The following is a 56,121-nucleotide window of genomic DNA, read 5'->3' on the forward strand; positions in this document are numbered from 1 at the left end:
AGGTGTTGCGAGGACCGCTAGAACCTGCCGTGCGGGTCCCGGCCCAGCGGCATACCCGGGGAGGTCTGCGCGGGCGGCCGGTGTGGAAGGCTGGCCACGAACCCCTGGACCCGCCCACCGTGGAAGGTGACGCATGCCGCGCCCGCTCGTCCCGCCCGTCGTCCGGGAGCAGGCTGCCCTGACCGAGCTGCGGCGCGAGGTGCGGGCGTTCCTCGTCGGGCAGGTGCGCGACGGCGCCTTCGTACCGCATGTCGACACGTGGCTGACGCGCTGGGACCGCGACTTCACCCGTGAGCTGGCAAGGCGCGGCTGGCTCGGCATGGTCATCCCGACCGCCTACGGCGGCCAGGGCCGGACCTACCTCGAGCGGTTCGTCGTCACCGAGGAGCTGCTCGTCGCCGGCGCCCCGGTCGCCGCGCACTGGGTCGCCGAGCGCCAGATCGGCCCGTCGCTGCTGCGCTACGGCACCGAGGAGCAGAAGCAGGCGTTCCTGCCCGCGATCAGCCGCGGCGAGCTCGTCTTCGGCATCGGCATGAGCGAGCCCGACTCCGGGAGCGACCTCGCGAGCGTCCGCACACGCGCAGAGCGGGTCGAGGGCGGCTGGCGGCTCACCGGGACCAAGGTGTGGACTTCCGGCGCCCACGAGGCCGACGCGTTCTTCGCCCTCGCCCGCACGTCACCGCTCGACCCGGCGCACCGCCACGACGGCCTCAGCCAGTTCATCGTCGACTTGCGCGCCCCCGGCGTCGATATCCGTCCCATCGTCTCGATGAGCGGCGACCACCACTTCAACGAGGTCCACCTCGGAGGGGTCCTCGTCCCCGACGACCGGGTGCTCGGGCGCATCGGCGACGGCTGGCAGCAGGTCACCTCCGAGCTGGGGTTCGAGCGGAGCGGGCCCGAGCGGGTCCTGTCGACCTATCCGCTCCTCGCCGAGGCCGCCTCGGCCATGGACGACGGCCGGCTCCCGTTCGACGCCGGTCTCGGACGGCACGTCGCCAGGGTCGCCGCCCTGCACCAGATGTCCTTCAGCGTCTCGGCCGCGCTCGAGTCGCACGCTGACGCAGACGTTGCCGCCGCCGCCGTCAAGGTGCTCGGGACGACGGAGGAGGGCGACATCGCCGACTATGTCGACACGCTGACCGCGACCGGCTGGGACGTCGACGACGAGCTCTCGACGCTGCTCCACGCCGCCCTGCTCCAACGGCCCGGCTTCACGCTGCGCGGGGGAACCAACGAGATCCTGCGTGGGGTCATCGCCCGGGGGCTGGGGCTGCGCTGATGGCGACCATCGAGCACCTCGCGTCGGCGTCACCCGCCGACGCCGACGTCGTCGCCCTGCTCACCGACGTCTTCGATCGCTACCGCTCCGAGCGACCCGCGCCGGCCGCGACCGTCGACCTCGACCGGGCCCTGTGGGCCCGGCTCGAATCCCTGGGCCTCACCCGCCTCAGCACTCCCGAGGCCGCCGGGGGGAGTGGCGGGACCTGGCTCGAGGCGGCGGCGCTCCTGTCGATCTCGGCGGCGGCCGGAGCCCCCATCCCCGTCGCCGAACACGACGTCCTCGCCGCGTGGCTGCTCGCGGCGGCCGGGCTGCCGCACGACGGTGACCTGCGAACCGTGTGCCGCCCCGACCCCTCAGGGGTCGCCATCAACGTCACCTGGGCCCGCGACGCCTCCGCCGTCGTGGCCTTGTGGGAAGACCGCGACGAGTGGCGCGTCGCCGACGTCCCGGTCGACCGGGTCGTCATCACCGAGGGGCGCAACCTCGCCGGGGAGCCCTGCGACACGGTCGAGTTCGACCTCGACGACCTCGAGGAGGGGACGGTCGTCGACCACGAGATCGGTGAGCAGTTCCATCTCCGCGGCGCCCTCGCCCGGTCGGCGCAGGTCGTCGGCGCGATGGAGCGGATCCTCGAGATCGTCCTCGTCCACGCGGGGGAGCGGGAACAGTTCGGCCGTCCGATCGGCCGCTTCCAGGCCGTGCAGCACCTCATAGCCGACATCGCCATGGAGACCTCGCTCGCTCGCGCCGCGACCGACACCGCCGTGGCCCGCGCCGCCGCCTCCGACTGGCGCGACCCCGGGATGCTCTTCGCCGTCGCGGTGGCCAAGTCGTGCGCCGGCCACGCCGCGTCGGTCGTGGTCCGGGGCTCCCACCAGGTCCTCGGCGCCATCGGGACGACCCTCGAGCACGAGCTGCACGTCCTGACCCGACCGATCCTCGTCCGGCGCAGCGAGTTCGGCTCGGTCCACGAGTGGGACGAGACCCTCGCCACGCTCGCCGCCTCCGCCGGCCGCGACCGCCTATGGTCGCTGATCACGACGGGTCGCGCCGGCTCGCGCCGCTGAGACGCGACCGACCCGACGGGGCTCACCGGCCCACCGCGCCACACCGACCGATCCACCCCGAGGAGAGCCACCCATGTCCGAGTCGCCCACGCCGGAGTACGCCTCGGTGACGACGAGCGAGGTCACGTATGCCGTGGACGGCGGCGTCGCGCTCGTCACCCTCAACGCCCCCGAGCGCCGCAACGCCCTCTCGGTCGAGATGTCGCGCGCCCTCGTCGAGGCGGCCCGCACGGCCGAGTCCGACGCCGCAGTCGGCGCCCTCGTCGTCACCGGCGGAGCGCACTTCTGTGCCGGGGCCGTGCGCAGCGTCCTCGCCGACACCGGCCGCGACCCCGTCGAGGACGAGGCGTACCGCAACCTCGAGACCGTCTACCAGGCGTTCACGACGATCGGCGAGGTCGGGCTGCCGACGATCGCGGCCGTCCGGGGAGCGGCCGTCGGGGCCGGGCTCAACCTCGCCCTCGCGACCGACCTGCGTGTCGTCTCCCGCACGGCGCGCCTCCTGCCCGGGTTCGCCCAGATCGGCATCCACCCCGGAGGCGGTCACTTCACGCTGCTCAACCGGGCCGCCGGTCGCGAGGCGGCCGCCGCGATGGGCCTGTTCGGCGAGGAGGTCGACGGGGACCGCGCGGTGTCCCTCGGACTGGCGTGGGCGGCATACGACGATGCAGACGTGCTCGACCGGACCGTCGAGCTCGCCGGTCGCGTCGCGCGCGACCCCGCCCTCGCGCGCCGCATGGTCGCGAGCTTCCGCCGCGAGACCCGGCCCGGGGGCGTGCCCTGGGACGTCGCCGTCGAGCTCGAGCGCTCGCCGCAGATGTGGTCGCTGCGCCGCAGGCACGAGGGGTGACCGAGCGGTGGTCGAGGTTGCGGCCCACGCGACCCGAGGTGTGAGGAAGGCCACGCCCGCAGGTTCGGGAGACGGTGTGTCACGCACGCCGGCGCTCCGTCTCGAAGAGAGGCCGCGCCGGGCAGGTGCCACTATGGGAGAGGCCCACCCCCCGATCCGAGAAGGAGTCTCCGTGCTTGCGTCCTACCGACCTCTCTTCGAGGTACCGGGGGCACGCGTCTTCATCACCGGGGGGATGATCGCCCGCTCGGCGGGTTCGATGTTCGGCGTGTCCGTCGTCGCGATGGTCGCGGCGCGCACCGGCTCGTATGCGCTCGCGGGCGCCGTCGTCGCGGTCGGGATGGTCTCCCTCGCGCTCTTCGCGCCCTTCCTCGGCCGTCTCGTCGACCGCTACGGCCAGCGGCGGATCGCCATCCCGTTCTTCCTCTGGTCGGGGTTCTGGGCCGTCATGACCGTGCTGACGTCCCTGCGCGGCTGGCCGTCGTGGCTGCTCTTCATCACTTTCCCGCTGTGCGGGGCCATTCCCAACCTCGGCACGATGGCCCGCGCCCGGTGGTCGTACATCTTCGCCCACGACCCGCGCAGCCTCCACACCGCGATGTCCTTCGAGCAGGTCATGGAGGAGATCACCTTCGTCATCGGCCCGGTCCTCGCGATCTGGCTCTCGACGACGCTGTTTCCCGAGGCCGGCTTCGTCTTCGCCACGGTCGCCTACGGCGTCGGCGTGCTCATCTTCATCTCCGCGCGCTCGACCGAGCCGCCCGTCGTGCCGCACCACGAGCGCCCCGCCGAGCATGCCTACACGGTGCCGGGCCTCATCCCGCTCGCCTTCATCATGGTCATGACCGGGGCGATCTTCGGCGTCAACGAGGTCGTCACGCTCGCCGTCTCGGGGGAGGCCGGTGCCAAGGGTGCCGCCGGGGCGATCCTCGCGCTCTATGCCGTCGGCTCGGCGCTGGCCGGGCTCGTCTTCGGGCACTTCTCGCACGGCCGCAACCTGCTCAAGCTGCTCATCGTCGGCACTCTCGGGATGGCCGTTCTCGAGTCGCCCCTCGTGCTCGCCGGCAACCTGTGGGTGCTCGCCGGGATCATGCTCGTCGCGGGGATGGCGACGGCCCCGACCCTCATCACGACGATGAACCTCATCGAGCGGATCGTCCCCAGGGCCCAGCTCAACGAGGGCATGACGATCGTGCTGACCGGGCTCATCGTCGGCATCGCCGCCGGCTCGGCGGTCTCGGGCGCCGTCGTCGACCGGGTCGGCGCCTCACAGGGCTACTGGGTCGCGGTCTTCGCCGGGGTGCTGGCGTTCGTGATGGCTGTGGGCACGCGAGCCTTCCTCCAGCGCCGCGACCTCGCCAACATCCGCTGACGCCGCCGGACCAAGGCCCCGGTTCGGCCGCAGGTTCTTCGCCCGGGCGGAGTGGTTGTGGGTTTCGGACGGTTTCGCACGCGATTCCTATGCCCAGGCGGAGTTGTTGTGGCGTTTCGGGCCGGTTCGGCCTCAGGTCCTTCGCCCGGGCGGAGTTGTTGTGGTGTGTCGAGGTGGCCGTCCGGCCAGGGTCCGGCCCGGGACAAAGCGTGAGCCCGCCCCGCGCCCGAGGTCACTCAGGCGCGGGGCGGGCTCAGCGGCATACCCGATGCCGTATGCCGGTCAGTGACCGACCGCAGGCACCGTCTGGTCCGCGTCCGCTCCCTCCCCGACCGGCCGGCCGGGCTGGCCCGGCTTCGGGCCGAGGTCGACGTTCGGGAGGAAGAGCGTCGCGATGAAGGCGAGCACGAGAACACCCGATGCGACGAGGAAGACGACGGACATCGCGTCGGAGAAGCCCACGAGGAAGGGCTTCGCGAGCCGCGGGTCGAGCTGGTTGATGAACGAGCTGTCCGACAGGGCCGCGCTACCGGCACCGCCACCCGTTCCGCCGGCCTGCTGCGCGGCCTGGAGCTGCTCGACGAAGGCCTTGTTCGTGGCCGGGTCGCCGCCGGTCGGGTTGCGCAGTGCCGCCTGGAACGCGGGCGTCGGTGCGATCGCCGCGAACGCCTCGGCGATCTTCGTGCCGGCCTGCGAGAAGAGGATCGACAGGAAGACGGCCGTGCCGAGCGTGCCACCGATCTGGCGGGTGAAGGTGGCAGACGAGGTGGCCACACCCATGTCGCGACGGTCGACGGCGTTCTGCACGGCGAGCGTCAGCGGCTGGAAGTTGAAGCCGAGGCCGATTCCGAAGAAGAACATCCCGATCATCGTCTTCCACAGCGGGGTGTCCGCCCCGACGAAGTGGAAGCCGTAGAGGGAGATGACGAGGATGGCGGCCCCGATGATCGGGAACTTCCGGTAGCGGCCGGTGCGCGAGATGAGCTGACCCGACACGATCGAGCCGGCCATGATGCCGAGCGTCATCGGCAGCAGCTGGAGGCCCGCCTCGGTCGGGGACGAGCCCTTGACGATCTGCAGGTAGAGCGGGATCGCGGCGAGGCCACCGAACATGCCCATGCCGATGAAGACCGACGCGACCGACGACGCGGCCACCGTGCGGTTGGTGAAGAGGCGGAGCGGGATGAGCGCCTCCTCCTCCATCGAGCGCTCGATGAAGAAGAACGCGACGAGGCCGATGAGCCCGATGGCGTAGCAGGTGATCGATGTGGCCGAGCCCCAGCCCCACTGGCGGCCCTGCTCGGCGACGATGAGGAGCGGCACGAGCGCGACCGTGAGGCTCATCGCGCCCCAGTAGTCGATGCGGTGGTCGAGGCGCGTGTGCTTGAGGTGGAGGGTCCGCGAGACGACGATGAGCGCGGCGATCGCGATCGGGACGTTGACGAGGAAGACCCAGCGCCAGCCGGTCACGCCGAGGATCGTCTCCTGGCCGGCGAAGAAGCCGCCGATGACCGGGCCGAGCACGCTCGAGGTGCCGAAGACGGCGAGGAAGTAGCCCTGGTACTTCGCCCGCTCACGCGGAGGGACGATGTCGCCGATGATCGCGAGGGCGAGGGAGAAGAGGCCACCGGCACCGATGCCCTGGACCGCGCGGAAGGCGGCGAGCGACGGGATCGACCAGGCGAGGGTGCAGAGCATCGAGCCGATCGTGAAGACCGTGATGGCGAAGATGAAGAGCTTCTTGCGCCCGTAGATGTCGCCGAGCTTGCCGTAGAGCGGCGTCGCGATCGTGCTCGTGATGAGGTAGGCCGTCGTGACCCAGGCCTGCCCCGCAAGATCGTTGAGGTCGTCGGCGATGACGCGCATCGCGGAGGCGACGATCGTCTGGTCGAGGGCCGCGAGGAACATCCCCAGCATGAGGCCGATGAGGATGGTGACGATCTCCTTGTGGGAGAGCGGGGCGCTCGGGACGTCCGAGCGTTTGGGCTCGGCCGTGGTTTCGGACATGTCAGTCCTCCTTGGTCGGGTGGAAGGGCATCTGCGGGGGCGTGGCACCGCGGGCCCTGAGGTTGGCGTCGAGGTCGTCGCCGAGGATGCGCAGCTGATGGGTGAACGTGGCGGCGTCGTTGCCGTCCCAGTCCTTGAGCAGACCCTGGAACCAGGCCGATCGGTTGGCCTGGATGTCGCGCAGCGCCTGGCGTCCCTCCTCCGTGAGCGTCACGACCTGAGCGCGACCGTCACTGGGATCGGTCTCCTTGGCCACGAGCCCGTGGCTGACGAAGGTGCTCACTTGACGGCTGACGGTCGAGGCATCGTTGTGGAGTGCCGTCGCGATGTCGGAGATGCGGGACGGGCCCGCTCCCGCGATGACGAAAAGGACGGGGTATGCCGCTGCGTCGACTCCCGGGTGCGTGCGCGGCGCCGTCGTGCGGGCCGCGAGGAGGAGCTTCTGGACGCGCAGCAACGCGTGGAACACGTCGTTCGCCGACTCCCTGCTGACTGCCATGGCTCCTCCTTCCCAGAAACATGCTTGCAGCAAGCAAGTATCTGTCCGAGCCCCGACGTCGTCAACTGCGGCTGGTCCTGCGGATCTGCTCGCGTGTGCAGAACTGCGTGCGACCATGTGAAAGTACGTCGCACCGTTCGGCCGCGGGGACCGGGGGGTCACGCCACGGACGGCCTCAGAAAAGACCCTCAGGAGTGCCCATGTCGTCCCAATTCCCTGCCGACCCGACCACGATGGCGGTCTTCGGGGAGCTCTCGGCGCTGATCTATGCGGGCGCCGACGCGACCTCGATCCACGAGGCGGTCGTCAAGACCGCGAAGAGCTTCGTCGACGGCTGTGACCACGCCTCCCTCCTGCTGCGTGACCACGACCAGTTCAGGACGGCCGCGAGCACCGACGAGATCGCGCGGCGCATCGACCAGATCGAGATCGAGGTCGGTGAAGGGCCCTGCGTCGACGCCATCATGGACGAGGGATACCAGCACGACGTGGACCTGACCAGGGGCAACACCCCGTGGCCGCGGTTCACCCAGCGGATCGTCGCCGAGACCCCAGTCCGGTCGGCGATCGGATACCGGCTGCTCATCGACGGCGACAAGGTCGGCGCCCTCAACCTCTTCTCCGACCGTCCGGGGGGCCTGACCGAGGCCTCGGCCGACGCGGGTGCCGTCATCGCCTCGTTCGCCTCGGTCGCCCTGATGGCCGTCCGCGCGCGCGGGGAGGCCGAGACGCTGCGCCACGGCCTCGAGAGCAACCGTGAGATCGGCAAGGCCGTCGGCCTGCTCATGGCCTCGCACCACCTGACCGGCGACGAGGCCTTCGACCTGCTGCGCCGCACCTCCCAGGACCTCAACATGAAGCTCACGCACGTGGCCGCGCAGGTGGTCGAGGGCCAGGAAGCGCAGCTCGAGTCCTAGCCTCGGAACGTTCGCCGGAAGCAGACCGGCGAGTCTGCCGGGCGAGTCTGCCCGGCGAGCTCTGTCATGCCGAAATGGCCCCGGCGGGACGGGTCCCGCGGCCCGCCGGGGCTCCTTCGTCGGCCTGCTAGGCGGTGGCGACCCCATCGGCGTCGAGCTGCACCCGGAGGTCGTCGAGCGTCCGCCGGAGCAGGCGGCTCACCTGCATGGCGGACAGACCCATCGTCTCGGCGATCTCGGCCTGGGTCAGGTCGTCGCCGAAGCGCAGCTCGACGAGCGTCTGGTCACGGGCGGGGAGTCGCTCGATGGCGGTGCGGACGACGATGCCGTCGTCGAGCGCCGGATCCGTCTGGGAGTCCGCCCGGGCGTCGATGAGGTCGAGCACGGGCCGGCTCCCCTCGGCGGTCGTGGCGTCGAGCGAGGCTGGGCGAAGGTTGCTCGCGGCGACCTGGGCCTCGCGGACCGACTCGACGGTGAGGTCGAGCTCGTGCGCCAGCTCGTCGATCTCGGGGTCGTGACCGAGATCCTGCTCGAGACGCGCTCGCGCCTCGGAGACGAGCTGGCGTCGCTCCTGGAGGGCCCGCGGTGGCCGGACGAGCCAGCCGTGGTCGCGGAAGTGGCGCCGCAGCTCACCCGTGATGGTCGGGGTCGCGTAGGCGCCGAACTCCGTCGGCTTGTCGAGGTCGAATCGATGAATCGCCTTGAGCAGGGCGAGGAATGCGACCTGCTCGAGGTCTTCCCGGTCGAGTCCCCGACCGGCATACCGGTGCGCGAGAGACCTCGCCAGCGGCATGTGGATGATGGTGACCGCCTCGAGTGCGCGGTCCCGTTCTGCCTCGTTGAGCGAGGTGCGGAAGGTGGTGATGAGTTCGCGCGTCTCCGTGTCGTTTCGCGCGAAATGGTGCGAGTCGGACATGATGCCTCCGGCCGTACTACGACGTCGGCGCTGGCTTGACCGCGTACCATGACGCTAGGCGCTAGGGGGCGGAATGGCAAGATTGCCTGCGGTCTCTTTCTTTCGCCGCAGTGTTTGTCCAGCCTTGGTCCGTCTCGGACACACTCAGTGCGTGATGACGAGCGCTTCCAGGACCCGCCGCGCGATCTCGTCGGACCCGGTCACGGTGAAGTGGATCTCGTCGACGGCTCGCCGGCCCGCCGCGCGCCGGGTCAGGGCATCGGTGCTCAGGTGGATCGTCGTCACGTCGATCTGCTCCTCGCCGGCCGGCCGGTCGTGGCCGCTGTAGAGGGGCTCGCTGAACGGACGGCCGTCGGCTCCCGGCACGACCCGGACGCCCTCGCGGGCCACGACGGGCCCGCTCACGTCGAGGGCGACGGCGTGGCCGACCTCCACATGGGCCTCCCGGGCCACGACACGCGGCAGGGCCCGGAGGATCGCCTCGGTGAAGATCGCCGCACCTGCGGAGTCGAGGTCGCCCGGGCGGTCGAGCGCCACCCGGAGGTCCTGCTGGTGGCACCAGAGGTCGATGATCCGGATCCGGAGCAGCTCCCCGAAGGTCATCTCACCGAGCGGACCGTCGACGAGGGTGTCGAGGTCGGCGTCGAACGCCCTGACCTGGGCCACGCGCATCGGGGCGAACTCGGCCAGCTCGCGTGCGACCTCGCTCCCGGGGCGGCTCCGGCGGGTCTCCACGTCCTGCTCGATGACCCAGGCCAGCTGCGAACTGACGTGGTCGTAGGCGGGCACGGTCACGGGCTCACGGCTGATGCCGGCGAACGCCTTCTCGGTGCCGACGACGTGCGAGAGCTGGTCCTTGACCGTCCAGCCGGGGCACTCGGTCTGCCAGTCGAACTGGTCGTCACGGCAGGACGCTCCGAGGTCGACGACCGACTGGAGCGTCCGCTCGAAGGCGTCGAGCAACCCGGCTCGGTCCTCGGGGGCAGGCGGGTGCATCGGCATGGCACCACACTACTTACCCTTGGAGCATGTCCCTCCCCGATCGCGTCGCCCGCTCCTCCGGCCCCGCCGCCGGCGCCTCCACGGGTGGCTCGAAGCGCGGATCGACGGGCGCTGCGGTCACGACCACCACGGGCCGGCACTCGCTCGCCCTGTGGCTCGTCCCGACCGTCATCGTCGTGGGCCTGCTCGCCAGCGTGCTCGCGGCCCGCTCGACCGGGGCCACCATGGCCCCGCCTGCGGGACTGACGGACGCCGGACCGGTCGTGCGCTGGGCCCTGCCCCTCGTCGGCGTCGTCCACGACCTCGCCGCCGCCCTCACCGTAGGTGCCCTCCTGCTCGCCGCGACGATGATCCCCGGCGCCTCCCCCAAGGCGACCGTCGCCCCCGACGAGCCGCGCAGGGCCTTCGCCCTCCGAGTCGCGACGGGCGCCGCCTTCGTGTGGGCCGTCGCCGGTGCCGTGGGCGTCGTCCTCACCTTCGCCGACGCAGCCGGTATGCCGCTGAGCGACCCCGCGTTCGGCACCGAGCTCATGAGCTCGGTATGGCCCATCGAGACGCTTCGCGTCGGCCTCATCAGCGCGGTCGCGGCCTTCGTCGTCGCGACCGGCGCGGCCGTGGCCCGGACCCGAGGGGCTGCGGTGGCCCTCACGGTCGTCGCCGTCCTCGGCGTTCTCGTCCTGGCCCTGGGCGGGCACGCGGGTGGCTCGTCCGACCACGAGACCGCCGTCAACGCGATGGCCGTCCACCTGCTCAGCGCCTCGATCTGGGTCGGTGGCCTGATCGCCCTGGTCGTCCTGCGCTCCTCGCTCGCCGCGGGCCTGGGGCCGGTCGCCCGCCGCTACTCGACGGTGGCCCTGTGGTGCTTCGTGGCCCTCGCCCTCTCCGGGGTCATGGCGGCCACCACGCGCCTCGGCGGCTGGTCCGACCTCACCACGCCCTACGGCATACTCCTGATCGTCAAGGCGACGGCGCTCGCCCTGCTCGGGGTGGCCGGCTGGCGGCACCGGACGTCGACGATCGACGCCATCGAGGCCACGGCGCCGACGATGACGGGGGCGAGCCGTCCCTTCTTCCGGCTGGCCGCCGCCGAGACCCTGCTCATGGCCGTCGCCTTCGGGGTGGCCACGGCGCTCGCACGGAGCGCGCCCCCCAAGCCCGAGTCGGTCGTCGACCCCAGCCCTGCTCTCGCGCTGACCGGCTACCCCGCGCCGGCCGCCCCGACGGCGACGTCGTGGCTGACCGCGTGGCGCATCGAGTGGCTCTTCCTCGCCGTCGGGCTGCTCGCCATCGGGCTCTACCTCGCCGGCGTCGTGCGCCTGCACCGCCGCGGCGACCGGTGGCCGGTCGGTCGCACGATCACCTGGGTCATCGGATGGCTCCTCTTCGTCTACGCGACCAACGGCGTGCTCGGCATCTACGGCCGGGTCGCCTTCTCGTGGCACATGACGCTCCACATGGTCGAGGCCATGGTCATCCCGATCTTCCTCGTGCTCGGGGCACCCGTGACGCTCGCCCTGCGCACCCTCCGCCCCCGGTCCGATGGGACTCTCGGGCCGCGTGAGCTGCTCCTCGGGCTCATCCACTCGCGGTTCCTCGCCGTCATCGGCAACCCCATCTTCGCGGCCGCGTTCTTCTTCATGAGCCTCGTCGCCTTCTACTGGACGGGCCTGTTCGAGCTCGCCCTGACGACCCACACCGGTCACCTGATCATGACCGCCCACTTCCTCCTGGCCGGCTACCTCTTCGCGTGGGTCCTCATCGGCGTCGACCCGGGCCCGAAGCGCTGGAGCCCGGCCTTCCGGCTCATCGTGCTCTTCGCGACGATCGCCTTCCATGCCTTCTTCGGTGTCGCGATGATCAGCGGGACGACCGTCCTCGCGCCCGACTTCTTCGAGTACCTCAAGCTCCCGTGGGTGCCTGACCCGCTCGCCGACCAGCGCACCGGCGGCTCGGTCGCGTGGGCCATCGGCGAGCTGCCGGCCCTCGTCCTCGCCCTCATCGTGGCCGCCCAGTGGTTCCGGTCCGACAGTGCCGACGCCGTCCGGGGGGACCGGCGGGCCGAGCGCGACGGCGATGCCGAGCTCGCGGCATACAACGCCCGTCTTGCGGCGCTGGCCCAGCGGGACGAGCGCGCGGACCGCTGAAGGCCGATTCGCGCCGGTCTACTACCTCACGTAGTATCTACGTGAGGAGGGCAGCATGTCGAAGTCCGCGTCACGATCGGTGCCGATGCCGCAGTGTCCCGTGCGCACGGGCGAGCCGTGCACCCTGTGCTTCCCCGGCGCGAGCGGACCGCAGGACTGCGGGCTCGTCTACCTCGTGCAGAGCGATCCTGAGATGCGCGAGGAGCTGGCGGCTCGCCGCCGCGAGCGCCTCGCCCAGCGCGCCGGCTGAGCCGGCCGCCCGGAGTCGTGACCCCTCGGAATCCCCCCGCCGAGGGGCCACACCCCTCCCGACCGCCGGACACGACGACCCGAGGTGTGCCCGGACGCGCGGCCGTGTGACAGTTGGGGCATGAAGGTCGCGATCATCCAGCTCGCCTACGGTGACGACGAGTCGGTCGGCGAGCGCACCGCGCGCGTCGCGGATCTCGTCCGGGCCCAGGCGGGCCACGACCTCGTCGTCCTGCCCGAGCTCTGGCCCGCCGGCGGTTTCGACTACCGGCACTGGGACGAGCGGGCCGAGGCCGTCGACGGGCCCGTCGCGACCGCGCTCGCTGCCGCGGCCCGGGATGCACGGGTCACCCTCCACGGCGGCTCGATCGTCGAGCGGGCCGCGCCTCACGGCACCGACGGCCGGGGGCTGTTCAACACGAGCCTCGTCTTCTCGCCCGAGGGCCGGCTGGTCGCGACCTACCGAAAGATCCACCGCTTCGGCTTCGGCGAGGGCGAGCCGGTCCTCCTGGACGCCGGGGCCGACCTCGTCCTCGTCGACGTGCCGGTTCGCGGCGCCTCAGGCGACCGCGAACGGTCGGTCCGGGTCGGCCTGTCGACGTGCTACGACCTGCGCTTCCCCGAGCTCTACCGCCGGCTCGTCGATGCCGGGGCGGAGGCGTTCCTCGTCCCCGCCGCCTGGCCGATGGCCCGCATCAGCCACTGGACCCTCCTCGGCCAGGCTCGGGCGGTCGAGGACCAGTGCGTCGTCATCCAGTGCAACACCGCCGGCACACACGCCCGCCACGAGATGGGCGGGCACTCGCAGGTCGTCGACGCCACCGGGAAGGTTCTGGCCCTCGCCGGTGCTGACGAGGAGGTGCTGAGCATCGACATCGACACCTCGGCGACCGCCGCGTGGCGAGACGCCTTCCCGGTCCTCACCGATCGCCGACTCGCCACCTGAGCGCCGCAGCACCCCTCCGCCGTCACCGACCCAGAAGAACCTCATGAGCACCGACACCACTGCATCGCCCCTCCGCGCGCGCGTCAAGGTGCGCGCCCCCGAGCTCGTCGGCCGGGGCTGGCTCAACACCGGCGGCCGCTCGATCAACCTCGCCGACCTCCGTGGCCGTGTGACCGTGATCGACTTCTGGACCTTCTGCTGCGTCAACTGCCTGCACGTCCTCGACGAGCTCCGGCCGCTCGAGGCGCAGTACCCGGATGCGCTCACGATCATCGGCGTCCACTCCCCGAAGTTCGAGCACGAGGCCGACCCCGTCGCGCTCGCCGCAGCCGTGGAGCGGTATGCCGTCCACCACCCCGTGCTCGACGACCCCGAGCTCGTGACGTGGCGGGCCTACACGGCACGAGCCTGGCCGACGCTCGTCGTCATCGACCCCGAGGGCTTCGTCGTCGCGTCGATGTCGGGTGAGGGACACGGGCCCGGGCTCGCCTCGCTCGTCGGAGAGCTCATCGAGGAGCACGCCGCGAAGGGCACGCTCCAGCCCGGCGACGACCCCTACGTCCCGCCGGCCGCCGCCGACACGGCGCTGCGCTTTCCGGGCAAGGCCGTCCCGCTGGCCGACGGCTCGTTCATCGTGTCCGACACGGCCAACCACGAGGTCGTCCACCTCGAGGCCGACCTCGAGACCGAGCGGGCCCGCTGGGGTGGCCGCGGCGTCTTCAACGAGCCGCAGGGGGTGCTGCTCGCGCCCGACCACGTGGTCGAGGCACTCGGCATCGATGTCCTCGTCGCCGACTCGGTCAGCCATCAGCTCAAGGGAATCCGCCGGTCCGACGGTTCGGTCCACGTTCTTGCCGGAACCGGGCAGCAGCTGCGCGAGCGGACCGGCGGGGGTCCGGCGCTCGAGCAGGCTCTGTCGACGCCGTGGGACCTCGCCTGGCTCGACGGGCGGCTCGTCATCGCGATGGCCGGCACCCACCAGCTCTGGGCCTGGACGCCCGGCGCGACGCTCGCCGACGGGACGGTCGAGGTCCTCGGCGGCACCACGAACGAGGGCCTGCGGGACGGCCCGGCACTCGAGGCCTGGTTCGCTCAGCCGTCGGGGCTCGCGGCCTCGACCGACGGGACACGCATCTGGATCGCCGACTCGGAGACGTCCGCACTGCGCTCGCTCGTGGTCACCCCGGCCGGCCTCGAGGTCGAGACCCACATCGGCACAGGCCTGTTCGACTTCGGGCACCGTGACGGCGATGCCGACCAGGCGCTCCTGCAGCACCCGCTCGGTGTGACCGAGCTGCCCGACGGGTCCGTCGCGGTCAGCGACACCTACAACGGCGCGATCCGCCGCTTCGACCCCGCGAGCGGGCAGGTGACGACCCTCGCCCAGGGTCTTGCCGAGCCGAGCGACGCCGTTGTCGAGCTCGACCCCGAGACCGGCGAGTCACGGCTCGTCGTCGTCGAGTCGGCGGCCCACCGGCTCACCCGGGTGCCGCTGCCCGACGATGCGCAGCGCGTCGACGGCCCCGCGCACCGCACGCAGCGCCCACCGACACCACTGCCCTCCGGGCCGATCCGGCTCGAGGTCACCTTCGTGCCGCCCACAGGACAGAAGCTCGACGACCGGTGGGGCGACCCGACGATGCTCGACGTGTCGGCATCGCCCGAGGGCCTCCTGCTCGACGGAGGCGGCAGATCCCGCGGCCTGACGCGCACGATCACGTTGGCGAGCGGCATACCCGAGGGGACCCTCCACATCTCGGTGCAGGCGGCATCCTGTGACGGCGACCCGGTGAGGGGCGCGGTGCCCGAGCACGCCGCCTGCCACCTCTTCCAGCAGGACTGGGGAATCCCAGTCACGATCGACGAATCCGCCGACGCGACACTGACACTCGACCTTCGCGGCGTGTAACGACGACGCGACGGGCGGTGGCGCGGCAGACTGAGGCTGTCGCGCCGGTCGCCCCGACCGACCGCGACCGACGGTCAGGCGGTGGCGCGTGGCAGCACAGCGATCCGGGAGCCCGGCGGCCTCCGCGCTGTCCGGCGTGTGTGGCGTGATCAGCGCGCTCCTCGTCCCGGTCGCGATCGTCGCCATCTGGGCGTCCGTCATGCTGACGCGCACCGACGTGTTCGTCGACGAGATGAGCCCGGTCCTGACCAAGCCCGAGGTCCAGCAGGCGCTCACCGACGGCGTCACGAGGGGAGTGCTCGACCGTCTCGCCCTGGGACCCGCCATCGAGAGCGCCGTGGCCCAGCCGCTCGGCACGGCGGTCGCAGGCCTCGTCGCGAGCCCGCAGGTCGAGACCGCCTGGACGCGCGCCCTCGGCGCCGCGCACCGCCAGCTCGTCGCGACGCTCCAAGGGAGCGACACCGCCCTCGTCGACGACCAGGGGCGCCTCGTCCTGAGTGTGGCGGTCCCGATCCCGGCCGCCGTGTCATCGGTGCTGAGCGCCCTGGGCGTGGCCGTGCCCGACAGCCTCCAGCCGACCGTGACCGTCCCGCTGCTCACCGCGGACGACCTCGCGAAGGCCCGGACGGCCTACCGGACCATCGACGCGGCCCGCCTCTGGGCGCCGCTCGGCGCGCTCGCCCTCGGCGCGATCTGCATCGCGCTCGCCCGGCGGCACCGCAGGGCCGTCGTCCGACTGGCGGTCGGGTGGGGGCTCGCCGCCCTTGCGCTCGGCCTGGCTCTCCTGACCCTCCGAGGCCCCGCGGTCGCCTCGGTCACCGACCCCATCGCGCACGCCCTCGCCGACGAGGCATCCGGAGTGGCTGTCACGCAGATGATCTGGGGGATCGGGGCCGTCCTGGCCCTGGTCGTCATCACCATGCTGGTCGCCGGGCTCACCCGCGGCCGCGAGAAGGAGATGAGTTGAGATGAGTTCACCCACATCGACGGCGGAGGATGCAGTCGTCCTGTCCGCCCGGACGATGGCCACCCTCGGCGTGCTCGCCGGAGCCCTCTGGCTGGTCATCGGCATCATCGTGCTGGTGTGGCCGAGCGCCACCCTGACCGTCATCGCCGTCCTCTTCGGGCTCCAGCTGACGATCGTCGGCATCGTCCGCCTCGTGTCCGGGCTGTTCGGCAGCGACCTCGAGGGCTGGGTCCGCGCGGCCTACGTGCTCCTCGGAGTCCTCATGCTCCTCGCCGGCATCGCCTGCCTGCGCCACCCGGTCCTCTCCATCGGGGCGATCCTGCTGCTCACCGCGGTCGGCTGGATGGTCGAAGGCATCGCCCTGGTCATCGGCGGCACCCGCGCCCGTGAGGGACGCGGCTGGCTCTTCTTCTTCGGGGCCGCCGCCATCCTCGGGTCGATCGTCCTGCTCGTCTGGCCGGTCGAGTCCGTCTCGACGCTGCTCGTGCTCGGCGGCTGGATCCTCGTCATCGTCGGCATCATCGCGCTCGTCGCCGGGATCATGGCCCTGCGAGACGTCTCGCGGGCGACCAAGGCGAGGGCCGCCGTGGCGTGACCGGCCTCGCGTGAGGCGGCCCGGATGCGCGAGGGCTCGTGACGGCGGGGCTTGGGTCATCGCTCGAACGGGTAAGGGCCGTCTACCAGGCGTGCAACGGTGCGCGTCGCGAGCAAGGAGACGGCATGGGTATCGGACTAGGGATCCTGCTCCTCGTGGTCGGTGCGATCTTCTACTTCACCAACCTCGACTCGAGCATGCTGAACACCAACCTCAACACGGTCGGCATCATCCTCATGGCCGGTGGTGCTCTCGCCCTGATCCTCGGCATGATCCAGAACGCCCAGCGATCGCGGACCCAGCACACCACGGTGACCGAGCGGCGTGGTGCACCCGACGTCGTCGAGCGTCGCGTCGACCCGGTCGACGACGGCGAGGTCGTCGCTGAGCGGCGGGTCGAGCGCGTCGAGCGAACTGACGACGTGTACTGAGCGAGCGGAAACCTGACGGGAATCGAGAGGGACCCCTGAAGGGACTCTCTGAGGGTCCCCATCGAAACGACTGACCGGCGGCCTGAGTACGTGAACTCACGTTCTCGGGCCGCCGTGCGTGTTTCGATGAGAGGGTGACCGACACCCGCGCACCGGCCCCTCGGCCGCGCACCGCGGCCGAGCTCGATGCGGCCACGCCTCCGGACCGCGACCGCTGGGCGGACGCGATCCGGGTCGGCTCGCTCCTCGTCGTGATCGTCGGCCACTGGCTCATGGTCGTGCTCACGCCCGCCGGTGAGATCACCAACGCGCTGACGCTCGTGCCGTCCCTCCAGCCGCTCACCTGGTTCCTCCAGGTCATGCCGCTCTTCTTCCTTGTCGGCGGGGTCGCGCACGCCCACACGCTCGAGTCCCTCGACCGTCGCCCCGGCACCCGCCACGGACGGTATGCCGCGTTCTTCCGTTCGCGCGCCAGTCGCCTGCTGCGCCCCACCCTCGCGTTCCTCGCGGTCTGGGTGGTCGTGGGGGTCGTGGCCGACCTCACCGGCCTGACGAGCCGGCCCGGCGACGCGGGGGAGCTGGCCCGGGATGCCCTCGTCATGGTGCCGCAGCTGCTGTGGTTCATCGGCATGTACCTCGGGGTGTGCGCCTTCGCGCCGCTCATGCGTCGGCTTCACCAGCGGCACGGGCTCCTCGTCGTCGCGGTACTCGTGGGGTCCGCCTGCCTCGTCGACGTGCTCCGCTTCACGGGGGCCGAGCTCGTCGGCAACCTCAACTTCGCCTTTGTCTGGCTCGCCCTCCACCAGCTCGGGTTCGTCTGGCGCGACGGCCTGCTCACGACCCGCGTCGGCTGGGCCATGCTCGTCGGCGGCTTCGCGGCGATGGGGGCAGCGATCACGTGGGGGCCCTACCCGACGTCGATGGTGGGGCTCCCGGGCGAGGCCGTGTCGAACATGGCACCGCCGACGGTGGCGCTGCTCGCCCAGGGCGTCGGGATCGCGGGGCTGGCCGTGGTTCTCCGCCCGGTCATGGCACGGGTGCTCGCCCGGCCGCGGCCGTGGAAGGTGGTGGTCGTCGCCTCCCCGTATGCGATGACGGCCTTCCTCTGGCACCTCACCGCGCTCATGCTCGTGCTGCTCGCCGTCCGGGCCCTCGGCATCACCCAGCCCCCGGTGGCCTCCGGGCTCTGGTGGTTGACCCGCCCGCTCCTCTTCACGGTGCTCGGTGTCGTCACGGCGGGTTTCGTCGCGGTCTTCGTGCGCTTCGACCGCGGTGGGCGGCCGATCCCCGCGCGGATCGACGAGAGGCGTGCGTGGGTCGACCCGCTGGCCGCGGTCTCGGCATTCGTCCTGTTCTTCGGGATCCTCATGGTGTCGATCGTCGGCGTCGACATCCTCGGCAACCGTCCGGTCTTCTTCCTGGTCGGTGACGTGACACCGATCATCGGTTTTGCGGTGCTGGCGGTCGGACTCTGCCTGCTTCGACTCACCGGGCCCCATCAGCCTGCGGATCATCTGGCGTCTGGTGCTGCTCCCACAACGCCGGATGCGAGTTGATCGGCAGGTTGATCAGGGCCGCGGTGGTGGTCCGCGCCACGACGGGACCGCGGGTCTGCGGCATACGACGGCGGCGCCCGGACCCACTCGGGGACCGGGCGCCGCAGCGTCACTCTGCGGGAACCAGCATCCAGTGCGTCAGAACGCCGACTCCGGGACGTCCATGAGGCTGTTGTCGGTCGCCTCGGCGATCGCGCGCTCGGCGGCGAGCTTCGGCAGGACGTTACGTGCGTAGAACGAGGCCGCCGCGACCTTGCCACGGTAGAAGTCGCCGTCCTTGCCGCTCGCGCCCGCGTCGAGGGCCTTCTGGGCGACCTCGGCCTGCCGCAGCAGGAGCCAGCCGACGACGAGGTCACCGGCGGCGAGGAGCAGGCGCGTCGTGTTCTGGCCGACCTTGTAGAGGTTGGTCACGTCGCCACCGGCGCGCGGGTCGGACTTCATCAGGTCGCCGATCATGTGGCCGAGGATCCCCTGGATGTCCTCGAGGCCCTTGCCGAGCAGCTCGCGCTCGGTGTCGAGCGAGCCGCCGAGGTCCTTGGCGAACTCCGCGATCTGGCCGGCGACGTGCTGCAGGGCCTGGCCCTTGTCCCGCACGATCTTGCGGAAGAAGAAGTCGAGGCCCTGGATCGCCGTGGTGCCCTCGTAGAGGGTGTCGATCTTGGCGTCGCGGACGTACTGCTCGATCGGGTAGTCCTGCAGGAAGCCCGACCCGCCGAAGGTCTGGAGCGACTCGGTGCCGAGGAGCACCCAGGCGCGCTCGGAGCCGAGGCCCTTGACGAGGGGCAGGAGCAGGTCGCTGACCCGGTTGGCCATGTCGGCGTCCGAGTCCTTCTCGATGCCGGTCGTCGGGTCACCGCCCTGGGCGACGGCGACGGTGTCCTGCTGGGTCGCGGTGTAGACCACGAGGGCGCGCAGGCCCTCGGCGTAGGCCTTCTGGAGCATGAGCGACCGGCGCACGTCGGGGTGGTGCGTGATCGTGACGCGGGGCGCACCCTTGTCGGTCATCTGGGTCAGGTCGGCGCCCTGGACGCGCTGCTTCGCGTAGTCGAGGGCGTTGAGGTAGCCCGTCGAGAGCGTCGCGATGGCCTTGGTGCCGACGAACATGCGGGCGTTCTCGATGATCTTGAACATCTGCGCGATGCCGTTGTGGACGTCGCCGAGGAGCGTGCCGACGGCCGGCTCCTTCTCGCCGAAGGTGACCTCGCAGGTCGTGCTGACCTTGAGGCCCATCTTGTGCTCGACGTTGGTGACGTAGGCGCCGTTGCGGGCGCCGAGCTCACCGGTCTCGAGGTCGACGTGGTACTTCGGGACGATGAAGAGGGACAGGCCCTTCGTCCCCGGGCCGGCCCCCTCGGGGCGCGCGAGGACGAAGTGGACGACGTTGTCGACGAGGTCGGACTCGGCCGAGGTGATGAAGCGCTTGACGCCGGTGATGTGCCACGTGCCGTCGGGCTGCTGGACGGCCTTCGTGCGGCCGGCGCCGACGTCGGAACCTGCATCGGGCTCGGTGAGGACCATCGTCGTGTGCCAGGCCTGGTCGACGATGTGCTTGGCGAGCTTCTTCTGGTCGTCGGTGCCGAGGTGCCAGAGGAGGTTGGCGAAGGAGTAGCTCGCCGTGAACATGTGGATGGCCGGGTTGGCGCCGCAGACCATCTCGGCGACGGACCAGCGCACCGACGGCGGGATGACCATGCCGCCGAGGGCGGCGGGGACGTCGAGGTTGCCCCAGTCGCCGTCGACGTAGGCCCGGAAGGACCTGCGGAACGAGTCGGGCATCGTGACCGACTGGGTGGCCGCGTCGTAGACGGGCGGGTTGCGGTCGGAGTCGAGCAGGCTGTCGGCCAGCTCGTTCTCGGCCAGGCGGGAGACCTCGTGGAGGATGTCCTTGGCCGCGTCGACGTCGACGTCCTCGTAGATGCCGCGGCCCAGGACGTCCTGGCGGCCGAACACCTCGAAGAGGTTGAACTCGAGGTCACGCACGTTGCTCTTGTAGTGGCCCATCGGGTCCTCCACTCCGCTCTCTTCGCTGATCGCTGCTGGTGGGCGCGCCAAAGTTACTGGCGAGTCACATCCATGATGCTACTCACGGGTAATCGCCGCAACAGATGGAGGGGTCACGGTTGGGCTACGGCACTGCCCACGATTGCTGGGCAGTGCCGTAGGCGCCGGGCGGGGTCGCCCACGCCGGCGTATGCCGCCGAGCCGGCTCCGCGGCATACGACCGTCGGGTGGTCGGCGGGTCGGCGGGCGCGAAGCCGACGACTGGAGGGGGCACGACGAAGGGCCCGGTCACGAAGATCGGGCCCTTCTGGTGGAGCGGGCGGCAAGAATCGCACTCACGTCTTCCTCCTGGAAGGAGGATGTTCTGCTACTGAACTACACCCGCGAACTGGGAAACCGTATCCCATCCTCGTTCGGGTGGGAAATCGGGACGTACTGCAGCAACGGAGGCGCTGGGGAAGGCCCTCGGGACGGCCCTCAGGACCGGGGCCCCTCCCAGCCTGAACCACGATGGAAGTACGAGATCGAGGTCGGCGAGGTGGCGATGGGCGGCCACGACGCGGCGCTCGGGGACGAGCCCTGAGGTGCTGACCCCGGCTCCTCGGTCGGTCGCCACGGATCGAGTGCCGGTGACGTCTCGATCCCGTGGGTCGCGAGACCCGGGGACGTCGCGCTCGGCGCCTCGGGGAGGGTGGGCGGCAGTCCGGGCACGGATGGGGCAGGGCCCGAGGCCTCGGCCATCGCCGCGAGCTGGTCGAGCTCCTCGTTGAGGGCGGCGAGCACCGACTTGAGCTGGGTGTGGGCCACCCGGGCGTAGGTGCGGACGTAGGCGAGCTGCTGGGCGTCGACCGCGCTCGTGCCTCCGGGCGCTGCCTGCTCCGCCCGGACCGCCTCGGCGCTGGCCACCTGCTGGGCAGCCGTCTGGGCCCGCTGGAGGATCTGCTTGTACTGCTCCCGCGCGGACTTCTCCAGGTCCCGTGCGTATGACTGCGCCTCTGCAACGGCCTCGTCGGCGGCCCGCTGTGCCTTGGCGAGCAGCTCGACCGCCCGCAGGCTGACCTCTTGGTACCGCTGCTCGTCGTGGGACGGCGTGACGTTGTTGTTCTCTCCGTTCACGGCAACCCTCCTATCGTGTGGGCCAGCTGTTGGCCGTCGCCTCAACGGGCGGTTCCGAGGTGATGCTGAACTCCTCGAACGAAATGGACTCGGGAGGCCTGGGGCTCCCAGTGAGCGCCGCCGTCGTGTGCGACACCATCATGGGCGACCCGCAGACGAGCGCCTCGTAGCGACCTGGCATGGTCACGGCGGCCGCGACATCCCCGACCAGGCCACGGGGGCCGGGAAAGGTCGGGTCGTCGGAGACGACCTCCGTGGCCGTGAACCACGGGTACTGCGCGAAATGCCGGAGGCGTGCACCCGCATACAGGCTCCACGAGTAGCGCGCACCGTGCACGAGGTGAACGTGCCGGTTCGTCTGACCGTTCCGCCAGGCCCGCTCGATCTCCTCGGCCAGGGCCAGGAAGGGGGCGATCCCCGTGCCGCCGGCGACCATGAGCAGGTCCGAGTCGCCGGCCGGGTCGATCGTGAGCGCCGTGCCCACGGGGGCGCCGAGACGGATCCGGTCACCCGCGCGTACGGAGGACACGAAGGGCCTGCTTACGAGGCCGCCCGGAACGAGCGCCACGTGGAACTCGATCCCGCCGTCCTCCCTCGGCGCGTTCGCCGGCGTGAAGTAGCGCCAGACCCTTGGGGCCTGGGGGATGGTGACGGCCATCGACTGCCCGGACTCGTAGGGGATCGGGCTGTCGGGCTGGAGGCGCACGATCGCGATCTCCCTGCTGACCCGGGTCGCCTCGATGATCTCGGCGTCCCACCACGCCGGTTGGTGGTCCTCGGCCTCCTCGGCTGCGCCGACCATCGTCGCGGCGACCACTCCGTAGGCGTCGGCCCAGTCGCGGGCGACGTCGGCGGTCCACCGGTCGCCGAGGAAGTGCTGGAGCGTCCAGAGCAACGAGGCCCCGACGGCGTCGTAGTGCTCCGCGATGACAGCGAACCGGCGGTGGTCGCGCCCGAGCTGCTCGACGTAGGGCACGACCTCGCCCAGCTGGTCGACGTTGCTCACCACGCGACCCAGCGCGCCCACGAGGCGGTCGCGCTGCGCGTCCATCGTGAGGGGGAACATGTCCCGCAGCTCCGGATGGGTCACGAACAGGTGGGAGTAGAAGTACAGCGCGACGTCGTCGCCGTGAAGGGTTACCTCACCCCAGGTCGACTTGAGTCGATCGGTGTCCATGCTGTCAGGACGGGCTGGTCACGATCGAGCCGCGCACCTGGCCGAGGGCCTCACCGACGCGCCCCTGGATGTCGTCGGGCACGCCGGCGTCCTGCAGGGTGGACATGAGGTGCGACCCGACGCGCTGGTAGTCCGGCTCGGTGATGCCGAGCGGCCGGTGTGCCTCGTCCAGCGGGCGTCCGTCGTACTGGTTGGGGCCGCCGAGGATGGTCGTGATCATGAGGACCTGGTGCCGCTTGAGCGTCGGGAGCGACACGTCCTGGAAGTAGTGGCTGACCTGGTCGTCGGCTGTGAGTCGCTGGTAGAACTCGTCGACGACCGCGCTCACGGCGGGTCCTCCGCCGATCCGCTCGTAGTCACTCGCCATGTCGTTGCCTCCGCTGATGTGTTGGGGGGTGATCGCGTCACGTGTTCACGTGGGACAGGGGATGGCCGACACTCAACCACAGGCCTCGACGAAACGCAGCGTGAAGTGGCCTGCCAAAAGAGGGCCACTCCGGGTGCGCCGTGCGGGCGCGCGCCGTATGTCCGCGTTGCGCGGGCGCGCATGTCGGGCATATTCACATGAAGTTCGCGGCTGCGCCTCGGGCGCGCAGGGGCCCTGAGAGGCCGAGACCGGCCCCTGTGAATCGGATGTGCGCCCGGATCGTCTCACGACGCGAGACTGTCGCTGGCCGCGACGGCAGGCCGTGGCGAGGCTTTTCAGCACGTATGCCGCCAAGCTCCGTCACCGGTCATCGTGGCGTTTCGGTCGGGCCGCCCTGGCCCGTCCGGTGACTCCTAGGGCAGGAGCTGGTTGAGGAGCCGTTCGGCATACACCTCCGCCATGACGGCGAGGAGGAAGGTGAGCGCCGGGATTGCCAAGGCGGTCAACGCGTGCCCCAAGGTCTGTGCGCCGCTCGGCCCGGTTGGGGCGTCTCGGACCGCGGCATACGTCGCGAGCAGCGCCTGCAGCTGTGCAGCCTCGGCCGGTGTCAGCTGCCGGGCCTGGGGCTCCAGCCGTTCGATGCGCTCGCGCAGCCGCTCGAGGGTTGCGTCCGTCGTGTGGCGCACCACCCGCTGGACACTGTTGCGCACGCTCAGCAGGGAGGCGGTGTCGAAGACCACGGCGACGAGCGCGAACCCGGCCATGGGTGCAAGGAGCGCCGTGAGGGAGTCGGGACTCAGCAGGATGATGACCAGGACGAAGTCCAGCGCGAGCCCGACCCCGTTCACGAAGGCGGTCTGCCGCCAGATGCCGAGCATCGTCTCGACAGGCGGCGACTGCGCGGGGCTGAGCCAGGACAGCCGGTGAGGGTACCGGGACTCTCGGGCGAAGAGCGTGAAGTAGAGGAACCGCATCGAACGTGACTCGCCGAACTCGAAGAGGATGAGGGCGAGCATGGCGAGGCTGCCGGGGTGCAGGGCGCGGAACTCCCCCGGCGCGACGAGGGCGCCGGCCAGGAGAACGATGAGGGCGATCGCCACGGCGGCGGGCGCGTAGAACCGCGGTCGCCACCACCGACGGCTGAACTCGAGGAGCGAACTGAGGTCGGCGTCGCGGTCGATCACCGCAGGCAGGGCAACCGTCCGCCCCATCCAGGGCTCACTGCCCAGACGCATCCAGTAGGCCTCGAGGGAGCCCAGAAACACGGCGATCCCGAGCCAGGTCCAGACCGGCGCCCCGGCCCACGACGCCGTCACGGTCGTGGCGACGACGGGGACGAGAAACCGCAGCACGGTCACGACGGCTCCGAATGCCACCCGCCCCGTGGGCCCCATCATCCTGGAGCGCGGTCGCCGGAGGATGAACCCTGCCAGTCGAGAAACCAGATAGGTGGACGGCCACGTGATCATCGCCTCGCGCAGTTGGGCCAGGTCGGCCTCGAACTGCGCGCTGCGCCCCTCAGGCTCGGATGGGGGGAGCGGGCGCAGGGCTGACGTCGACATCCGGACCGCCTAGGAGCACGGACCGGTCGGGGGCACGGCGAGGGGACGAGCGGCATACGGCTCGCTGGTGCGGGCGAGTCCGTCCTTCATGCTGTCCACGCTGCGACAGCCCGCCCGGGGCGGGAAGTGCCGAAGGTCCCCGCGGTGGCTGTATGCCGTGGGCGACGTGCGCGCCTTCGCGACGTGTGGTGTCGGGCGGCGCAGGCTCAGGGGGTGTAGTCGACGTCCGAGTACGTGTAGACGCGCTGAAGGACGTAGCGGCCGTCGCCCTCCGGGTCGAGAAGGGCGGGGCGGGCCTGCTTGATCATGACGGTCGGGCGCAGGCGGACGTTGACGAGCGTCTTGCCGCGGAAGGTCAGGTCGAGGATCACCCCCTCCTGCACCTCCTGCCACCAGTCCTGCCCGAACATGTAGTTGCCGGGGCTGACGAGCGTGACGCTCGCGTCCTTGCCGTGGGGGCGGAGCAGGAGCGGGCCGGCGACATGGGTCCCGGAGCCGATGACGTGGTCGCAGCCGGCCTTCTCGAACCAGCCGAGCTGCTTCTCCTGCACCGGCCAGAGGTCGTCGTGGTACTCGGCGCCACCCCACCACTGCGGGTTGCAGATGACGAGGTCGGCGCCGCCCTGCCTGGCCCGGCGCACGCCCTCCTCGATGTTCTTCTGCGTGATCCACGGGACTCCGGGCGTCGTCGCGTCGGCGGCCACGACCCCGGCGACGTCGTTGAAGGCCACGAACCCGACCTTGAGCCCCGCCACGTCGACATAGCCCGGCTCAAGGGCCTCGTCGAGGTTCATGCCGAGGCCGGTGCGCGGGACCTTGTACGCGTCCATGAGCTGGAGGGTCGAGCGGATGCCCTTGACCCCCTTGTCGCTCATGTGGTTGGCCGCGAGGTAGACCATGTCGAGACCGAGCGTGTCCCGCCACCGGGGCAGGACCGCCTCGGGGACGCTGAACACCGTCGTCGTGCCGAGCTGCGGCTTGTACAACGCGTTCGGGATGACGGGGCACTCGTGGTCGGCGATCGCGACGTCGGAGCGCTTGAGGACCTGCGGGGTCGCGCCGTCGTGACCGGTGTCGATGGGCTGCACCGTGCGGTACGGACGCGTGTAGGGCGGGTCGACGACGGCCGGTGCGGCATACCGTGCAGTGCCGCCGTTGAAGACCCAGTCCCAGCCCTTGCCGCGGGCCACCGCCTGGGTGGCGGCGCCACGGTCCGCGCACAGGCTCCCGATGTTCGTCATCGTCCAGACCTGCGAGGCGTCGTATGCCGTCCACGCCGGGTCGAGGGCGGGCTCACCCAGGCGCGTGGTTGCGACGACGGGGTAGTCCAGGGCGCGGGCCTGCGCGTCGCCGAAGAGGTCGGCCCCGAACATCCCGAACGGGCCCGGGCCGGCGATCGAGAGCACCTTGGTCGCCGGCTCGACCAGGCCCGGTGGCAGGAGCGCAATGCGCTTGGGACTGCTCTTCAGGGTGGCCGCGACCTGGTCGGCGGCGACGCACGTGGGGGCAGCGGCCAGCGTCGGTCGGGTGACCTGCACGCCGCAGGGCATCACGAGCCGGCCCTGGGCCGCGAGGGTGCCGAGCTCCTTGACCGTGACGGCCGCCTTGAGGTTCGTCAGGCCGGTGACGACGGCGAGGGGGAACGTGGTGGGGGCCGACGTCGTGGTGGTCGAGGGGGAGGCCGTTGCGGACGACGCTCCCGACGTCGAGGTCGTCGCGCTGGCGGAGGTGGCGGGTCCGGGGTCGCCCGTGGAGCATCCGGCGAGGAGCACCACGAGAAGGACGAGCGTGCTCTTGAACCGTGCCGGCGACGTCACGCCGCTAGCCTAGGCGGGACGTGACCATGGAGACGCCGAACCATGTCCCGCTGTGTCGTCCGAGTCGCCGACGGATGAGCCGCCCGAGACTCGGGCCCCCGCTGCGCGCCCTGGGCTGCGCTTTCGCGCTCCTCGTGTCCGGGCTCGTCGGCTCGACATCGGCTGCGCCTCCCGCTGAGGCGATGGGGCCGCTGCCGTCGTGCGCGCTCGGCGACGTCTACACGGTCCCGCGCGGATACGACGACTGGAGCACGACGCTCGTCGACCGGTTGCTCCGGGTCGAGGCGACCTACGTCCCTCCGGACCTCATGCGAGTCAGCGAGATGGGCATCGCGGGCGGCGGCTCCATCCGGGGTGTTGCTGCCGCGGACACCCGCGCGATGGCCAAGGCCGCCCGGGCGGCGGGGGCGCCGATCGGTGTCTGGAGCGGCTACCGCAACTACGAGCAGCAGACCCAGCTCTTCAACGGCTACGTGACCCAGAACGGCTTCGACAGCGCGATCACCTACTCGCAACGTCCCGGGCACTCCGAGCACCAGCTGGGCCTCGGCGTCGACTTCATGAGTGCCGGCGGCGGCAACCCCCTGCCGGGCGACTGGGGGAAGACGCCCGCGGGGTCATGGATGCGCGAGAACGCCTGGAAGTACGGCTGGGTCAACAGCTATCCCCGCGGGGCGGGCGGCTCGCGCTGGAACGACCGGTCCTGCTTCCGCTACGAGCCGTGGCACTACCGGTACCTCGGGCGGGAGATGGCGGCGAAGGTCCACGCCTCCGGCCTGACGATCCGGGAGTACCTCTGGAACAACGACACGATGCTCGACCGCAACGGGACGCTGATCGCGCCCGCGACGAGTATGCCGTCCGCGAGCGCGTCGACGTCGGCGTCCCCGAGCGCGTCCCCGTCCCCGACGACGCCCCTTTCGGGGACCCCGAGCGACCCATCGGTGGCTGCGACAGCAGCCGGCCCCGCTGTCGACCCCGCGAAGCCGGCGGCCTCCGGGTCAGGCCTCGGCGCGCCGGCCCTGGTCGCTGCTGCGGCGGTGCTCCTCGGAGCTGGGGCGGCGCTCGCGGTCGCCGCCCGGCGCCGCCGGTCCCGACGTCAGGTGGAGTGACCCTGCGTCGAGCCGCGATGGCCGATCGTCGTCGTCGCGTACGCCCCCGCCAGCGGGCGGCGACCCGGGGGTCACGGCACGAGGCGGGACCTCCGGCACTTCCGGGGCTTCCCCCGACGCCGGACGCTGGCATGAGGAACCTGGTCGAGGGAGGTCGCATCATGTCCGCACCGTCTTTCACGTCGTCCGGCTCGGTCGGGGAGGCAGCAGGACCTCTTGAATCGGCGCCCGACACCCGGGTCATGGTGCTCCCCGACGGTCGGAACCTGGCCTGGCTGGACCTCGGCGACCCCGCCGGCGCCGCGGTGGTCGCGTTCCACGGCACGCCCGGATCGAGGCTCCAGCTCGCCTTCGCCGACGGGGCGGCATCCGCGGCGGGGGTGCGACTCGTCGTCCCGGACCGACCGGGCTACGGGCTGAGCGGCTACCAGCGCCGCCCGACCCACTTCGGGTGGGTCGAGGACGTGCGGCGGCTCGCTGACCACGTGGGTCTGTCGACGTTCGCCGTGCTGGGGACCTCGGGCGGGGGACCGCACGCCGCTGCGTGTGCGCGCTTCCTGCCGGAGCGTGTCCGGGCCGCGGCGATCGTCAGCGGGGTCGCACCGCTCGCCGAGGCAGGCACCGAGGCGGGGATGGTGCCGCTCGACGCGCTCCTGGTTCGACTGTCCCGCCGCTGGGGTCCGCTAGCCCGTCCGGGGCTGTCGGTTCTGGCGACCCTGGACCGACGCTGGCCGGAGCGCATGATCGGCATGATGGAGCGGTCGCTCGGAGCGGCCGACGCGGCAGTCATGCGCCGCCCCGAGGTGCGCGCAGCCCTGCTCAGCGACCTTCGCGCATCGGCTCGCACGACCGGAGCCGCTATGGCGCAGGACTATGCACTGTGGGCGCGGGACTGGGGATTCAGGCTCGAGGACGTCACCGTCCCCGTCTACGTGTGGCACGGCGACGCCGACCAGGACGTGCCCATCAGTCAGGCGCGCAGAATGGCCAAGCGCATCCCGAAGTCCGTGCTCCATGAGTGCCCGGGCGAAGGGCACCTGCTCGTCGCCAGCCACCTGCAGGAGATTCTCGTGGAGCTGGTCGGCGCCGAGTCGGGAGGGGGCGGGTCAGCTGGCGAGCCCAGCGGCATACCGTGACCGACGCGTTGTCAAAGGTATGCCGGGACGCGGCCCTGACCGTTCGGGGCCTGATCACGGCCATGGAGAGGCTCGGTCACGAGCGACTCGCCGGCGACGACCCCGCGCTCTACTGGCTCGAGGACTGGGAGACGCTCCTCCGGCTCCGTGAGGCCTACGCGGCCGACCTGCTGGCCGGCCGCACGCCACGTCTCGACGTGCCCGCGGGCGAGGACGGCAGACCGATCAGCCGACGGATGTCGGAACTCGAAGGCTGTCAGGTCGCCCAGCGGTTGTGGGAGCTGCCCTGACGTGACCGCCTCCGGGTGGGACGTCGTCGCGGCGTCTGGCTAGGGCTGGGTCAGCTCCACCAGCTTGACGACCGTGTTCCAGTTGCGGCTCGTGGCGATGACGCCCTTGGGCGGCCCGGACCGCGCGAGGACCTCGGCCAGCTTGGACCGACCCAAACCGCCCGGCGCGTAGAGGTAGAGCGCGCGGTCGCCGAGCCGGAACTCCTCCGGGAGGAAGCTCGCCGCATCCAGGGCGTCGAAACGAGACGCGGCGACCGGCTCAGAGAAGTACGTGACGTGCAGCTGCTTGGCCTCCAGCGAGGCAGCGGGGAACGGGCAGTCCTCGGCGATGGCCCTGAGATACGCGTGGTCGCGCACGAGGACGTCGACATCGAAGCCGAAGTGCGCGGCGATGGCCCGCCGCAGCTGTTCCTCGAGGACCGACTCGTCGGCCAGGTCGCTGGTGAAGACCGCGTTGCCGCTCTGGAGGTAGGTGCGCACGTCACCGTGGCCGAGCTCCGTCAGCAACGCGCGCAGGGTGGCCATCGGCACCTTCTTGTGGCCGCCAACGTTGATGCCGCGAAGAAGCGCTGCGTAGGCGTTCGTCGTCACCCCTGCACCTTAGGACGCTCGGAGCCGCGGCTGCGCGTCAGGCCGGCGCCGGTCGGTCGTCGCCGCTGACCCCGCCGTGGTGGCGCAGGTGGTCAGGGCCGCGGGATCCACACGCTGAGCCAGCCTGTGCCCCAGAACGGTGGTCCCGGCATACGTCGCCCCCGCCGGGATGGCAGGCGCCAGTCCGAGCCCTCACGACACGGTAGGGCCGGCCGCCGGGTCGGACCCTCTCGGGCCGCGTAGCGTGGCGCGGGAGCCGATCCGACGACTGGAGGACCCATGTCCCACATACGACACTTCGACCATGTCGGCATCACCGTCGCGGACCTCGACGCCGTGACGGCGTTCTTCGTGGCGCTCGGCCTCGACGTGGACGGGAGGACGTTCGTCGAGGGCGACTTCATCGACACGGTCATCGGCATGCCCGGTTCCCGCACCGAGATCGTCATGCTGAGGCCCCCCGGCGGCGGCACGTGCGTCGAGCTGTCGAGCTTCGTGCGACCCGACCCGGTGCCGGGCTCCCCGACCGCCATGGCCAACGAGCTGGGACTGCGCAGCGTGGCCTTCGAGGTCGATGACGTGCAGGCGGCGGTCGACCTGGCGGCTGCCGAGGGGTTCGGGCTGGTCGGCGGTATCGGCGAGTACGAGGGCTCGTGGCGGATGGCTTATGTCCGGGGGCCGGAGGGGATCATCGTCGCGCTGGCCGAGCGCATCGGATGAGCAATCCGTCTCCGTGGGCGCGGCGCCCGTCGGTCCTCGACCTTCCCCCGACGATCGCTGGGAGACTGGCGGCATGCTGGAGCTGCGCCCGAGCTGCGAATGCTGCGACACCGACCTGCCGCCCGACTCGACCGAGGCGATGATCTGCACCTTCGAGTGCACGTGGTGCGCGCGGTGCGTCGAGGTCTGCCTGGGTGGGACGTGCCCGAACTGCGGCGGCGACCTCCAGCGCCGGCCCATTCGACCTGCTGCCCAGCTCGACGCGCACCCGGCCTCGACGCGGCGGGTCGTGCAGGCGGGCTTGCACCGGCGAGCCTGATCCTCATCAGTCCTCGGCGTCCGGCGCAGTGTTGACCAGGCGCTCTACGTGACGGCCCTTGCGGCGGGGGTGATCTTCGCGGCATACACCCTGCTGGCGTCGGTCCTGAGCCAGACGCACGACATCGGGCAGGACGGGGACGGCGCGCCATAGTCACGCGCTCGCCGTCAGGGTCTGCGTGGCGCCCCGTGGGTCTGCGCCACCGAACCTCGCGGCTCTCGTCGGTGGGGAGGTCAGTCGATCGGTGCGGCCAGCTCTCGGTAGTGGGGGACGAGCTCGCCCCACCGCGCCCCGGCGTCGCCTTCCGGCTCGCGCCCGGCGAGGTGGGCGGCGAGGTTCTCGGCGTGGATCTGCCACCCGGCCCCGTAGGAGGCAATCCTGTCCAAGGGCATCCCACGGGCCTCGATGACGAGGACCGTCTGGCCTCCGTCGGCCCTCAGGGTCGCCTCGATGTCCTGGTCGAAGGGGGGCGGACCCTCACCTCGCCGCCAGGACTCGTTGGTCTCCCTGGTCACCACCTTGAGCCGCCGCGGGGGCTCGCACACCTCCACCCGCCCCAGCGCGTGCACGTCGGCGCTTTCGAGGTGCAGAGTGAACGGTCCGCCACGGCGGAGGTCGCCCTCGACCTCGCCGTACCAGCGCGCCAGACGGCCCGGATCGGTGAAGGCGGACCACAGGTCGTCGATGTCGGTGTCGTAGCGGTCCTCGATGCGCACGACTCCCGCTCCGTCGGCCGATCGCAACGTGCCCAGGATGCGGGTGGCGCGACCCGCGCTGCCCTTCGTCCGCTGCTCTCGTGTGCCCTTGGTCATCTCGTCCTCCCTATCGGTGGTCGTGGACGTCTTGACGTCAGCCGACGCTCGTGGCTTCGTATGCCGGTGTCAGCTCGGTCCAGCGCGCGTGCCAGGCCGAGGCCGGCTTCTCCTCCGACCATCCTTCGGGGTGTGGGTCACCGTCGTCGGCAAGCGATCGTCCGAGGTCTTCGAGGTGGACCTGCCAGCCGGCTCCGTAGAAGTGGAGCGAGCCGACGGGAAGGCCGCGCTCCTCGACGACGAGCCTGGTGCGAGCGCCGTCCGCGGTGAGCCAGGCCTCCATCTGCGACTCGTCGTCGGTGCCGGGCTCAGTGGTGATCAGCAGGTGATGTGGGGCGTCGCAGGCGTCGATCCTGGCCGGCCCGCTCCAGGTGCTGGTGAAGACGGCGTGGATCATGCCACCCTCGCGCAGGTCGCCTGAGACCTCGGCGATCCAGCGGGCGAGCCGCTCGGGCGTGGTGCACGCCTGCCACAGGTCATCGATGTCGGTGTCGTACACGTCCTCGACGCGCACCGCTCCGCGGGTCTCGTCGAGCGCCCGCATCGTTCCGGTGATTCTCATCTCCGCTCCCTCTTTCCTCTGGCGATCTCGGTGTGCAGGGCGTCGAGCCGCTGCTCCCACAGGGCGCGGTAGCGACCCAGCCACTCGTCGACCTCGGCAAGTGGCTGCGGGCGAAGGCTGTAGATGCGTCGCTGCGCCTCCTGGCGGACCTCGACCAGTCCCGCCTCTCGCAGTACCCGCAAGTGGCGGGACACGCCCGGGCGGGCGATCGGCAGCAGGGCCGCCAGCTCGCCCGCGGTCGCTTCGCCGTCGGCCAAGGCCTCCAGAACAGTGCGGCGGCTCTCGTCCGCCAGTGCCCGCAGTGCTGCTTCCACCCGATCAACGTACCAATCCGGTTACGTAACCGTCAAGGTACATACTGGGTCTTCGACTCGATCCTGCGCGAACGCAGCCTGTGACACCGCGGCACTGAGTAGGGATGCGAGCGCGTACGTGCGGTTCGCGCGGGACCACGGGCCCTCTGCTGGCGAGGCGAGTCCACGCAATCCGGTCGATCAGTCGGGGGACGGGGCCAACGCGACCTTTCAGGCAACCGGCGCGCGCTGGCTCGGCGCCCAATACGCTTGAACGATCAGCGCTTTCCGGGCCTGCCCTGCGGGTTGGGGTGCCGCCTCGCCGACTCGAGAGCGAGGGCACCGACAGATGGAGCGACCATCGTGAAACTGCTGCACATCAACGCCTCCCCGCGCGGCGAGAAGTCGAACACCGAACGAATCGCCGGCGCCTTCGTATCCAGCCTGAGAGAGCATCACGACCACGTCCGCGTCGACGTGGTGGATCTCTACAACCACGACCTCCCGGCCATCGCGGGGGACAACATCGAGGCGAAGTACACGCTCATGGTCGGACGACCCATCAGCAAGGACCACGCCGAGTCCTGGGCGCAGATCGAGCGCGCCATCGAGCACTTCCTGTCTGCGGACGCATACCTGTTGGCCACCCCGATGTGGAACTTCAGCATCCCTTATGCCTTGAAGTACTACATCGACTGCATCGTCCAGCCCGGCTACGTCTTCCGCTACAACGAGCTTGGCCAGGCGGTGCCCATGGTGCATGGCAAGAAGATGATTGTTGCCTCCTCGCGTGGCGGTGACTACTCGCCTGGATCGCCGATGAACGCCTTCGATTTCCAGGAGCCCTACTTGCGCGCCATCTTCGGGTTCATCGGCATTACGGACGTCGAGTTCATCACGGCTCAGCCCATGGACATCACGCCCGAGCTCCGCGAGGAAGCCGTGGCAGTGGCCGTCGACCAGGCAGTTCGGCTGGCGAGCCGACCGGACTGGGCCGTCGTCACGGCCGACCGGCTTCGGGTCAACCCGCTCGGGCTCAAGCCTCAGCCTCTCGTCGCAGAAGAGGAGGAAGCGACTCCGGCGCCGTAGCCTCCTGGGTGAGCCGTGGTCGAACCTTCCGCGGTAACCCTTCCCGGTTTGTCGCCCACGTGTACTCGGTCAGGAGTGGTGACGGACGGCCGACCGGCGGGGGCCACAGATGGGGCGTCACGTCCCCGGAATCGACGAGCTCCGCCGCGGGTCGCGACCCAGAAAGTGCCGCTGACCTGCGGCGGAGCAGTGGAGCGAGCGACGGGAATCGAACCCGCGTATCCAGCTTGGGAAGCTGGCGCTCTACCATTGAGCTACGCTCGCGTGGCCGCCGGGACGTCACCCCGAGAGGTGATGTGAGGCGGCACGAGGCGTCAGTGTAGCCGACGCCGAGCCGATGTCACGCGCCGACTCCTGGCGCCGGGAGACGAGGGGTCAGTCGCCGATGGACACCGCCAAACAGCTCGCCTTCGTGGAGCACGTCCGCAGCCGGGGCGGGGCCACCGCGCAGGTGGCCGTCACCCTCGAGCACTACTTCGACGGCAACGACTGCGAGTGGTGCATCGCCCCCAACCGGTCCCAGGACATCGACCTCGACACGGTCCGGCGAGTGCTCTTCGCGCTGCGCGACCGTCCGGAGGTCCACGACGTCCGGGTCGAGCTCGACGTCCTCGAGTTCCAGACCTTCCCCGACGACGAGTGGCCGTTCGCGAGCGGTGTCGCGGTCATCACGACCCTCACGCCGGAGGAGGTCGACGCCCTGACGATCGAGGTCGACACGGACCCGAGCGGCGGCCCCTCGGCGAGCGTCGACTGGCTCGTCGACGCCCCGGCGATCCCGGAGGGTTACCACTACGTCGGCGTCTGGTGGGACTGACGGCAGGGACGACGCCTGAGACCCGGCGGCCCGGGTCGTCAGCTGTGCCGGACGACCCGCAGGACGGGCCGCCCCCGCCACGCCGAGGGCGGCTGGTCGACCCGAGCCGCGGCCTCGGGCTCGGCCTCCTCCCGGTCGAGCACCCGGCGCCGGCGGGCCGACCGGGCGATGTCGTCCGAGCTCCGAAGGCCGGCCAGCCGGAGCATCATCTCGGGACTGTTGGACGGGTTCACGGCAGCCTCCCCTGGTGTTGGCCGGACGGTTCCGGCGGCATCGACTGTGTTCTCTCAGAGGCCCGGGACACATCGCGAGATACCTCTGTCTCCGACCGTGACGATGCGTCGACAGGGGTCTCGGACGTCCGGCCACGACGGCAGCGGCCCGGCCCCGGGAAGCGCGCACAGCGGCATACGGGCTCACCCACAGGCAACCCGAGCGCTCCGCAAAGGCCCGCGCGGTAGCCTCGACCCGTGCTCCTCTCAGACAAGGACATCCGTGCCGAGATCGCGGCCGAGCGCGTCCTGCTCGACCCGTGGGACCCGGCCATGGTCCAGCCGTCGAGCGTCGACGTCCGCCTCGACAAGTACTTCCGGCTGTTCGACAACCACAAGTACCCCTACATCGACCCGGCCGCCGAGCAGCCCGACCTGACGCGCCTCGTCGAGGTCGGCGCCGACGAGGACGGTTTCGTCCTGCACCCGGGGGAGTTCGTGCTCGGCTCGACGCTCGAGGCGGTCAGCCTCCCCGACGACCTCGCCGCGCGCGTCGAGGGCAAGAGCTCGCTCGGTCGGCTCGGCCTTCTGACGCACGCGACGGCCGGCTTCGTCGACCCCGGCTTCTCGGGTCACGTGACGCTCGAGCTGTCCAACGTCGCGACGCTGCCGATCATGCTCTACCCGGGCATGAAGATCGGCCAGCTCTGCTTCTTCCGCCTCAGCTCGCCGAGCGAGAACCCTTACGGCTCAGCGGCATACGGCTCCCACTACCAAGGGCAGCGGGGGCCCACGGCGAGCCGTTCCTTCCAGAACTTCCACCGCACCCCGGTGTGAGCGCGCCCGACCTCGAGCCGTCGCCGATCGGCCGTATGCCGCTCGCCTCCCTCACCTGGGACGCGCAGCCCGCGCGCGCCGGGGTCGTCGTGCTGGTCCTCCACGGGGGTGCGATCGAGGGTCGCGAGCCGAACCACCCGTGGTCGCACAACGTGGCTCGGCTCGTCCCGTTCGGGCTGGCCCTCAAGCGTGTGCCGGGCCCGATCGCCGTCGCGCGGCTCCGGTTCCGCTACCGCGGGTGGAACGGCGACGAGCAGTCGCCGGTCGTCGACACCCGCTGGGCGCTCGCCCAGCTCCGCGCCCGCTACCCCGACGCCCCCATTGCCCTCGTCGGACACTCGATGGGCGGCCGCGCCGCGATGTATGCCGCCGACGAACCGGGCGTGCGCCTCGTGCTCGGCCTCGCGCCGTGGATCGAGGAGGGCGACCCGCGCCCCGAGAACGGCCAGCGCACCGTCATCATCCACGGCGACCGCGACGTCATCTGTCCGCTGTGGGCGAGCCGTCGCACGGTCGAGGCGCTCCACGCCGGCGGCCACACGGCATCCCTCGTCCGCGTGGCCCGCTCCGACCACGCGATGCTCGTGCGCGGCCTGCTCTGGCAGGCCCTGGTCAGCGACGTGGTCGCCTCGGCCTTCGCGACCGAGCTCGGCGGCTCGGGGGAGCCCCGGTCCGGACCGATCGGGGCCGCGGTCGCCCGCGTCGTCCGTGAGCGGCGCCCCATCATCGACATCTGATCGTGCCCTGGGCGCACGTGCGGAGACGGGGGTCCGTCGGCGCCGACGGGTACGTTTGACTGCATGATCCGCTTCGACGGCGTGACCAAGCAATACGACACGGGCTCTGGCACGACCTCGGTGGCGGTCGACCACCTCAGCCTCGAGGCGCCGACCGGCAAGATCACCGTCCTCGTCGGGCCGTCCGGCTGCGGCAAGACGACGACGCTGCGGATGGTCAACCGGATGATCTCGCCGTCGTCGGGCACGATCTCCATCGACGGGCGCGACACCGCCTCGATGGACGTCGCCGAGCTGCGCCGGGGGATGGGCTACGTCATCCAGCACGCGGGCCTCTTCCCTCACCGGACCGTCCTCGACAACGTCACGACCGTTCCGCGCCTTCTCGGCGTCGACAAGCGCTCCGCCCGGGCCCGCGCGATGGAGCTGATCGAGCGGGTCGGCCTCGACCCCGACCTGGCCCGGCGCTACCCGGCCCAGCTCTCCGGCGGCCAGCAGCAGCGCGTCGGCGTCGCGAGGGCGCTCGCCGCCGACCCGCCCGTCATGCTCATGGACGAGCCCTTCTCGGCCGTCGACCCGGTCGTGCGCGAGCAGCTCCAGAACGAGTTCCTCCGCCTCCAGTCCGAGCTGAGCAAGACGATCCTCTTCGTCACCCACGACATCGACGAGGCGGTCAAGCTCGGCGACCAGGTGGCGGTCCTGCGCATCGGCGGCGTCCTCGCGCAGCTCGCCACCCCGGCCACGCTGCTGTCCGACCCGGTCGACGACTTCGTCGCCGGGTTCGTCGGTCGCGACCGCGGTTACCGCGCCCTGTCCTTCGCCGCGGCTCCCGAGCTGCGTCTCGAGCCCGAGCCGACCGTGCCGCTCGGTGCCAGCGCCGAGCAGGTGCGCGCGACTGGGGCCACGTGGGTCATCTGCGTCGGCGAGTCCGGCGAGCCCCTCGGCTGGGTGCGCGCCGCCGCCGTCACCGAGTCGGTCACGCGCGACCTGCTCCACCGCGGAGGCACGGTCGCCTCGACCGACGGCTCGCTCCGAGCGCTGCTCGACGCTGCGCTCAGCTCGCCGAGCGGGCGCGGCGTCGTGGCCGACACCGAGGGCCGCTTCGTCGGCACGATCCGGGCCTCCGAGGTCGTCCCCGTCATCGAGGCCAGGCAGGCGGCCTCGACGTGACCTGGGCGCTCGACCACCTCGACGAGATCCTCACGCGCGCTGTGCAGCACGCGTGGCTCGCCGGCCTGCCGCTCGTGCTCGGGCTCCTCATCGCGCTCCCGCTCGGGTGGCTCGCCAACCGCAAGGCCTGGATCCACGGCACGCTCCTGACGACGACCGGGCTGCTCTACACGATCCCCTCGCTCGCGCTCTTCATCCTGCTGCCCTCGATCCTCGGCACCAAGATCCTCGACCCGGTCAACGTCATCATCGCGATGACCGTCTACACGGTCGCCCTGCTGACTCGGACCGTCGCCGACGGGCTCTCGGCCGTCGACCCGGCGACGCGGCAGGCGGCGGTCGCCATGGGCTTCGGCCCGGTGGCCCGCGTCCGCAGTGTCGACCTGCCTCTCGCGATCCCGGTCGTCGCCGCCGGCCTGCGGGTCGCGGCGGTGAGCAACGTCAGCATCGTCAGCGTCGCCTCGCTCATCGGGATCTCCCAGCTCGGCTACTTCCTCACCGACGGCTACGCGCGGACCTTCCCCACCGAGGTGTGGGTCGGGATCGTCGCGTGCGTCCTGCTAGCCCTCGTCTTCGACCTCGTCATCCTCGGGATCGCCTGGCTGCTCACGCCCTGGACGCGGGTGAGGGCATGAACGGCGCCCTGCTCGACTGGTTCCGCGACCCCGCCAACTGGACGGGTCCCGACGGCGTCCCGACCCGGGTCGCCGAGCACCTGCGCTACACCGCCGTCACCCTGCTCATCGCACTCGTGATCGCCGTGCCGATCGGCGCGTGGGTCGGCCACACCGGTCGCATGCGCTGGCTCGTCACGGGTGCCAACGCAGCCCGTGCCGTCCCCACCCTCGGCCTGCTCTTCGCGGTGTCGATGCTCGTCGGCCCGCTCATCAAGAGCGACCTCGCATTCGTCATCCCGAGCATCGCCGTCCTCGTCCTGCTGGCCGTGCCACCGCTCCTCTCGGGCACCTATGCCGGCATCGAGAGCGTCGACCCCGAGGCCCGCGACGCGGCGAGCGGCATGGGCATGACCGGTAGCCAGGTGCTGTGGCAGGTCGAGCTGCCCTGTGCCCTGCCGCTCTTCCTCTCGGGCCTGCGCAGCGCGACGCTCCAGGTCATCGCCACGGCGACGGTCGCCGCGTCCGTCAGCCTCGGCGGCCTCGGTCGCTACCTCATCGACGGGCTCGCCTCGCGCGACTACACGCAGATGGTCGCCGGCTCGGTCCTCGTCGCCCTGCTCGCCCTCGTCGCCGACGGTGTCCTCGCACTCCTCGAGAGGTATGCCGTGTCGCCGGGAATCAGCGGGCGTGCCAGCCGTGTTGCTCGGACACGCGCCACGAGTCGCGCCACGGCCGACTCGACTCTCAGTGTTGGACCGGCCGGGGCGACCGCCCTCGCCGGTACCTCTTCGGAAAGGGACCGAACATGACACGCACGCGCATCCTCGGCGTCGGCCTGCTGCTCGCGGCCGTCGTCCCGCTGGCGGCCTGTGGGAGCAGCACCAACCCGCTCACCCCGGCCACCAGCGCCGCCTCCGAGTCGTCGACGGGCGGTGCGTCGTCGACGTCCGTGACCGTGGGCTCGGCCGACTTCCCCGAGGCTGCACTCCTCGGTGAGGTCTACGCCCAGGCTCTGGAGGCGAAGGGGATCACCGTCAAGCGGCAGTTCAACATCGGCAGCCGCGAGACCTACCTCAAGGCCATCACCGGCGGCGAGATCGACGTCATCGCCGAGTACACCGGATCGCTGCTCAACTACCTCGACAAGTCGGCGAGCGTCAGCAAGCCCGACGAGGTCTACGCGGCCCTGCAGAAGGCCGTCCCGCAGGGGCTCACCGTCCTCGACAAGTCGGCCGCCGAGGACAAGAACTCTCTGGCCGTGACGAAGGAGACCGCGACGGCCTGGTCGCTCAAGGCGATCCCCGACCTCGCGGCTCACCAGTCCGAGCTGACCATCGCCGCGCCGCCCGAGTTCAAGACGCGTCAGCAGGGCCTCGTCGGCCTCAAGTCCGTCTACAACATCACGCCCGCCGAGTTCCGGCCGCTCCAGAGCCAGGCGACCGTCGACGCGCTGAAGAACGGCCAGGTCAAGGCCGCCAACATCTTCAGCACCGACCCGTCGATCGCCGCCAACGGGTTCGTCGTCCTCGAGGACCCGAAGAGCCTCTTCGGCTCCGACAACGTCGTGCCGCTCGTCCGCCAGGAGAAGGCCGACAGCGTCAAGGCCGCCCTCAACGCCGTCTCGGCCAAGCTCGACACCCCGGCGCTCGCCGACATGGTCAAGCAGGTCGTCGTCGACAAGAAGGACGCCAACGTCGTTGCCAAGGCCTGGCTCACCTCGGCCGGTCTGCTCTGACCTGACCTGACCGTCCGCCGCAGGCCCCCGCCCTCGACAGGCGAGGGCCTGCGGCGCGTCCGAGTCCGGTCGGGCCGGGAATGCCCGCCACGTGAAAACGGTTCTCACCTTCGGCGGATCGCCCGCCTCATCCCGAAGGAGACCCATGGCCAAGCACACCGACCTGCGCCCCATCGTCACCCTGCGCTCGACGGCCGGCACGGGCTACACGTACGTGACCCGCAAGAACCGTCGCACGCACCCGGACCGTCTCGTCCTGCGCAAGTTCGACCCGGTCGCCCGCGTCCACACCGACTTCCGCGAGACCCGCTGACGCGCCGGTCCCGGACCCGAGGTCGCCACTCGCGACGGATGCCGCTGAGCCCCGCTCAGCGGCATCCGTGCGTCTAGGCTCGGAGCTAGCCCTCGAGCCATCGAGATCGCGAAGGAGCGACATGTCGATCGAGCACCACATCGTCGGGTCCGGCCCGCGGACCATCTTCCTCACCCACGGCTGGTTCGGCTCGTCCGACGGCTGGGGCCCCTTCGTCGACTACCTCGACCCCGATGCGTTCCGGTGGGTGTTCACCGACGTGCGGGGCTACGGCGCGCGGATGGGTGAGGAGGGCGACCAGTCCCTCGGCGAGACCGCTCGCGACCTGCTCGCCCTCGCAGACGAGCTCGGCGTCGACCGCTTCACCATCGTCGGGCACTCCATGGGTGGGTCGGCGGCGCAGAAGGTCCTCGCGCTCGCGCCCGACCGGGTCGAGGCGATCGTCGCGATCACCCCGGTCGGCTCGATGCCGACGCCGTTCGACGACGAGGGCCGCGCCCTGTTCTGGGGCGCGCCGGAGCACCGCGACAACCGCATCGGCATCATCGACCTGCTGACCGGCCACCGCGACACACCGCGGTTCCTCAGCACGATCGCCGACTGGTCGCTCGCGCACTCGACGGTCGCGGCCTACGCCGGCGCGCTCGAGGCCTGGGCCAACCCCGACTTCGCCGACGACGTCCGAGGCCAGCAGCTGCCCGTCCTCGTCGCGGTCGGCGAGCACGACCCGGCGCTCGGCGCGGAGACCGTGAAGGAGACGTGGCTCCCGCTCTTCCCCAACGCGCGGCTCGAGGTCATCCCCAATGCCGGGCACTGGCCGATGTTCGAGACCCCGGTCAACCTGGCCACGACCGTCGACGCGTTCCTCAGGGGCCTTCCCGAGCCTGACTGAGACGCGAAGGCCCCGTGACGCCGGGACCTAGCCCAGCGGCATACGGGCGCGGTCCGTGGAGGTCAGGAGCGCGCGGGGGACCGCCGGGGCCGTAGCGGGGGTTGCCGTCTCGTCCGCGGCAGCGGACGACTCTGCGAGCAGGCGTGTCGTGTCGATCCCGTCACGCAGCAGCTGGACGAGGCGCTCCTCGTTGTCGAGGACGCACGCCCGGGCGATGCCGTCGATGGCGAGCGCGACGAGCGTCGAGGCGGCGGCGGGGCGGAGCGGGGTGAGCCGCCCGCCGGCACGGTCCATGAACCGTCGAGCCCAGGCCTCGGCGACCGGCGCCGACGAAAGGGCGAGCCGGGACGCGGCGCTGACGGAGTCGACCGTCCGGCCGGCCTGGACCGCGAGCACCCGCTCGGCGCTGAGGATCGCGAGCGCCATGATGTTCTGGCGTTCGGCGGCGGCGACCGGGAGGGCGGCCCGGGCGGCGAGGATCACGAGCGAGACCGGCACACGGTCGTCGGTGGGGTTGAGCCCCACGACCTCGGGGATCATCGGCGCTAGCTGCTGGCGGGTCCCCTCGTCGAGGGAGTCGTTGATGCAGCGCGCCATCGAGGCGAGCACGGGGTGGGTGCAGGTGGGATGGTCGCTCCACTTCTCGCCCGCCAGGTAGGAGGCCATCTCCATGAAGCAGGCGCCCTTGCGGGGGTTGCGGTGACGACCCCGGGAAAGGATGGGGACACCGTCGGGCACGTAGGTGGCTCGTCGCAGCATGGCTGACTCCTCAGGTCTCGGGTCTCGGACACGCACGGCCTTCGTCCAGCATGCGCCCACTTCGCCACATTGACCAGAGGTTTCGACAGGTCCCACCGGCTCGCGCATGGAAAGGTGGGCGCAACAGCGCCGTCACGAGGGGGTCCCCATGCCTGAGCAGCTGGTCATCGAGCGCACGTATGCCGCTTCGCCCGATCGCGTCTGGGACGCGTGGACCCGCTCCGACGAGGTCGAGCGCTGGTACTGCCCCAACCCGACCGCCCCGACGTCGGCCTCGCTCGACGTCCGCCCCGGGGGCGAGCACCGCGTCGACATGGGTCCCTACCGTCTCACCGGGCGCTATTCCGCGGTCGAGCCCGGGCGCCGCCTCGCCCACACGTGGTCGTTCGACGGCGGTGACGAGACGGCGGTCGACGTCCGCTTCGAGCCCGCCGGGACCGGGACCCTCGTCACCCTGACGCACGAGGGCTTCGCCGCCGACGACGACCGTGTCGGCATCCGTCAGGGCTGGGAGCTCAGCCTGCTGCGCCTCGCCGCCCTCCTCCAGGCCGAGGAGACCGCCGCGACGGCCTGACGCCGTCAGACCGGGGGGAGGACCCGCCCTGTCCAAAACGGGATCCGCCACGCACAATCGGTTCATGCCGCCCGAGCCGACGACGACCGGGATCCGGGCCCACGTCGCCGACTCGTGGGTCCGCTCCGCCGCGGCCGGTGTGCGCGCCGACACCGTCGACGCCCCCATCACGCTGCCCGAGGACGCCCTGCGCGACCACCGCGCGGCCCACCCGCTCGCTAGCGTCTTCCCGCTCCTTGACGACGTCCTCGGACAGGCGGCGCGCGACTGCGACGCGATCATGGCCGTGTCCGACGCCGCGGGGCAGCTGCTCTGGGTGTGCGGCACGCCGAGCGTCCTGCGCCGGGCCGAGTCCATCGGCTTCGTCGAGGGGAGCAACTGGGACGAGCGCCTCGCCGGCACCAACGCGCCCGGGATGGCGTTGCGCCTCGACCGGTCGGTCAACGTCGTCGGCGCCGAGCACTTCCGCCGGTCGGTCCAGCGATGGAGCTGCGCAGCGACGCCGATCCACGACCCGACGGACCAGTCCCTCCTCGGGGTCCTCGACATCACGGGGGGCGACGACATCGTCGTCCCGCAGACGACGGCGATGGTCCGGGCCGCCGCCCGGATGGCTGAGGCGGAGCTCGCCCGCGAGCTGCTCGTGCGCGGCCGCGCGCCGGTCCCGCACCAGAACGGCCGGGGTGTCTCGGTCCTCGTCGAGGCCCTCGGCCGCAACGACGCCCTCCTCACGGTCGACGACGGGCGCAGCCACCGAGAGACGCTGCGCCTCAGCCCGCGGCACAGCGAGATCCTCCTGCTGCTCGCGTCCGCCGCCCGCGGCCTGTCCGGCGACGAGCTCAACGTCCTGCTCTACGAGGAGGACAGCAGCGGCTCGACCCTGCGCGTCGAGCTGGGGCGGCTGCGCCACCTGCTCGGCGACGACCTGCTCGCGTCCCGCCCCTACCGCCTCGTCGCCGAGCTCGCCGGCGACTGGCTCGGGGTCGAGGCCCAGCTCGCAGCCGGCGACATCGCCGGGGCCATGCGGGCCTACCGCGGGCCCCTTCTCCCGCGCTCGGTCGCGCCCGGCGTCGTGCGCCTGCGCGAGAGCATCGAGAGCGACCTGCGCCAGGCGCTGCTGCGCAGCGGCCGGCCCGACCTCATGTCGGCCTGGACCCGCTCGGCCTCCGGCGCCGACGACTACGAGATGTGGCAGGCCCAAGCGGCGGCGCTCGGCCCCGGCTCGCCCCTCATGCCACTCGTGCACAACCAGATCCTCCGCCTCGACCGCGAGCTCGGCGCTCCCTGAGGGCCGCCCTGCCGGCCGGTCGTATGCCGCCGGGCCGGGCACCCGGGGAGCGTGGGCTCGCGACCCGGCTGAGCGGCATACGGGCTCGGCGTGGGCCGCCCGGCCGCGGACGCAACGTCGATGCAACGTTGCGCTGCCTACGGTCCTCCCAGTCCCCCGAACGTGGGGCCCACCGACGATGTTGGGAGTACCACCATGACCGTCTACGCGCCCCCCGGGGCACCCGACTCGCTCGTCTCCGTCGAGCACCGCTACGGCCACTTCATCGGTGGCAACTGGGTCGACCCCAAGAAGGGGCGCTGGTTCGAGAACATCTCGCCCGTCACGGGCAAGCCGTTCTGCGAGATCGCCCGCGGCACCGAGGAGGACATCGACGCCGCCCTCGACGCCGCGCACGCCGCCGCACCCGCCTGGGGCCGCACCCCGCTCGGCGAGCGCTCGCTCATCCTCAACCGCATCGCCGACCGCCTGGAGGCGAACCTCGAGGCGCTCGCCGTCGCCGAGTCGTGGGAGAACGGCAAGGCGGTCCGCGAGACCCTCGCCGCAGACCTCCCGCTCGCCGTCGACCACTTCCGCTACTTCGCGGGTGTCCTTCGGGGACAGGAGGGTTCGAGCAGCGAGATCGACGAGAACACCGTTGCCTACCACTTCCACGAGCCGCTCGGCGTCGTCGGGCAGATCATCCCCTGGAACTTCCCGATCCTCATGGCCGTCTGGAAGCTCGCCCCGGCGCTCGCGGCCGGCAACGCCGTCGTCCTCAAGCCCGCGGAGCAGACGCCGTGGTCGATCCTCAAGGTCATGGAGCTCATCGGCGACCTCCTGCCGCCCGGCGTCGTCAACGTCGTCAACGGGTTCGGCGTCGAGGCCGGCAAACCGCTCGCGAGCAGCCCCCGCATCGCGAAGATCGCCTTCACCGGCGAGACGACGACCGGCCGCCTGATCATGCAGTACGCCTCGCAGAACATCATCCCCGTGACCCTCGAGCTCGGCGGCAAGTCGCCGAACGTCTTCTTCGAGGACGTCGCGCAGGAGCGGGACGCCTTTTACGACAAGGCCCTCGAGGGCTTCACGATGTTCGCGCTCAACCAGGGCGAGGTCTGCACGTGCCCGTCGCGTGCCCTCGTGCAGTCCTCGATCTACGCCGACTTCGTGCCCGACGCCGTCGCGCGCGTCGAGAAGATCGTCCAGGGAAACCCGCTCGACACCGCGACGACGATGGGCGCGCAGGCCTCCAACGACCAGCTCGAGAAGATCCTGTCCTACATCGACATCGGCAGGCAGGAGGGCGCGAAGGTCCTCACGGGTGGCGAGCGCAACGTCCTCGACGGAGACCTCGCAGGTGGGTACTACGTCACCCCGACGATCTTCGAGGGCGACAACTCGATGCGGATCTTCCAGGAGGAGATCTTCGGGCCTGTCGTGTCGCTGACGAGCTTCTCCGACGAGGCGCAGGCGCTGTCGATCGCCAACGACACGCTCTACGGTCTGGGCGCCGGTGTGTGGACGCGTGACGGCTCCCGCGCCTACCGGATGGGTCGTGGTATCAAGGCCGGTCGCGTGTGGACGAACTGCTACCACCAGTACCCGGCCCACGCCGCCTTCGGTGGCTACAAGCAGTCGGGCATCGGCCGCGAGAACCACAAGATGATGCTCGACCACTACCAGCAGACGAAGAACCTCCTCGTCTCCTACTCGCCCGACGCCCTCGGGTTCTTCTGACCGGGACGTGACCTGTGGGCGACATGTCCTCCCAGACGGGCGAACCCGGCACCCATCCCGCTTCCCTTGGCCGGGTGACCCTGACCGGTGAGGCGGCGGACCTGCTCCGCCGCCTCACCGGCACCCACGGGCCGCTCATGTTCCACCAGTCCGGCGGCTGCTGCGACGGCAGCTCGCCCATGTGCTTCCCGGCCGGTGAGTTCCTGACGAGCGAGGCCGACATCCACCTCGGCGACCTCCGCGTGGACGGGCTCGAGGCGCCGATCCCCTTCTGGATGTCGGTGTCGCAGTACGCCTATTGGAAGCACACGCACCTGACCGTCGATGTCGTCGCCGGCCGGGGGAGCGGGTTCTCCGTGGAGGCACCCGAGGGAGTGCGGTTCCTGATCCGCTCGCGGCTGCTCACCGACGATGAGCTCGAGGCGTTCGGCATCGAGCGTCCGGTCGTTGCTGTCCTCCCGCCGTCCTGACCCGGGCGTGGAGGGTTGAGGCCCTCATGGGGGCTGCAACCCTCCACGCTCTGCGTTCCGGGCCTACTCTGACGCAATACGTTCAGGACTAGGGGGATCGCACGATGGCCACACGTCGTTCAGCAGTCGGGGTCGCGGTCGTCGCCGCTGCGGCGCTCGCAGGGATGTCGGTCCCTGCCCAGGGCGCGCCGACCGGGTTCACGAGCACGGCGACCGGCACGGTGTTCATGCCCAACCCCGTCCAGGAGCTCGGCATCGAGTCCCTGACGGACCAGAAGGACGCCGACTACCCGGCCCTCGCCCCGGCCTACCACCGGGAGACCCTCACCGACCTCGACGGGTCGGGCACGCTGACCGGGGCCTATGCCGCGGTGAAGAGCTCGACGGGGCAGGCGGCGACGTCGGTCAACGGGGTCTTCCCCGACTGGCACCGCAACAGCGACCAGTTCGAGCAGGTCATGGGCTACTTCTGGGTGACGACGGCCCAGGCCTACCTCCAGCACCTCGGCTTCGGGTCGACGCTCCGACCCGTCAACCAGCGCCAGATCAAGGTGCGGATCGACCAGTACGGCGGCGACAACTCGTTCTTCCGCGACAACAAGGCCGACATCACCCTCGGCAAGGGCGGTGTCGACGACGCGGAGGATGCCGAGGTCATCGTCCACGAGTACGGCCACTCGGTGCAGGACGGGCAGGTCCCCGGCTTCGGGACCAACCTCGAGTCGGGGGCGATCGGGGAAGGCTTCGGTGACTACCTCGCTGTGGTCGTGACGAGCTGGGCGGCTGGTGCGCCGACCCTCACCCCCGAGGCCTGCGTCGCCGACTGGGACTCGGTCTCGTACACCTCGACGGTGCCGCACTGCCTGCGCCGGCTCGACGGGACGAAGGTCTACCCGACCGACCTCAAGGGCGAGGTCCACGCTGACGGCGAGATCTGGTCGCGGGCCCTGTGGGACATCCGCGGCGCCCTCGGTGACGTCAAGGGCACGACGACGATCGTCGAGGCCCAGTTCGCCTTCGCCAAGGACACCTCCCTCCACGACGCGGCGCTCGCGACCGTGGCTGCGGCCCAGCGTCTCTACGGGACCTCGGCAGCCAAGCAGGTGACGAAGGCCTTCGCCGCCCGCGGCATCCTCTGACCCTCCCAACCGCGTGCGATGACGCCAGTGAGGCCGGCTCCTGCAGGAGCCGGCCTCACTGGTGGATGTCGGCAGGTCAGCCGATGAGCTGCAGCGTCACGGGACGAAGCTGCTCACGCGGGTCGACCAGTTGCCGAGGGCCGTGCGGAGGCCCGGTCCGTGGTCGGGCCCGGCACACGTGCCGAGCAGGTTGTCGCCGGTGCCACCCGCGAAGAACGGGCCACCCCAGGTGGTGTAGTCGCATGCGCCGGAGATGTACTCGCTCGCGACCCAGACCTTGCTCCCGTCGACGGCTGCCGCGCCGTAGTCACCCCATCGGGGGCGCGGCGCGCTGTTCAGCTGGGCCCGATAGCCCGTGAAGCCGTCGTCGGTGGCCATCCCGTCGCCACCGGGCACGACGTTCCAGTCCCCGACCCCGTAGACCGCGTCGATCGGGGCGTAGGCAGCGCTGGGGTAGGTGGCGTCGCCGGTCGCCGTGAACGCCATGACGCCGCGTCCGCTGGCCGTCACGCCGATGGCCGGGTAGGTGAAGTCCATACCCGTGGCGCCGAGGTAGCCCTGCATCGCCATCTTCGGAGCGAGCGTCGCGCCGCCCGGCTTGACGACGTACCACCCGATGCCGGCCCGGTTGGAGCCGCCGACGGTGACGGCGGTGTCGAGCGCACCCCACAGCTTGCCGTTGGCGTACGTCACCTGCTGCATGCGGGTGTCGTTCGAGTCGGGGGCCGAGACGACCTCGTTGTGCGGCGGCGGCCCGACGAGGAGCCTCCAGCAGCCGGTCTGGCCAGTGAAGAGCAACGTCGTCGTGTCGTTGATGCAGTGGCCCTGCGGTGTGCCGGTCCCAGGCGCGGTCCCCGAGCCCGGCTGCTGCTGCTTCGGCGGCAGCGCGTACTGGTTGGCGTCGATGATCCGGTTGGCGAGGTGCACGTCGGCGCTCCCGCTGGCGAGCGAGGCGGTGTTCGTCAGGGACCACACAACGAGCTGGTTCGACTCGTAGGTGCCGCCGCTCCCAGTGATGGGATGCGTGGCCTCATCGGCAGCGTTGGAGCTGAGGAAGTACTCCGTGCCGTTGCTCGCGAGGTTGAACGAGCCCGTCCCGGGCGACTGGGCGGGCCACACCGTGAACCCGGGCTGCGTGCTGCCGGCTTGACTGGGCGCGTTGACCGTGCCGAACGTGTCGATGTGCTGCATCGTCACGTTCGCGGCCCCGGCTGCGAGCTGCGCCTTCGAGAGGGCATAGATCTGAGCGCCGTCGAAGCCGTTGCTCTGCCACGGGTAGGCGTTGGTCGTCAGGTAGATGCCGTTGGCGTCGGCGCCGATGTGCGGGTAGTCACCAAGGCAGGGGCACGGGTTGACGCCGCCGGCGTTCGTGCCGTCGTTCGTCACGTCGATCTTGTAGATGTTCCACAGGCCGGTCGGGTCGGAGGTCTTGCTCACGGCCAGGTCGAGGTGGTTCGTGAAGACGTAGCCGGTCCCGGAGGAGTTGGGATCGATCGTCAGGACGACCATGAAGAACCGCTGGGTCGCGGCGTCGTAGATGCACGTCGGGTCGGTCAGCTCAGGCCCGCGGACGCCGGTGGTCCGGATGATGGCCGGGGGGTACCCGTAGAACGAGTTGAGGTCGACGGCGTGGTTCACGTTGCGGGGGAAACCGCTGACGATGTTGGTGGCCGTGTTGTCAGGCAGGACGGACTGCCCGCCCGTGTTGTAGACGTTGACGACGTCGTTGACCGCCTCCATGACGTAGCCTCCGCCGACGCACATGGCCTGGTCCGGGGGCTCCACGGTGAACTGGTTGCCCCGACGGGCGTAGCGCTGCTGGTAGAGGTTGAGGCCCTCGAACCCGTTCGAGAAGGTCGGGTTCGACTTGGCCTTCTTGCCGCTGTTGACGGAGACGCCCTTGCCGGGCGCGTGCCCCAGCGAGAGCGTCCGGTCGGTGATCGTCCCCGTGAAGGCGTCGGGGGTCCCGTTCTCCTCCTCCTGGGCGGGGAACTCGGGTCCCTGGTCACCAGTCGGGCTGTCGCCCGTGACGATGGAGGAGGTGCCGGCGAGGCCGATCGACTGCGATGCCGCCTGGGCCGGCAGGCTGGGTATGGCGAGCGCGGCCACGACGACGGCTGGGGCCGTCACGGCAGCGAGGCGCACGAGACGCGTGCGGTGCAGCGTCATGGGCTTGTCCTTTCGAGGTTGGCCAGCCCACGGGTGCACCCAGGATCGGCGTCACCCGGGCTGGCACGCCAGACCGGAATGGGGCCGACCGACCTCGGTGTATCGGCGTCGCCGGGGAGCCGGGTCGTCCTCAGTCGCCCACTCTTCCATCACACGGACGCTCCCGCAGGAAAAACCCGTGACGCCAGTCACGTCCGCGGAAGGTCGTGCGCCGCGCTGCGGGCTCGGCGGCATACGGCGAAGGCCCCCACCTCGGGGGTGGGAGCCTTCGCGCGAGACGTATGCCGCCGGGCCGGGTCAGGCGGTCGGCGCGGGCTCCGGCTCGGGCGCGGTCGTGACCTCCGTCGAGCCGCCCTCGTTGCCGCGGCGGACTGCGGCGAGGAGCATCTGTGCGACGTCGACGACCTCGACGTCCTCGGACGCGGCACCCTCGTGGATCTTCGCGTTGAGCCCGTCGGAGAGCATGACCTTGCAGAAGGGACAGCCGACGGCGATCCGGTCGGCGCCGGTCGCGAGGGCCTCCTCGGTGCGGTTCGTGTTGATCCGCGTGCCGAGCTTCTCCTCCATCCACATCCGCGCGCCGCCGGCGCCGCAGCAGAAGGACTTCTCCTTGCTCCGCTCCATCTCGGCGTACTCGACGCCCGGCAGCACGGCGAGCAGCTCGCGCGGCGGGGCATAGACCTGGTTGTGGCGGCCGAGGTAGCAGGGGTCGTGGTAGGTCACCTTCGTGCCGGTCGACGCGGCACCGGCGAGGTCGGCCTCGCCGGGGCGGGCGACCGGGGTCAGGCGCTTCTCGCGGACGAGGCGGTTGAGCAGCTGCGTGTGGTGGAGGACCTCGTACTGCCCGCCGACCTGCGGGTACTCGTTCTTGATCGTGTTGAAGCAGTGCGCGCAGGTGACGACGATCTTCGTCGCGCCGACCTCGTTGAGGACCTCGACGTTCTGCTGGGCGAGCATCTGGAAGAGGAACTCGTTGCCGGCGCGGCGGGCCGAGTCGCCCGTGCAGGCCTCGCCGTCGCCGAGGACGGCGAAGGAGACGCCGGCCGTGTGGAGCAGCTCGGCGACGGCCCGGGTCGTCTTCTTGGCCCGGTCCTCGAAGGCGCCGGCGCACCCGACCCAGAAGAGGTAGTCGACCTCGGACAGGTCCTCGACGTCCTGCCCGACCTGCTTGACCTCGAAGGGGAGGTCCTTGGCCCAGTCCATGCGCAGGCGCGGCGCGAGGCCCCAGGGGTTGGCGTTCTTCTCGAGGTTCTTGAAGAGCCCGTTGAGCTCGGCCGGGAAGGCGGACTCGATGAGGTTCTTGTAGCGGCGCATGTCGACGATCGCGTCGACGTGCTCGATGTCGACGGGGCACTGCTCGACGCAGGCGCCGCACGTCGTGCACGACCAGAGCACGTCCTCGTCGATGACGGCGTCGGGGCCGTGCGGGTTGTAGGCGCTGAGGGGGTTGGTGATGTCGTAGCCCGTCTCCCCGACGAGCTGCTCGACCGCGGCGGCCGCCTTCGTCGCGTCGGTGAGCCCGTCACCGGAGGCGCGGAGCTCCTCGGTCGCGAGCAGCCACGGCGCCTTGGCGTGCGCGTGGTCGCGCAGCGTCATGACGAGAAGCTTGGGGGAGAGCGGCTTGTCGGTGTTCCAGGCGGGGCACTGGCTCTGGCAGCGGCCGCACTCGGTGCACGTGGTGAAGTCGAGCAGGCCCTTCCACGTGAAGTCCTCGACCTTGCCGACGCCGAGGGCGGCGTCCTCGTCGAGCTCGTCGATGTTCTCGAAGTCGACCGGCTGGCCGGCGATCGTGATCGGCTGGAGCTCGGCGAGCGACGTGCGGCCGTCGGCGTGACGCTTGAAGAAGATGTTGAAGAAGGCGAGGAACCGGTGCCAGGCGACGCCCATCGTCGGCTGCAGCGCGATGGTGATCATCCACGCGAAGCTGATGAGGATCTTGACCGCCGCGATGATGACGATGAGGTTCTCGATCGTGCTGACGGACAGGTCGAGGAAGAAGTTGCCGATCCACCCGGTGAGCGGGAAGTGCAGGGCGGTGTCCTGGCCGGTGCCGAGCTTGCGGGCGAGGGTCCACTCGAGCGCCCGGAGCAGGCCGATGCAGATGGTGACGCCGAGGATGGTCAGCTCGACGTAGTAGGCCTGCCAGAACGTCGACCCGTAGAACCGGCTGCGGCGGCCGTGCTCACCCCGAGCCGACCGCGGGTGGTTGACCTGCCGGATCACCATGAGCACGAGGATCCCGATGAAGCCGGCGAAGGCGAAGAAGTCGGTGATCCACTCGTAGAGGAAGAAGTGCCCGATGAGCGGGAGCGCGAACTCGGGGTCGAAGAGCTGTCCGAACGCGTTGAGCAGCGTGAAGAAGAGGACCCCGAAGCTCACCATCGTGAACCAGTGCGCGGCGGCGACGACGGGCAGGCGCGACATCCTGGTGTGCCCGAGGAACTCGCGGAAGAGCGTCCGGGTGCGGGCGCCCTTGTCGGCCCCGCGGTCCTCCGGCTGCCCGAGGTGGAACGTCGCGACGAACCGGTTGATCGTCTTGATCAGCAGGGCGACGGCGACGGCGGTCACCGCGAGGCAGACGACCGCGGCCACGATCTGGAGGGCACTCATGCGGGGGAGTCTACGCAGGGGCAAGCAAGCGCTTAGTCCATTGTGACCCCGGTCCCGTTGTGACGTGAGTCGCGATCTCGCGACCGTCTGTGCGTATGCCGTGGGGCCGGGTCCGGGCGGCCCTTTGCCGCCCACCTTCTGGGCAGTACTTGGCAGCAGATAACGCAATGTTGGAATATACATAAGGAGGGTCCGGTTGTCGCCGATGGCCGGCCCCCTGCCCGGGTGCGGTCGGACCGCATCACCGACCCATCGCCGAGACCAACGTCCAACCGCAACGCACCGCCCAAGGGGGCCAACGACATGCCGATCTACGACGACGTGACCAAGCTCATCGGCAACACGCCGCTCGTCCGACTCAACCGGGTCACCGACGGAGCCGAGGCGATCGTCGCCGCCAAGCTCGAGTTCTACAACCCGGCGAACTCGGTGAAGGATCGCATCGGCGTCGCGATCGTCGACGCGGCCGAGGCGAGCGGAGAGCTGAAGCCGGGTGGCACGATCGTCGAGGCGACCTCCGGCAACACCGGCATCGCGCTCGCCATGGTCGGCGCGGCCCGCGGCTACACCGTCGTGCTGACGATGCCCGAGTCGATGAGCAAGGAGCGCCGCGCCCTCCTGCGCGCCTTCGGCGCCGAGCTCGTCCTCACCGACCCGGCCACCGGCATGAAGGGCGCCGTCCAGAAGGCCGAGGAGATCGCCGCCGAGCGCGGTGGCGTCCTCGCCCGCCAGTTCGCCAACGAGGCCAACCCGGAGATCCACCGCAAGACGACGGCTGAGGAGATCTGGAAGGACACCGACGGCGAGGTCGACATCGTCGTTGCCGGTATCGGCACCGGCGGCACGATCACCGGCGTCGGGCAGGTGCTCAAGGCGCGCAAGCCGAGCGTCCAGATCGTCGCCGTCGAGCCGGAGGAGTCCCCGATCCTCAACGGCGGCCAGCCCGGCCCGCACAAGATCCAGGGCATCGGCGCCAACTTCGTCCCGGAGATCCTCGACACCGAGATCTACGACGAGGTCATCGACGTCAACGCCGAGACCGCGGTCACCTACGCCCGCCGTGCCGCCACCGAGGAGGGCCTCCTCGTCGGCATCAGCTCCGGCGCCGCGATCGCTGCCGCCGCCCAGGTCGCTGCCCGCCCCGAGAACAAGGGCAAGACGATCGTCGTCATCGTCCCCTCGTTCGGCGAGCGCTACCTCTCCACGATCCTCTTCGAGGGTCTCGTCGACTGACGTCGGCACCACCACCAACTCCCCCGGAGGACCGCATGAGCACCGCAGCACGCACCGAGCCCGCTCGCCGCGCCGAGCCGTCGCTGACGCTCGTCACCGACCGGGCACGCGAGGCGGGCGACGGCCGCGAGCCCGCCCAGCGGCATACCGACGAGTCGTACGCCGGTGTGCTCGGCTTCGTGCGCAAGCTCGCCGACCGCGCGCTCGAGGACCTCGACTCCGCCATCGCGCGGGACCCGGCAGCGAGCTCCCGGGTCGAGGTCCTGCTCACCTCGCCGGGGCTCCACGCGATCTGGGCGCACCGCGGCACGCACGCGCTGTGGTCCCTGCCCGGGGGACGGCTGCCGGCGCGCGTGCTCGCGCAGGTGTCGCGGTTCGCGACGGGCGTCGAGATCCACCCCGGAGCGCAGCTCGGCCGGCGGTTCTTCATCGACCACGGCATGGGTGTCGTCATCGGTGAGACGGCCGAGGTGGGCGACGACGTCATGCTCTACCACGGGGTCACCCTCGGCGGCCGGTCGCTTGCGAAGGTGAAGCGGCACCCGACGGTCGGCAACCGCGTCACGATCGGTGCGGGGGCGCGGGTGCTCGGCCCGGTCCTCATCGGCGACGATGTCCAGGTCGGTGCCAACTCGGTCGTCGTCAAGGACGTGCCTGCCGGTGCGGTCGCCACGGGCATCCCGGCCATGATCCGCTTCCCGAAGCGCGACGCCGCCAACCAGTGGGTCGACCCGGCCATCTACATCTGAACCTCACGCTGCACCGAACGACTCGGGGGACGGCTCCGGACCACGCTCGCACGGGAGTGGTCCAGGGCCGTTTCTTCGTCGTGGTGGGCGTGGCTCCCGAGACAAAGTGGCTGTACGGTATAGACATCCTTCTAGAAAGTCCGCTATAACGTTCATAGGCCGAAGTACGTTATAGCGTCAGCGCATGGCGCGAAGGTGACGGGAGTGCCATGGAGGTTCGCACGGTGTCCGACCTCGGCGGCGCGCTGCGCAGGGCGCGCGTGGATGCAGGCCTCACGCAGGAGGAGCTGGCCGAGCGGGTCGGAGTCGGACGTCAGTGGGTGACCCTGCTGGAGCGGGGCCGCGCCAACCCCAGGTGGGAAAACCTGCGGGTCGCCTTCGACGTACTGGGCGTCACCCTTCATGTGGAGCTCTCCGATTCGGCTCACTCGGCCGGTCGTCCGCCTTCTGGACGGGCCTCCGCGGACGATGCGTCGTTGGCAGGAGCGCGTCCGGAGGACGACGTGCTCGACCTCGATACGTACCTCGCTGAGCACCAGGCGGAGCAGTGAAGCGGCTCGAGGTCTGGATGGGGCGCACCGCCGCCGGAGCGCTTGTTCAGGCCAACGACGGCCGGTTGACCTTCACGTATGACTCCGACTACGCCTCGACCCCCAACCGGACCCCACTGTCTCTTTCCATGCCGCTCACTGTGGAGCGCCACCAAGGTCGCGTCGTGCTGCCGTTCCTCCAGGGACTCCTGCCCGACAATGTCGAGGTGCTGGGCCGCTGGGGTCGACAGTTCGGCGTCTCACCACGAAACCCGTTCGGTCTGCTGGCACACGTCGGCGCGGACTGCGCGGGCGCGATCCAGTTCCTGCCCGAGGGTCGCGAGCCGGACACCGGGGACATCCAGTGGCTGACGGACGACGACGTGGCTGCCCGCCTGCGCCTGCTCCGGCAGAACCCCACTGCCTGGCTGGGGGAGGACGCGCACGGCCACTTCAGCCTCGCAGGCGCCCAGTCGAAGTTTGCCCTGCTCAGGCAGGGCGATCGCTGGGGCGAGCCGACGGGGGCGATCCCGACAACGCACATCCTCAAACCGGCTGGCCCCTTCGAGATGCAGGACCTCAACGAGTACCTCTGCCTTCGGACCGCTGCCGCACTGGGAGTGCTGACGGCGCACTGCGAGTACCGCACGTTTGTCGACGAGGTTGCCTTGGTGGTGCAGCGCTATGACCGGCGGCCCGCGGATGCGCCCGAAGGAGTTCGGCGTATCCATCAGGAAGATTTCTGCCAGGCCCTGGCTGTGCACCCCGATCGCAAGTACCAGTCGCAGGGAGGCCCTGGCCCGGCTGCCATGGTCGAGCTCCTGAGGAGGTCGGTTGCGCCAAGCGTCGCCGACGGTGACATCGTCCGTGTGGTCGAGGCTCTTGCCCTGAACTGGGCGCTGGGCGCGACCGATGGTCACGCCAAGAACCATTCGTTGTTGCTCTCGGGGCGCCAGGTGCGCCTTGCTCCCCTCTATGACATCGCATCCGCCCTGCCCTATGCGACGGCGCCTCCAGGGGCAGGCCGTCGCGGCCGTATGGAGCTGGGCCGGCTGGCTCTGGCCCTGAAGGTGGGCCGTCACTACGCCCTGCGGGACATTGACCGACGCGACTGGGAGATCCTCGCGCAGACGGCCTCTGTGGATCCGGACGTGGTTCGGTCGGTCGTCACGACGGTGCTCGACCAAGTGGTCGACGCGATGGCCGGCGTCGTGACCGCAACGAGTGCCGAAGGTGTGGGAGCCCCCGAACGCGCGTTCGTGTCGAGGCTGCTCGATGCAGTGGGCAAGCATGTGGACCTGTGTCGCAGCGCCATGAGGGGTCACGCGGTCGGATCCTTGCGCCACAGGCCCGAGCGGTGAGTCTGTCCGGGTCTCCCGGCCGAGCCGGCTGTGGCGCTTGTGTGCCCGAGGGGCCGCCGACGCTCGTTTCGGATCCCGGGCTTCGGCGCGGCTAGACTTCGGCGCACCTGGAGGGCTCGCATAGTGGCCTAGTGCGGCGGTCTTGAAAACCGCTATGGGTTTACGCCCATCGTGGGTTCGAATCCCACGCCCTCCGCCAGCCTCCCCGTTCGATGTATCAGCGCGGCCCCGGGCACGCGCGGATACATCGACCCGGGGGTGTGCCTAGCCAGTCCACTCGGCCGGGAGCAGCTCAGAAGAGGGCCTTCGTGAGGGTCAGCCCGGGGTCGTGGGCGAAGACCCAGTAGAAGGCGAGGGCTGCGCCGGCGAGTGCCATGTCCTTGTTGAAGGAGATCATCTCCATCTGCCTGCTCATCGGGTCGGTCTCCTTCCAGAAGCCGTGCATGAGCACCGCCGTCGGGACGAGGAAGACAACGAGGAGGATCGAGCCGAGGTCGCCCCAGAGGCCCAACAG

Annotated in this window: 56 protein-coding genes and 3 tRNA genes (1 of these 59 only partly in view); 38 read left to right on the forward strand and 21 right to left on the reverse strand. The window is 70.7% G+C overall.

Annotated features, from left to right (window positions below; translation table 11 throughout):
* Positions 1–133 precede the first annotated feature (133 nt).
* From N865_RS11425 to N865_RS11440, 4 genes are all read left to right on the forward strand, one after another.
* Positions 134–1,282 (forward strand): acyl-CoA dehydrogenase family protein, encoded by a 1,149-nt coding sequence (locus N865_RS11425; protein ID WP_034805771.1) that lies wholly within the window; start codon positions 134–136, stop codon positions 1,280–1,282.
* A complete protein-coding gene (locus N865_RS11430; RefSeq protein WP_034805775.1) occupies positions 1,282–2,352 on the forward strand; it encodes an acyl-CoA dehydrogenase family protein in 1,071 nt (356 codons plus the stop codon). The genes N865_RS11425 and N865_RS11430 overlap by 1 nt, the downstream gene beginning before the upstream one ends.
* A 73-nt stretch (positions 2,353–2,425) precedes the next feature.
* Positions 2,426–3,202, forward strand: coding sequence for an enoyl-CoA hydratase-related protein (locus N865_RS11435; protein WP_084328157.1), 777 nt, complete (start codon positions 2,426–2,428; stop codon positions 3,200–3,202).
* 172 nt (positions 3,203–3,374) lie between these two features.
* On the forward strand, positions 3,375–4,574 hold the full coding sequence (locus tag N865_RS11440) for an MFS transporter (RefSeq protein WP_034805778.1): 1,200 nt from the start codon (positions 3,375–3,377) through the stop codon (positions 4,572–4,574).
* Between the two features lie 282 nt (positions 4,575–4,856).
* On the opposite strand, the gene N865_RS11445 is transcribed toward N865_RS11440, so the two are convergent.
* Both N865_RS11445 and N865_RS11450 read right to left on the reverse strand, forming a co-directional pair.
* The gene (locus tag N865_RS11445; protein WP_034805781.1) at positions 4,857–6,581 is read right to left on the reverse strand and encodes an MDR family MFS transporter; all 1,725 of its coding nucleotides are present in this window, start codon (positions 6,579–6,581) and stop codon (positions 4,857–4,859) included.
* A gap of 1 nt (position 6,582) precedes the next feature.
* Positions 6,583–7,080 (reverse strand): MarR family winged helix-turn-helix transcriptional regulator, encoded by a 498-nt coding sequence (locus N865_RS11450; RefSeq protein WP_051510485.1) that lies wholly within the window; start codon positions 7,078–7,080, stop codon positions 6,583–6,585.
* Between the two features lie 200 nt (positions 7,081–7,280).
* On the opposite strand from N865_RS11450, the gene N865_RS11455 reads away from it, so the two are divergent.
* Entirely contained in the window at positions 7,281–7,997 is a 717-nt protein-coding gene (locus N865_RS11455; RefSeq protein WP_034805784.1) for a GAF and ANTAR domain-containing protein, read from the forward strand.
* Positions 7,998–8,124: 127 nt separating this feature from the next.
* On the opposite strand, the gene N865_RS11460 is transcribed toward N865_RS11455, so the two are convergent.
* Together N865_RS11460 and N865_RS11465 are read right to left on the reverse strand one after the other, a co-directional pair.
* Positions 8,125–8,913: a sigma-70 family RNA polymerase sigma factor gene (locus tag N865_RS11460; protein WP_034805787.1), complete on the reverse strand. Its 789-nt coding sequence runs from the start codon at positions 8,911–8,913 to the stop codon at positions 8,125–8,127.
* A gap of 144 nt (positions 8,914–9,057) precedes the next feature.
* Positions 9,058–9,915, reverse strand: a complete 858-nt coding sequence (locus N865_RS11465) for a maleylpyruvate isomerase family mycothiol-dependent enzyme (protein ID WP_034805789.1) — start codon at positions 9,913–9,915, stop codon at positions 9,058–9,060.
* A 26-nt stretch (positions 9,916–9,941) separates the two neighbouring features.
* Here N865_RS11465 and N865_RS11470 point away from each other — a divergent pair, with 26 nt between their 5' ends.
* The 8 genes from N865_RS11470 (at position 9,942) to N865_RS11505 (ending at position 18,712) form a co-directional block, all read left to right on the forward strand.
* On the forward strand, positions 9,942–12,059 hold the full coding sequence (locus N865_RS11470) for a cytochrome c oxidase assembly protein (RefSeq protein WP_084328159.1): 2,118 nt from the start codon (positions 9,942–9,944) through the stop codon (positions 12,057–12,059).
* A 55-nt stretch (positions 12,060–12,114) separates the two neighbouring features.
* On the forward strand, positions 12,115–12,309 hold the full coding sequence (locus N865_RS11475) for a DUF6767 domain-containing protein (protein WP_034805792.1): 195 nt from the start codon (positions 12,115–12,117) through the stop codon (positions 12,307–12,309).
* Positions 12,310–12,429: 120 nt separating this feature from the next.
* Positions 12,430–13,254, forward strand: a complete 825-nt coding sequence (locus N865_RS11480; RefSeq protein ID WP_034805795.1) for a nitrilase-related carbon-nitrogen hydrolase — start codon at positions 12,430–12,432, stop codon at positions 13,252–13,254.
* Between the two features lie 43 nt (positions 13,255–13,297).
* The gene (locus N865_RS11485) at positions 13,298–15,163 is read left to right on the forward strand and encodes an NHL domain-containing thioredoxin family protein (RefSeq protein WP_034805798.1); all 1,866 of its coding nucleotides are present in this window, start codon (positions 13,298–13,300) and stop codon (positions 15,161–15,163) included.
* A gap of 88 nt (positions 15,164–15,251) precedes the next feature.
* Entirely contained in the window at positions 15,252–16,130 is an 879-nt protein-coding gene (locus N865_RS11490) for a hypothetical protein (protein ID WP_157557665.1), read from the forward strand.
* A gap of 1 nt (position 16,131) precedes the next feature.
* Complete coding sequence (locus tag N865_RS11495; RefSeq protein ID WP_034805805.1) at positions 16,132–16,725, forward strand: HdeD family acid-resistance protein; 594 nt, start codon at positions 16,132–16,134, stop codon at positions 16,723–16,725.
* A 125-nt stretch (positions 16,726–16,850) separates the two neighbouring features.
* A complete protein-coding gene (locus N865_RS11500; protein WP_034805808.1) occupies positions 16,851–17,156 on the forward strand; it encodes a DUF6458 family protein in 306 nt (101 codons plus the stop codon).
* 134 nt (positions 17,157–17,290) lie between these two features.
* Complete coding sequence (locus N865_RS11505; protein ID WP_034805811.1) at positions 17,291–18,712, forward strand: acyltransferase family protein; 1,422 nt, start codon at positions 17,291–17,293, stop codon at positions 18,710–18,712.
* Positions 18,713–18,850: 138 nt separating this feature from the next.
* On the opposite strand, the gene N865_RS11510 is transcribed toward N865_RS11505, so the two are convergent.
* From N865_RS11510 to N865_RS11545, 7 genes are all read right to left on the reverse strand, one after another.
* Positions 18,851–20,713, reverse strand: coding sequence for an acyl-CoA dehydrogenase (locus N865_RS11510; RefSeq protein WP_034805814.1), 1,863 nt, complete (start codon positions 20,711–20,713; stop codon positions 18,851–18,853).
* Positions 20,714–21,024: 311 nt separating this feature from the next.
* Positions 21,025–21,098 (reverse strand) — tRNA-Gly (locus N865_RS11520).
* Positions 21,099–21,190: 92 nt separating this feature from the next.
* Positions 21,191–21,829: an HlyD family secretion protein gene (locus N865_RS11525; protein ID WP_034805820.1), complete on the reverse strand. Its 639-nt coding sequence runs from the start codon at positions 21,827–21,829 to the stop codon at positions 21,191–21,193.
* A gap of 10 nt (positions 21,830–21,839) precedes the next feature.
* On the reverse strand, positions 21,840–23,006 hold the full coding sequence (locus N865_RS11530) for a globin domain-containing protein (RefSeq protein ID WP_051510486.1): 1,167 nt from the start codon (positions 23,004–23,006) through the stop codon (positions 21,840–21,842).
* Between the two features lie 4 nt (positions 23,007–23,010).
* On the reverse strand, positions 23,011–23,373 hold the full coding sequence (locus N865_RS11535; protein WP_034805823.1) for a group I truncated hemoglobin: 363 nt from the start codon (positions 23,371–23,373) through the stop codon (positions 23,011–23,013).
* 413 nt (positions 23,374–23,786) lie between these two features.
* Positions 23,787–24,731, reverse strand: a complete 945-nt coding sequence (locus tag N865_RS11540) for a hypothetical protein (protein WP_157557666.1) — start codon at positions 24,729–24,731, stop codon at positions 23,787–23,789.
* 410 nt (positions 24,732–25,141) lie between these two features.
* Positions 25,142–26,752 carry a CapA family protein gene (locus N865_RS11545; RefSeq protein WP_034805830.1) on the reverse strand — a complete coding sequence of 537 codons (1,611 nt, stop codon included), beginning with the start codon at positions 26,750–26,752 and terminating at the stop codon, positions 25,142–25,144.
* 74 nt (positions 26,753–26,826) lie between these two features.
* Between N865_RS11545 and N865_RS21780 the strand changes: the two genes are divergently transcribed.
* From N865_RS21780 to N865_RS11560, 3 genes are all read left to right on the forward strand, one after another.
* A complete protein-coding gene (locus tag N865_RS21780; RefSeq protein WP_169735737.1) occupies positions 26,827–27,864 on the forward strand; it encodes a M15 family metallopeptidase in 1,038 nt (345 codons plus the stop codon).
* 161 nt (positions 27,865–28,025) lie between these two features.
* A complete protein-coding gene (locus N865_RS11555) occupies positions 28,026–29,000 on the forward strand; it encodes an alpha/beta fold hydrolase (RefSeq protein ID WP_169735738.1) in 975 nt (324 codons plus the stop codon).
* The gene (locus tag N865_RS11560; protein WP_034805832.1) at positions 28,997–29,290 is read left to right on the forward strand and encodes a hypothetical protein; all 294 of its coding nucleotides are present in this window, start codon (positions 28,997–28,999) and stop codon (positions 29,288–29,290) included. Before N865_RS11555 ends, N865_RS11560 begins: the two co-directional genes overlap by 4 nt.
* A 39-nt stretch (positions 29,291–29,329) precedes the next feature.
* On the opposite strand, the gene N865_RS11565 is transcribed toward N865_RS11560, so the two are convergent.
* Entirely contained in the window at positions 29,330–29,881 is a 552-nt protein-coding gene (locus N865_RS11565) for a DUF1697 domain-containing protein (protein ID WP_034805834.1), read from the reverse strand.
* Positions 29,882–30,160: 279 nt separating this feature from the next.
* Between N865_RS11565 and N865_RS11570 the strand changes: the two genes are divergently transcribed.
* Both N865_RS11570 and N865_RS11575 read left to right on the forward strand, forming a co-directional pair.
* Positions 30,161–30,601, forward strand: coding sequence for a VOC family protein (locus N865_RS11570; RefSeq protein ID WP_034805836.1), 441 nt, complete (start codon positions 30,161–30,163; stop codon positions 30,599–30,601).
* Between the two features lie 73 nt (positions 30,602–30,674).
* On the forward strand, positions 30,675–30,920 hold the full coding sequence (locus N865_RS11575; RefSeq protein ID WP_034805839.1) for a DUF1272 domain-containing protein: 246 nt from the start codon (positions 30,675–30,677) through the stop codon (positions 30,918–30,920).
* 233 nt (positions 30,921–31,153) lie between these two features.
* Here the strand turns inward: N865_RS11575 and N865_RS11580 are convergent, their stop codons facing one another.
* From N865_RS11580 to N865_RS11590, 3 genes are read right to left on the reverse strand one after another with little or no spacing between them, the layout of a single operon-like run.
* Positions 31,154–31,732: an SRPBCC family protein gene (locus N865_RS11580; protein WP_211244895.1), complete on the reverse strand. Its 579-nt coding sequence runs from the start codon at positions 31,730–31,732 to the stop codon at positions 31,154–31,156.
* Between the two features lie 37 nt (positions 31,733–31,769).
* The gene (locus tag N865_RS11585) at positions 31,770–32,294 is read right to left on the reverse strand and encodes an SRPBCC domain-containing protein (protein WP_034805842.1); all 525 of its coding nucleotides are present in this window, start codon (positions 32,292–32,294) and stop codon (positions 31,770–31,772) included.
* Positions 32,291–32,608, reverse strand: coding sequence for an ArsR/SmtB family transcription factor (locus N865_RS11590; RefSeq protein WP_034805845.1), 318 nt, complete (start codon positions 32,606–32,608; stop codon positions 32,291–32,293). The genes N865_RS11585 and N865_RS11590 overlap by 4 nt, the downstream gene beginning before the upstream one ends.
* Positions 32,609–32,950: 342 nt before the next feature.
* Between N865_RS11590 and N865_RS11595 the strand changes: the two genes are divergently transcribed.
* Positions 32,951–33,676, forward strand: a complete 726-nt coding sequence (locus N865_RS11595; protein WP_084328162.1) for an FMN-dependent NADH-azoreductase — start codon at positions 32,951–32,953, stop codon at positions 33,674–33,676.
* A 190-nt stretch (positions 33,677–33,866) separates the two neighbouring features.
* Here N865_RS11595 and N865_RS11600 read toward each other — a convergent pair.
* Positions 33,867–33,940, reverse strand: a tRNA-Gly gene (locus N865_RS11600).
* Between the two features lie 121 nt (positions 33,941–34,061).
* On the opposite strand from N865_RS11600, the gene N865_RS11605 reads away from it, so the two are divergent.
* Positions 34,062–34,493, forward strand: a complete 432-nt coding sequence (locus tag N865_RS11605) for a hypothetical protein (RefSeq protein ID WP_034805848.1) — start codon at positions 34,062–34,064, stop codon at positions 34,491–34,493.
* Positions 34,494–34,531: 38 nt separating this feature from the next.
* Here the strand turns inward: N865_RS11605 and N865_RS11610 are convergent, their stop codons facing one another.
* Positions 34,532–34,726: a hypothetical protein gene (locus N865_RS11610; RefSeq protein ID WP_034805851.1), complete on the reverse strand. Its 195-nt coding sequence runs from the start codon at positions 34,724–34,726 to the stop codon at positions 34,532–34,534.
* Between the two features lie 237 nt (positions 34,727–34,963).
* On the opposite strand from N865_RS11610, the gene dcd reads away from it, so the two are divergent.
* The 8 genes from dcd (at position 34,964) to N865_RS11650 (ending at position 41,006) form a co-directional block, all read left to right on the forward strand.
* Entirely contained in the window at positions 34,964–35,542 is a 579-nt protein-coding gene (dcd, locus tag N865_RS11615) for a dCTP deaminase (protein ID WP_034805854.1), read from the forward strand.
* Positions 35,539–36,279, forward strand: a complete 741-nt coding sequence (locus N865_RS11620; RefSeq protein ID WP_245603735.1) for an alpha/beta hydrolase — start codon at positions 35,539–35,541, stop codon at positions 36,277–36,279. The genes dcd and N865_RS11620 overlap by 4 nt, the downstream gene beginning before the upstream one ends.
* A gap of 63 nt (positions 36,280–36,342) precedes the next feature.
* Positions 36,343–37,449 (forward strand): ABC transporter ATP-binding protein, encoded by a 1,107-nt coding sequence (locus tag N865_RS11625; RefSeq protein ID WP_034805856.1) that lies wholly within the window; start codon positions 36,343–36,345, stop codon positions 37,447–37,449.
* Positions 37,446–38,084 carry an ABC transporter permease gene (locus N865_RS11630; protein WP_034805859.1) on the forward strand — a complete coding sequence of 213 codons (639 nt, stop codon included), beginning with the start codon at positions 37,446–37,448 and terminating at the stop codon, positions 38,082–38,084. The genes N865_RS11625 and N865_RS11630 overlap by 4 nt, the downstream gene beginning before the upstream one ends.
* The gene (locus N865_RS11635; protein WP_034805862.1) at positions 38,081–38,875 is read left to right on the forward strand and encodes an ABC transporter permease; all 795 of its coding nucleotides are present in this window, start codon (positions 38,081–38,083) and stop codon (positions 38,873–38,875) included. The genes N865_RS11630 and N865_RS11635 overlap by 4 nt, the downstream gene beginning before the upstream one ends.
* A complete protein-coding gene (locus N865_RS11640; RefSeq protein ID WP_034805865.1) occupies positions 38,872–39,801 on the forward strand; it encodes a glycine betaine ABC transporter substrate-binding protein in 930 nt (309 codons plus the stop codon). The genes N865_RS11635 and N865_RS11640 overlap by 4 nt, the downstream gene beginning before the upstream one ends.
* A 145-nt stretch (positions 39,802–39,946) precedes the next feature.
* Positions 39,947–40,114 (forward strand): 50S ribosomal protein L33, encoded by a 168-nt coding sequence (gene rpmG, locus N865_RS11645; protein ID WP_034805869.1) that lies wholly within the window; start codon positions 39,947–39,949, stop codon positions 40,112–40,114.
* Between the two features lie 121 nt (positions 40,115–40,235).
* Positions 40,236–41,006 (forward strand): alpha/beta fold hydrolase, encoded by a 771-nt coding sequence (locus tag N865_RS11650; protein WP_034805872.1) that lies wholly within the window; start codon positions 40,236–40,238, stop codon positions 41,004–41,006.
* Positions 41,007–41,033: 27 nt separating this feature from the next.
* Here the strand turns inward: N865_RS11650 and N865_RS11655 are convergent, their stop codons facing one another.
* Positions 41,034–41,765, reverse strand: a complete 732-nt coding sequence (locus N865_RS11655; RefSeq protein ID WP_034805875.1) for a hypothetical protein — start codon at positions 41,763–41,765, stop codon at positions 41,034–41,036.
* 148 nt (positions 41,766–41,913) lie between these two features.
* On the opposite strand from N865_RS11655, the gene N865_RS11660 reads away from it, so the two are divergent.
* From N865_RS11660 to N865_RS11680, 5 genes are all read left to right on the forward strand, one after another.
* On the forward strand, positions 41,914–42,339 hold the full coding sequence (locus N865_RS11660; protein ID WP_034805877.1) for an SRPBCC family protein: 426 nt from the start codon (positions 41,914–41,916) through the stop codon (positions 42,337–42,339).
* Between the two features lie 64 nt (positions 42,340–42,403).
* Positions 42,404–43,627 (forward strand): GAF domain-containing protein, encoded by a 1,224-nt coding sequence (locus N865_RS23730; protein WP_034805880.1) that lies wholly within the window; start codon positions 42,404–42,406, stop codon positions 43,625–43,627.
* A 195-nt stretch (positions 43,628–43,822) separates the two neighbouring features.
* Positions 43,823–45,346, forward strand: a complete 1,524-nt coding sequence (gene exaC, locus N865_RS11670) for an acetaldehyde dehydrogenase ExaC (protein ID WP_034805883.1) — start codon at positions 43,823–43,825, stop codon at positions 45,344–45,346.
* Positions 45,347–45,369: 23 nt separating this feature from the next.
* On the forward strand, positions 45,370–45,816 hold the full coding sequence (locus N865_RS11675) for a DUF779 domain-containing protein (RefSeq protein WP_051510494.1): 447 nt from the start codon (positions 45,370–45,372) through the stop codon (positions 45,814–45,816).
* Positions 45,817–45,920: 104 nt separating this feature from the next.
* Positions 45,921–46,955, forward strand: coding sequence for a M36 family metallopeptidase (locus tag N865_RS11680; RefSeq protein ID WP_034805890.1), 1,035 nt, complete (start codon positions 45,921–45,923; stop codon positions 46,953–46,955).
* A 96-nt stretch (positions 46,956–47,051) separates the two neighbouring features.
* Here N865_RS11680 and N865_RS11685 read toward each other — a convergent pair whose 3' ends face one another.
* Together N865_RS11685 and N865_RS11690 are read right to left on the reverse strand one after the other, a co-directional pair.
* Positions 47,052–49,124: a hypothetical protein gene (locus N865_RS11685; protein WP_051510489.1), complete on the reverse strand. Its 2,073-nt coding sequence runs from the start codon at positions 49,122–49,124 to the stop codon at positions 47,052–47,054.
* 297 nt (positions 49,125–49,421) lie between these two features.
* The gene (locus N865_RS11690) at positions 49,422–51,734 is read right to left on the reverse strand and encodes a heterodisulfide reductase-related iron-sulfur binding cluster (protein ID WP_034805893.1); all 2,313 of its coding nucleotides are present in this window, start codon (positions 51,732–51,734) and stop codon (positions 49,422–49,424) included.
* A gap of 303 nt (positions 51,735–52,037) precedes the next feature.
* Here N865_RS11690 and cysK point away from each other — a divergent pair, with 303 nt between their 5' ends.
* The 5 genes from cysK (at position 52,038) to N865_RS11715 (ending at position 55,806) form a co-directional block, all read left to right on the forward strand.
* Positions 52,038–52,967 (forward strand): cysteine synthase A, encoded by a 930-nt coding sequence (gene cysK, locus N865_RS11695; protein ID WP_034805896.1) that lies wholly within the window; start codon positions 52,038–52,040, stop codon positions 52,965–52,967.
* Positions 52,968–53,002: 35 nt separating this feature from the next.
* Entirely contained in the window at positions 53,003–53,716 is a 714-nt protein-coding gene (epsC, locus tag N865_RS11700; RefSeq protein WP_084328164.1) for a serine O-acetyltransferase EpsC, read from the forward strand.
* Between the two features lie 209 nt (positions 53,717–53,925).
* Entirely contained in the window at positions 53,926–54,267 is a 342-nt protein-coding gene (locus tag N865_RS11705) for a helix-turn-helix transcriptional regulator (RefSeq protein ID WP_034805898.1), read from the forward strand.
* Positions 54,264–55,607: a type II toxin-antitoxin system HipA family toxin gene (locus N865_RS11710; protein ID WP_051510490.1), complete on the forward strand. Its 1,344-nt coding sequence runs from the start codon at positions 54,264–54,266 to the stop codon at positions 55,605–55,607. The genes N865_RS11705 and N865_RS11710 overlap by 4 nt, the downstream gene beginning before the upstream one ends.
* Positions 55,608–55,716: 109 nt before the next feature.
* Positions 55,717–55,806, forward strand: a tRNA-Ser gene (locus N865_RS11715).
* Between the two features lie 93 nt (positions 55,807–55,899).
* Here N865_RS11715 and N865_RS11720 read toward each other — a convergent pair.
* Positions 55,900–56,121: the 3' portion of a DoxX family membrane protein gene (locus N865_RS11720; protein WP_034805900.1), read on the reverse strand. 180 nt of this gene lie beyond the right edge of the window; only the last 222 of its 402 coding nucleotides appear in the window; its start codon lies beyond the right edge, outside the window; the stop codon is at positions 55,900–55,902.

This window comes from Intrasporangium oryzae NRRL B-24470 (genome assembly GCF_000576595.1).
Lineage (GTDB): Bacteria > Actinomycetota > Actinomycetes > Actinomycetales > Dermatophilaceae > Intrasporangium_C > Intrasporangium_C oryzae.

Excerpts from the sequence above, each read along its gene's own strand:
- exaC (WP_034805883.1), top strand. The coding sequence starts at position 43,823 with ATGACCGTCTACGCGCCCCCCGGGGCACCCGACTCGCTCGTCTCCGTC.
- N865_RS11655 (WP_034805875.1), bottom strand. The coding sequence starts at position 41,765 with ATGCTGCGACGAGCCACCTACGTGCCCGACGGTGTCCCCATCCTTTCC.
- N865_RS11675 (WP_051510494.1), top strand. The coding sequence starts at position 45,370 with ATGTCCTCCCAGACGGGCGAACCCGGCACCCATCCCGCTTCCCTTGGC.
- N865_RS11635 (WP_034805862.1), top strand. The coding sequence starts at position 38,081 with ATGAACGGCGCCCTGCTCGACTGGTTCCGCGACCCCGCCAACTGGACG.
- N865_RS11450 (WP_051510485.1), bottom strand. The coding sequence starts at position 7,080 with ATGGCAGTCAGCAGGGAGTCGGCGAACGACGTGTTCCACGCGTTGCTG.
- N865_RS11555 (WP_169735738.1), top strand. The coding sequence starts at position 28,026 with ATGTCCGCACCGTCTTTCACGTCGTCCGGCTCGGTCGGGGAGGCAGCA.
- N865_RS11465 (WP_034805789.1), bottom strand. The coding sequence starts at position 9,915 with ATGCCGATGCACCCGCCTGCCCCCGAGGACCGAGCCGGGTTGCTCGAC.
- N865_RS11485 (WP_034805798.1), top strand. The coding sequence starts at position 13,298 with ATGAGCACCGACACCACTGCATCGCCCCTCCGCGCGCGCGTCAAGGTG.
- N865_RS11640 (WP_034805865.1), top strand. The coding sequence starts at position 38,872 with ATGACACGCACGCGCATCCTCGGCGTCGGCCTGCTGCTCGCGGCCGTC.
- N865_RS11690 (WP_034805893.1), bottom strand. The coding sequence starts at position 51,734 with ATGAGTGCCCTCCAGATCGTGGCCGCGGTCGTCTGCCTCGCGGTGACC.
- N865_RS11580 (WP_211244895.1), bottom strand. The coding sequence starts at position 31,732 with ATGACCAAGGGCACACGAGAGCAGCGGACGAAGGGCAGCGCGGGTCGC.
- N865_RS11625 (WP_034805856.1), top strand. The coding sequence starts at position 36,343 with ATGATCCGCTTCGACGGCGTGACCAAGCAATACGACACGGGCTCTGGC.
- N865_RS11680 (WP_034805890.1), top strand. The coding sequence starts at position 45,921 with ATGGCCACACGTCGTTCAGCAGTCGGGGTCGCGGTCGTCGCCGCTGCG.
- N865_RS11605 (WP_034805848.1), top strand. The coding sequence starts at position 34,062 with ATGGACACCGCCAAACAGCTCGCCTTCGTGGAGCACGTCCGCAGCCGG.
- N865_RS11575 (WP_034805839.1), top strand. The coding sequence starts at position 30,675 with ATGCTGGAGCTGCGCCCGAGCTGCGAATGCTGCGACACCGACCTGCCG.
- N865_RS11570 (WP_034805836.1), top strand. The coding sequence starts at position 30,161 with ATGTCCCACATACGACACTTCGACCATGTCGGCATCACCGTCGCGGAC.
- N865_RS11460 (WP_034805787.1), bottom strand. The coding sequence starts at position 8,913 with ATGTCCGACTCGCACCATTTCGCGCGAAACGACACGGAGACGCGCGAA.
- N865_RS11435 (WP_084328157.1), top strand. The coding sequence starts at position 2,426 with ATGTCCGAGTCGCCCACGCCGGAGTACGCCTCGGTGACGACGAGCGAG.
- N865_RS11455 (WP_034805784.1), top strand. The coding sequence starts at position 7,281 with ATGTCGTCCCAATTCCCTGCCGACCCGACCACGATGGCGGTCTTCGGG.
- N865_RS11650 (WP_034805872.1), top strand. The coding sequence starts at position 40,236 with ATGTCGATCGAGCACCACATCGTCGGGTCCGGCCCGCGGACCATCTTC.
- N865_RS11470 (WP_084328159.1), top strand. The coding sequence starts at position 9,942 with ATGTCCCTCCCCGATCGCGTCGCCCGCTCCTCCGGCCCCGCCGCCGGC.
- N865_RS11480 (WP_034805795.1), top strand. The coding sequence starts at position 12,430 with ATGAAGGTCGCGATCATCCAGCTCGCCTACGGTGACGACGAGTCGGTC.
- N865_RS11705 (WP_034805898.1), top strand. The coding sequence starts at position 53,926 with ATGGAGGTTCGCACGGTGTCCGACCTCGGCGGCGCGCTGCGCAGGGCG.
- N865_RS11495 (WP_034805805.1), top strand. The coding sequence starts at position 16,132 with ATGAGTTCACCCACATCGACGGCGGAGGATGCAGTCGTCCTGTCCGCC.
- rpmG (WP_034805869.1), top strand. The coding sequence starts at position 39,947 with ATGGCCAAGCACACCGACCTGCGCCCCATCGTCACCCTGCGCTCGACG.
- N865_RS11660 (WP_034805877.1), top strand. The coding sequence starts at position 41,914 with ATGCCTGAGCAGCTGGTCATCGAGCGCACGTATGCCGCTTCGCCCGAT.
- N865_RS21780 (WP_169735737.1), top strand. The coding sequence starts at position 26,827 with ATGAGCCGCCCGAGACTCGGGCCCCCGCTGCGCGCCCTGGGCTGCGCT.
- N865_RS11510 (WP_034805814.1), bottom strand. The coding sequence starts at position 20,713 with ATGGGCCACTACAAGAGCAACGTGCGTGACCTCGAGTTCAACCTCTTC.
- N865_RS11500 (WP_034805808.1), top strand. The coding sequence starts at position 16,851 with ATGGGTATCGGACTAGGGATCCTGCTCCTCGTGGTCGGTGCGATCTTC.
- N865_RS11585 (WP_034805842.1), bottom strand. The coding sequence starts at position 32,294 with ATGAGAATCACCGGAACGATGCGGGCGCTCGACGAGACCCGCGGAGCG.
- epsC (WP_084328164.1), top strand. The coding sequence starts at position 53,003 with ATGAGCACCGCAGCACGCACCGAGCCCGCTCGCCGCGCCGAGCCGTCG.
- N865_RS11530 (WP_051510486.1), bottom strand. The coding sequence starts at position 23,006 with ATGGACACCGATCGACTCAAGTCGACCTGGGGTGAGGTAACCCTTCAC.
- N865_RS11430 (WP_034805775.1), top strand. The coding sequence starts at position 1,282 with ATGGCGACCATCGAGCACCTCGCGTCGGCGTCACCCGCCGACGCCGAC.
- N865_RS23730 (WP_034805880.1), top strand. The coding sequence starts at position 42,404 with ATGCCGCCCGAGCCGACGACGACCGGGATCCGGGCCCACGTCGCCGAC.
- N865_RS11425 (WP_034805771.1), top strand. The coding sequence starts at position 134 with ATGCCGCGCCCGCTCGTCCCGCCCGTCGTCCGGGAGCAGGCTGCCCTG.
- N865_RS11535 (WP_034805823.1), bottom strand. The coding sequence starts at position 23,373 with ATGGCGAGTGACTACGAGCGGATCGGCGGAGGACCCGCCGTGAGCGCG.
- N865_RS11685 (WP_051510489.1), bottom strand. The coding sequence starts at position 49,124 with ATGACGCTGCACCGCACGCGTCTCGTGCGCCTCGCTGCCGTGACGGCC.
- N865_RS11475 (WP_034805792.1), top strand. The coding sequence starts at position 12,115 with ATGTCGAAGTCCGCGTCACGATCGGTGCCGATGCCGCAGTGTCCCGTG.
- N865_RS11445 (WP_034805781.1), bottom strand. The coding sequence starts at position 6,581 with ATGTCCGAAACCACGGCCGAGCCCAAACGCTCGGACGTCCCGAGCGCC.
- cysK (WP_034805896.1), top strand. The coding sequence starts at position 52,038 with ATGCCGATCTACGACGACGTGACCAAGCTCATCGGCAACACGCCGCTC.